This is a genomic window from Aromatoleum toluolicum (assembly GCF_012911005.2).
GTDB classification, from domain to species: Bacteria; Pseudomonadota; Gammaproteobacteria; order Burkholderiales; family Rhodocyclaceae; genus Aromatoleum; species Aromatoleum toluolicum.
Genome location: NZ_WTVS01000036.1, coordinates 1 through 56,397 on the forward strand (window position 1 = coordinate 1; position 56,397 = coordinate 56,397).

General features: G+C 68.2%; 50 protein-coding genes. 16 read left to right on the forward strand and 34 right to left on the reverse strand.

Annotated elements, in window-relative coordinates; genetic code table 11:
- The first annotated feature begins 19 nt into the window (after positions 1-19).
- Positions 20-784, forward strand: a complete 765-nt coding sequence (locus tag GPA27_RS16560) for a LytR/AlgR family response regulator transcription factor (RefSeq protein ID WP_169141669.1) — start codon at positions 20-22, stop codon at positions 782-784.
- 16 nt (positions 785-800) lie between these two features.
- On the opposite strand, the gene ppc is transcribed toward GPA27_RS16560, so the two are convergent.
- The gene (gene ppc / locus GPA27_RS16565; RefSeq protein ID WP_169141670.1) at positions 801-3,548 is read right to left on the reverse strand and encodes a phosphoenolpyruvate carboxylase; all 2,748 of its coding nucleotides are present in this window, start codon (positions 3,546-3,548) and stop codon (positions 801-803) included.
- A 167-nt stretch (positions 3,549-3,715) separates the two neighbouring features.
- On the opposite strand from ppc, the gene hemC reads away from it, so the two are divergent.
- From hemC to GPA27_RS16585, 4 genes are all read left to right on the forward strand, one after another.
- Positions 3,716-4,663 (forward strand): hydroxymethylbilane synthase, encoded by a 948-nt coding sequence (gene hemC / locus GPA27_RS16570; RefSeq protein WP_169141671.1) that lies wholly within the window; start codon positions 3,716-3,718, stop codon positions 4,661-4,663.
- A gap of 23 nt (positions 4,664-4,686) precedes the next feature.
- Positions 4,687-5,484, forward strand: coding sequence for a uroporphyrinogen-III synthase (locus GPA27_RS16575; protein WP_169141672.1), 798 nt, complete (start codon positions 4,687-4,689; stop codon positions 5,482-5,484).
- Between the two features lie 128 nt (positions 5,485-5,612).
- Positions 5,613-6,701 (forward strand): uroporphyrinogen-III C-methyltransferase, encoded by a 1,089-nt coding sequence (locus GPA27_RS16580; protein WP_256223004.1) that lies wholly within the window; start codon positions 5,613-5,615, stop codon positions 6,699-6,701.
- Between the two features lie 10 nt (positions 6,702-6,711).
- Entirely contained in the window at positions 6,712-7,887 is a 1,176-nt protein-coding gene (locus tag GPA27_RS16585) for a heme biosynthesis HemY N-terminal domain-containing protein (RefSeq protein ID WP_169141674.1), read from the forward strand.
- A 62-nt stretch (positions 7,888-7,949) separates the two neighbouring features.
- Here the strand turns inward: GPA27_RS16585 and hemF are convergent, their stop codons facing one another.
- From hemF to GPA27_RS16635, 10 genes are all read right to left on the reverse strand, one after another.
- Positions 7,950-8,879: an oxygen-dependent coproporphyrinogen oxidase gene (hemF, locus tag GPA27_RS16590; protein ID WP_169141675.1), complete on the reverse strand. Its 930-nt coding sequence runs from the start codon at positions 8,877-8,879 to the stop codon at positions 7,950-7,952.
- A 13-nt stretch (positions 8,880-8,892) separates the two neighbouring features.
- The gene (gene purD, locus GPA27_RS16595; RefSeq protein ID WP_169141676.1) at positions 8,893-10,170 is read right to left on the reverse strand and encodes a phosphoribosylamine--glycine ligase; all 1,278 of its coding nucleotides are present in this window, start codon (positions 10,168-10,170) and stop codon (positions 8,893-8,895) included.
- Between the two features lie 20 nt (positions 10,171-10,190).
- Positions 10,191-11,780 carry a bifunctional phosphoribosylaminoimidazolecarboxamide formyltransferase/IMP cyclohydrolase gene (gene purH, locus GPA27_RS16600; protein ID WP_169141677.1) on the reverse strand — a complete coding sequence of 530 codons (1,590 nt, stop codon included), beginning with the start codon at positions 11,778-11,780 and terminating at the stop codon, positions 10,191-10,193.
- Positions 11,781-11,852: 72 nt separating this feature from the next.
- Complete coding sequence (locus tag GPA27_RS16605) at positions 11,853-12,089, reverse strand: helix-turn-helix domain-containing protein (protein WP_050414691.1); 237 nt, start codon at positions 12,087-12,089, stop codon at positions 11,853-11,855.
- Positions 12,086-13,108 (reverse strand): tRNA dihydrouridine synthase DusB, encoded by a 1,023-nt coding sequence (gene dusB / locus GPA27_RS16610; RefSeq protein WP_169141678.1) that lies wholly within the window; start codon positions 13,106-13,108, stop codon positions 12,086-12,088. Before dusB ends, GPA27_RS16605 begins: the two co-directional genes overlap by 4 nt.
- A 90-nt stretch (positions 13,109-13,198) precedes the next feature.
- Positions 13,199-14,920, reverse strand: a complete 1,722-nt coding sequence (locus GPA27_RS16615) for a diguanylate cyclase (RefSeq protein ID WP_169141679.1) — start codon at positions 14,918-14,920, stop codon at positions 13,199-13,201.
- An 83-nt stretch (positions 14,921-15,003) separates the two neighbouring features.
- Positions 15,004-16,155 carry an FAD-dependent monooxygenase gene (locus tag GPA27_RS16620; protein ID WP_169141680.1) on the reverse strand — a complete coding sequence of 384 codons (1,152 nt, stop codon included), beginning with the start codon at positions 16,153-16,155 and terminating at the stop codon, positions 15,004-15,006.
- Positions 16,142-17,506 (reverse strand): aminopeptidase P N-terminal domain-containing protein, encoded by a 1,365-nt coding sequence (locus GPA27_RS16625; RefSeq protein WP_169141681.1) that lies wholly within the window; start codon positions 17,504-17,506, stop codon positions 16,142-16,144. The genes GPA27_RS16620 and GPA27_RS16625 overlap by 14 nt, the downstream gene beginning before the upstream one ends.
- Positions 17,507-17,563: 57 nt before the next feature.
- Positions 17,564-18,244 (reverse strand): N-acetylmuramate alpha-1-phosphate uridylyltransferase MurU, encoded by a 681-nt coding sequence (gene murU, locus GPA27_RS16630; protein ID WP_169141713.1) that lies wholly within the window; start codon positions 18,242-18,244, stop codon positions 17,564-17,566.
- 8 nt (positions 18,245-18,252) lie between these two features.
- Entirely contained in the window at positions 18,253-19,257 is a 1,005-nt protein-coding gene (locus tag GPA27_RS16635) for an aminoglycoside phosphotransferase family protein (RefSeq protein ID WP_169141682.1), read from the reverse strand.
- Positions 19,258-19,371: 114 nt separating this feature from the next.
- On the opposite strand from GPA27_RS16635, the gene GPA27_RS16640 reads away from it, so the two are divergent.
- From GPA27_RS16640 to rsmA, 4 genes are all read left to right on the forward strand, one after another.
- Positions 19,372-21,804, forward strand: coding sequence for an LPS-assembly protein LptD (locus GPA27_RS16640; protein ID WP_211165051.1), 2,433 nt, complete (start codon positions 19,372-19,374; stop codon positions 21,802-21,804).
- Between the two features lie 29 nt (positions 21,805-21,833).
- Complete coding sequence (locus tag GPA27_RS16645) at positions 21,834-23,153, forward strand: peptidylprolyl isomerase (RefSeq protein ID WP_169141683.1); 1,320 nt, start codon at positions 21,834-21,836, stop codon at positions 23,151-23,153.
- A 21-nt stretch (positions 23,154-23,174) separates the two neighbouring features.
- Positions 23,175-24,146, forward strand: coding sequence for a 4-hydroxythreonine-4-phosphate dehydrogenase PdxA (pdxA, locus tag GPA27_RS16650; protein WP_169141684.1), 972 nt, complete (start codon positions 23,175-23,177; stop codon positions 24,144-24,146).
- Positions 24,147-24,312: 166 nt separating this feature from the next.
- A complete protein-coding gene (gene rsmA / locus GPA27_RS16655; protein ID WP_169141685.1) occupies positions 24,313-25,098 on the forward strand; it encodes a 16S rRNA (adenine(1518)-N(6)/adenine(1519)-N(6))-dimethyltransferase RsmA in 786 nt (261 codons plus the stop codon).
- A 75-nt stretch (positions 25,099-25,173) separates the two neighbouring features.
- Here rsmA and GPA27_RS16660 read toward each other — a convergent pair whose 3' ends face one another.
- The 4 genes from GPA27_RS16660 to GPA27_RS16675 all read right to left on the reverse strand — a co-directional run bounded on the left by GPA27_RS16660 (position 25,174) and on the right by GPA27_RS16675 (position 27,613).
- The gene (locus GPA27_RS16660; RefSeq protein ID WP_169141686.1) at positions 25,174-25,368 is read right to left on the reverse strand and encodes a YgaP family membrane protein; all 195 of its coding nucleotides are present in this window, start codon (positions 25,366-25,368) and stop codon (positions 25,174-25,176) included.
- A 91-nt stretch (positions 25,369-25,459) separates the two neighbouring features.
- A complete protein-coding gene (locus GPA27_RS16665; RefSeq protein WP_169141687.1) occupies positions 25,460-26,137 on the reverse strand; it encodes a Crp/Fnr family transcriptional regulator in 678 nt (225 codons plus the stop codon).
- 12 nt (positions 26,138-26,149) lie between these two features.
- Positions 26,150-26,911 (reverse strand): exodeoxyribonuclease III, encoded by a 762-nt coding sequence (gene xth, locus GPA27_RS16670; protein WP_169141688.1) that lies wholly within the window; start codon positions 26,909-26,911, stop codon positions 26,150-26,152.
- A gap of 159 nt (positions 26,912-27,070) precedes the next feature.
- Positions 27,071-27,613: a DUF3617 domain-containing protein gene (locus tag GPA27_RS16675; protein WP_169141689.1), complete on the reverse strand. Its 543-nt coding sequence runs from the start codon at positions 27,611-27,613 to the stop codon at positions 27,071-27,073.
- A 24-nt stretch (positions 27,614-27,637) separates the two neighbouring features.
- Between GPA27_RS16675 and GPA27_RS16680 the strand changes: the two genes are divergently transcribed.
- The 4 genes from GPA27_RS16680 to GPA27_RS16695 all read left to right on the forward strand — a co-directional run bounded on the left by GPA27_RS16680 (position 27,638) and on the right by GPA27_RS16695 (position 30,056).
- Entirely contained in the window at positions 27,638-27,826 is a 189-nt protein-coding gene (locus GPA27_RS16680) for a hypothetical protein (RefSeq protein WP_211165052.1), read from the forward strand.
- A 250-nt stretch (positions 27,827-28,076) separates the two neighbouring features.
- A complete protein-coding gene (locus GPA27_RS16685; RefSeq protein WP_246261182.1) occupies positions 28,077-28,523 on the forward strand; it encodes an oligosaccharide flippase family protein in 447 nt (148 codons plus the stop codon).
- A complete protein-coding gene (locus GPA27_RS16690) occupies positions 28,508-29,611 on the forward strand; it encodes a nucleotidyltransferase family protein (RefSeq protein ID WP_169141690.1) in 1,104 nt (367 codons plus the stop codon). Before GPA27_RS16685 ends, GPA27_RS16690 begins: the two co-directional genes overlap by 16 nt.
- 250 nt (positions 29,612-29,861) lie before the next feature.
- Positions 29,862-30,056 carry a hypothetical protein gene (locus GPA27_RS16695; protein ID WP_211165053.1) on the forward strand — a complete coding sequence of 65 codons (195 nt, stop codon included), beginning with the start codon at positions 29,862-29,864 and terminating at the stop codon, positions 30,054-30,056.
- Between the two features lie 46 nt (positions 30,057-30,102).
- Here the strand turns inward: GPA27_RS16695 and GPA27_RS16700 are convergent, their stop codons facing one another.
- From GPA27_RS16700 to GPA27_RS16735, 8 genes are all read right to left on the reverse strand, one after another.
- Positions 30,103-32,160, reverse strand: coding sequence for a M3 family metallopeptidase (locus GPA27_RS16700; protein ID WP_169141691.1), 2,058 nt, complete (start codon positions 32,158-32,160; stop codon positions 30,103-30,105).
- A gap of 268 nt (positions 32,161-32,428) precedes the next feature.
- Positions 32,429-33,202: a DUF2189 domain-containing protein gene (locus tag GPA27_RS16705; RefSeq protein ID WP_169141692.1), complete on the reverse strand. Its 774-nt coding sequence runs from the start codon at positions 33,200-33,202 to the stop codon at positions 32,429-32,431.
- Between the two features lie 228 nt (positions 33,203-33,430).
- On the reverse strand, positions 33,431-34,366 hold the full coding sequence (locus GPA27_RS16710; RefSeq protein ID WP_169141693.1) for a phosphoribosylaminoimidazolesuccinocarboxamide synthase: 936 nt from the start codon (positions 34,364-34,366) through the stop codon (positions 33,431-33,433).
- A 59-nt stretch (positions 34,367-34,425) separates the two neighbouring features.
- Positions 34,426-35,715, reverse strand: coding sequence for a DUF3422 family protein (locus tag GPA27_RS16715; protein ID WP_169141694.1), 1,290 nt, complete (start codon positions 35,713-35,715; stop codon positions 34,426-34,428).
- A gap of 116 nt (positions 35,716-35,831) precedes the next feature.
- Positions 35,832-36,521 (reverse strand): YiaD family glycine zipper/OmpA-like lipoprotein, encoded by a 690-nt coding sequence (locus GPA27_RS16720; RefSeq protein ID WP_246261183.1) that lies wholly within the window; start codon positions 36,519-36,521, stop codon positions 35,832-35,834.
- A gap of 98 nt (positions 36,522-36,619) precedes the next feature.
- A complete protein-coding gene (locus GPA27_RS16725; protein ID WP_169141696.1) occupies positions 36,620-39,190 on the reverse strand; it encodes a putative bifunctional diguanylate cyclase/phosphodiesterase in 2,571 nt (856 codons plus the stop codon).
- Between the two features lie 113 nt (positions 39,191-39,303).
- Positions 39,304-40,002 carry a methyltransferase family protein gene (locus GPA27_RS16730; protein ID WP_169141697.1) on the reverse strand — a complete coding sequence of 233 codons (699 nt, stop codon included), beginning with the start codon at positions 40,000-40,002 and terminating at the stop codon, positions 39,304-39,306.
- 110 nt (positions 40,003-40,112) lie between these two features.
- Positions 40,113-40,661, reverse strand: coding sequence for a glutathione peroxidase (locus GPA27_RS16735; protein WP_169141698.1), 549 nt, complete (start codon positions 40,659-40,661; stop codon positions 40,113-40,115).
- Positions 40,662-40,854: 193 nt separating this feature from the next.
- Between GPA27_RS16735 and GPA27_RS16740 the strand changes: the two genes are divergently transcribed.
- A complete protein-coding gene (locus GPA27_RS16740; protein WP_169141699.1) occupies positions 40,855-42,720 on the forward strand; it encodes a diguanylate cyclase in 1,866 nt (621 codons plus the stop codon).
- 55 nt (positions 42,721-42,775) lie between these two features.
- Here GPA27_RS16740 and GPA27_RS16745 read toward each other — a convergent pair whose 3' ends face one another.
- The 5 genes from GPA27_RS16745 to pyk form a co-directional block, all read right to left on the reverse strand.
- The gene (locus GPA27_RS16745; protein ID WP_169141700.1) at positions 42,776-43,447 is read right to left on the reverse strand and encodes a hypothetical protein; all 672 of its coding nucleotides are present in this window, start codon (positions 43,445-43,447) and stop codon (positions 42,776-42,778) included.
- Positions 43,448-43,495: 48 nt separating this feature from the next.
- On the reverse strand, positions 43,496-44,560 hold the full coding sequence (gene fba, locus GPA27_RS16750) for a class II fructose-bisphosphate aldolase (RefSeq protein WP_169141701.1): 1,065 nt from the start codon (positions 44,558-44,560) through the stop codon (positions 43,496-43,498).
- Positions 44,561-44,726: 166 nt separating this feature from the next.
- On the reverse strand, positions 44,727-45,746 hold the full coding sequence (locus GPA27_RS16755; RefSeq protein WP_169141702.1) for a peptidoglycan-binding domain-containing protein: 1,020 nt from the start codon (positions 45,744-45,746) through the stop codon (positions 44,727-44,729).
- A gap of 120 nt (positions 45,747-45,866) precedes the next feature.
- Positions 45,867-46,622 (reverse strand): 5,6-dimethylbenzimidazole synthase, encoded by a 756-nt coding sequence (gene bluB / locus GPA27_RS16760; RefSeq protein ID WP_169141703.1) that lies wholly within the window; start codon positions 46,620-46,622, stop codon positions 45,867-45,869.
- 53 nt (positions 46,623-46,675) lie between these two features.
- On the reverse strand, positions 46,676-48,124 hold the full coding sequence (pyk, locus tag GPA27_RS16765) for a pyruvate kinase (protein ID WP_169141704.1): 1,449 nt from the start codon (positions 48,122-48,124) through the stop codon (positions 46,676-46,678).
- 185 nt (positions 48,125-48,309) lie between these two features.
- Between pyk and GPA27_RS16770 the strand changes: the two genes are divergently transcribed.
- On the forward strand, positions 48,310-49,185 hold the full coding sequence (locus tag GPA27_RS16770; RefSeq protein ID WP_169141705.1) for a cache domain-containing protein: 876 nt from the start codon (positions 48,310-48,312) through the stop codon (positions 49,183-49,185).
- A 112-nt stretch (positions 49,186-49,297) separates the two neighbouring features.
- Complete coding sequence (locus GPA27_RS16775) at positions 49,298-49,546, forward strand: hypothetical protein (protein ID WP_169141706.1); 249 nt, start codon at positions 49,298-49,300, stop codon at positions 49,544-49,546.
- 99 nt (positions 49,547-49,645) lie between these two features.
- Here the strand turns inward: GPA27_RS16775 and GPA27_RS16780 are convergent, their stop codons facing one another.
- The 6 genes from GPA27_RS16780 to GPA27_RS16805 all read right to left on the reverse strand — a co-directional run bounded on the left by GPA27_RS16780 (position 49,646) and on the right by GPA27_RS16805 (position 56,298).
- Complete coding sequence (locus GPA27_RS16780; protein ID WP_169141707.1) at positions 49,646-50,830, reverse strand: phosphoglycerate kinase; 1,185 nt, start codon at positions 50,828-50,830, stop codon at positions 49,646-49,648.
- Between the two features lie 78 nt (positions 50,831-50,908).
- Positions 50,909-51,925 (reverse strand): type I glyceraldehyde-3-phosphate dehydrogenase, encoded by a 1,017-nt coding sequence (gene gap, locus GPA27_RS16785; RefSeq protein ID WP_169141708.1) that lies wholly within the window; start codon positions 51,923-51,925, stop codon positions 50,909-50,911.
- A gap of 97 nt (positions 51,926-52,022) precedes the next feature.
- Positions 52,023-54,068, reverse strand: coding sequence for a transketolase (gene tkt / locus GPA27_RS16790; protein ID WP_169141709.1), 2,046 nt, complete (start codon positions 54,066-54,068; stop codon positions 52,023-52,025).
- A gap of 149 nt (positions 54,069-54,217) precedes the next feature.
- The gene (locus GPA27_RS16795; protein ID WP_169141710.1) at positions 54,218-55,093 is read right to left on the reverse strand and encodes a phosphoribulokinase; all 876 of its coding nucleotides are present in this window, start codon (positions 55,091-55,093) and stop codon (positions 54,218-54,220) included.
- A 46-nt stretch (positions 55,094-55,139) separates the two neighbouring features.
- Complete coding sequence (locus GPA27_RS16800; RefSeq protein WP_169141711.1) at positions 55,140-55,409, reverse strand: hypothetical protein; 270 nt, start codon at positions 55,407-55,409, stop codon at positions 55,140-55,142.
- A gap of 79 nt (positions 55,410-55,488) precedes the next feature.
- Positions 55,489-56,298, reverse strand: coding sequence for an inositol monophosphatase family protein (locus GPA27_RS16805; RefSeq protein WP_169141712.1), 810 nt, complete (start codon positions 56,296-56,298; stop codon positions 55,489-55,491).
- Between the last annotated feature and the right edge of the window lie 99 nt (positions 56,299-56,397).

Consider the following 56,397-nt stretch of genomic DNA (forward strand, 5'->3'; position numbering starts at 1 on the left):
GGGGCGGGGAGGTTCTTCGATGGAGTCTGTCCAGGCACTGCGCGTGGTGATCGTCGACGACGAGGCGCCGGCGCGCGCGCGCCTGCGCGACCTGCTCGGCGACATCGCTCAGGAGCAGCCGACCGCCGTCGTCGGTGTCGCGGCCAATGGAGTCGAGGCGCTGCGTCTGCTCGAGAGCGAGCCGGCCGACGTCGTGCTGGCGGACATCCGCATGCCGGTGATGGACGGCGTCGAACTCGCCCGCCACCTCGGTCGCCTGGTGAAGCCCCCCGTGGTGATCTTCACGACGGCTTACGACGAGTACGCGGTGCAGGCCTTCGAGCTGTCGGCGGTCGATTACCTGCTCAAGCCGGTGCGGGCGCAGCGCCTCGCCGACGCGCTGGCGAAGGTGCGCAGCCGCCACCCGCTGCCGGATGCGGCGCTTGCCGCGCTGGCGCCCGGAGCGCGGCAGCATTTCAGCGTCAGCGAGCGCGGTCGCATCCTGCTGGTGCCGGTCGCGGACGTGCTGTTCCTGCGTGCGGAGCTGAAATACGTGACCGCGCGCACCACCGAGCGCGAATTCCTGCTCGACGAGTCGCTGGTGCAACTGGAGCAGGAGTTCGCCGGCCGCTTCCTGCGCATCCACCGCAACTGCCTCGTCGCGCGCGCGGCCGTGGTCGGCGTGGAGCGTGCGGGCGAGCACGACGGGGAGCCGCACTGGGACATCTTGCTGGGCGGCTTGCCCGAAGGCCTGCCGGTGAGCCGCCGGCAATGGCCGGCGGTGAAGCAGACGCTGGGGATCTGAAGGTCCGTTTCCCTCCTTAGCCGCTGTTGCGCAGGCCCGCCGCGACCCCGTTGATCGAGATGTGGATGCCCAGTCGCACGCGCGCGTCGTCGTGGCCGTCGCGGTGGCGGCGCAGCAGCTCCACCTGCACGTGGTTGAGCGGATCGAGATAGGGGAAGCGGTTGCGGATCGAACGCTTGAGCAGCGGGTTGTCGTCGAGGAGTTCCTTCTGGCCGGTGATGGCGAGCAACGCGTCGACGGTGTCCTCCCATTCGGCGCGGATGCGGCCGAAGATCGCGTCGCGCAGCGCCGGGTCCTTGACCAGGCCGGCGTAGCGCGAGGCGATCGCGAGGTCGGACTTCGCCAGCACCATGTCCATGTTCGACAGCAGCGTCGCGAAGAACGACCACTCCTTGTACATCGCCTGCAGGCGTGCGAGGCCGTCGTCGGGATGGGCCGCGCGCCACGCCTTCACCGCCGCGCCGAAGCCGAACCAGCCGGGCAGCATCAGGCGGCACTGCGCCCAGCTGAACACCCACGGGATCGCGCGCAGGTCCTCGATGCGCGTGCCCTTCTTGCGCGAGGCCGGCCGCGAGCCGATGTTGAGTTCGGCGATCTCGGAGATCACCGTCGATTCCCAGAAGTAGCGTTCGAAGCCTTCCGTCTCATATACGAGGCCGCGGTAGGCGGTGAAGGCTTCGTCCGACAGCGCCTGCATCGTGTCGAGGAATTCGGCGCGCGGCGCGGGGGCGCGTTCGGCGAGGAGGCTCGCCTCCAGCGTCGCGGCGACGAGCACCTCGAGGTTGCGGCGGCCGACTTCGGGGTTGTTGTACTTTGCGGCGATGACCTCGCCCTGCTCGGTGAGGCGGATGCGGCCCTGCACGGCGCCGCCCGGCTGCGCGAGGATGGCCTGGTAGCTCGGGCCGCCGCCGCGGCCGACGGAGCCGCCGCGGCCGTGGAAGAGGCGCAGGTGCACGCCGTGCTTGGCGAACACTTCGACGAGCCCGATCTCGGCCTTGTACAGCGACCAGCCGGAGGTCAGGAAGCCGCCGTCCTTGTTGCTGTCCGAATAGCCCAGCATGATCTCCTGCATGCGGCCGCGCGACTCCAGCAGGCTCATGTAGCCGGGCAGCGCGAACAGGCGGTCCATCACCGTCGGCGCGTTAGCGAGATCCTCGATGGTCTCGAACAGCGGGATGATATTCACGTCGAGCGCCTGCTCGTGCGGGCGTAGCAGGCCGGCTTCCTTCAGCAGCAGCGCGAGTTCGAGCAGGTCCGAGACGTCGTCGGTCTTGGAGATGATGCAGTTGGTGATCGCCTCCTCGCCGAAGCGCAGGTGCGCGTTGCGCGCGGCGCGGAAGATCGCCAGTTCGCCCTCCGTCTCGTCCGAGTAGCGCACGTGCGGCGATGCAAGGAGGCGCGGCGTACACAGTTCGGCAATGAGCACCGCGCAGCGTCCGGCCTCGTCCAGCGCGCGGTAATCGGTGCCGGGCTGGGCGGTCGCCAGCAGCTCGGCGACGACGCGCTCATGCACGTCCGAATTCTGGCGCAGGTCGATCGGCGCGAGGTGGAAGCCGAACACGCGCACGGCGCGGCGCAGCAGGCGCAGGCGGCCGCGCGCGAGCGCGGCCGAGCCGTTGGCGACGAGCGAGCGGTGGAGGATGTCGAGGTCTTCGGACAGTTCGTACGCGTTCCGGTAGGGCTCCGCTTGCGCGACCGCGTGGCGGGGCGGTTCGCTGCCGAGCAGCAGGCGGTGGGTCGCCGCAAGGCGCGCGTAGATGCCTGAGATCGCGCGCCGGTAGGGCTCGTCCTTGCGGTGCGGGGACAGGTCGGGCGAGCGCTCCGCGAGCCCGAGGAGTCCGTCCGAGGCGCTCACGAGGCCGCCTGCGAGCGACAGGCGCGCGCCCAGTGTGTGCAACTCGTCGAGGTAGAAACCGAGTACGGCAGCGGCTTGCATCGCGAGCGCGCGTTCGAGCACCTCGGCGGTGACGAAGGGGTTGCCGTCGCGGTCGCCGCCGATCCAGCTGCCCACGCGCAGGAAGGCGGGCAGTTCGAGCGCGCCCAGCGCGGGGTCGCGCTTCGCCAGCTGGTCTTCGAGGTCGGCGTACAGGCGCGGCACTTCGCGCAGGAAGGTCGCATCGAAGTAGGAGAGGCCGTTGGCCACCTCGTCGACCACCGACAGCTTGGCCGGGCGCAACATGCGCGTCTGCCACAGGATGAGCACGGCACGGCGCATGGCTTCCTCGCTGTGCTCGCGCTCCTCGGGCGTGAGCACCATGCGGTCGCGCCGGTCGAGCAGGCGGGCGATGTCGGTCTCGCAGTTGAGGATGCTCTTGCGCTGGACTTCGGTCGGGTGGGCCGTGAGCACCGGCGAGATCGATGCGGTGTCGAAGAACGCGGCCAGTTCCGACGCCTCGTGGCCACCGGCGAAGGCGCGCGCGAGGGCATGCGCGAGGCTGCCTTCGCGCGGCGCTGAGCCGGCGATGAGGTGGGCGCGGCTGCGGCGGATGTGGTGCTGGTCCTCGGCGATGTTGGCGAGGTGCGAGAAGTAGCTGAACGCGCGCGCGACCTGGATCGTCTGTTCGCGCGACAGCGCATCGAGGATGCCTTCGAGCTCCTGGCGTGCGGCACGGTCGTCGTCGCGGCGGAAGCGCACCGAGGTCTGGCGGATGCGTTCGATGAGGCCGAACATGGCTTCGCCCTGCTGGTCGCGCACGGTGTCGCCGAGCATGCGGCCGAGCAGTCGGATGTCTTCGCGCAGTGGTGCGTCCTTGTCCTGGGTCATGATGTTTCCGTTGCAGTGTTGGGGTTCGGGGGGCGAGAGGTGCGCTCGGACGTCCATGCTAGAATGCTGTTTTGCTGCGGCGCCATTGGCGCGAACCCTGATGTTGCAACGCGGTATGTGCCGCGCCTGTCAGGATCCTAAATCATCTGTCGACGAGTCCGTTTACCGTGAGCGCAACTTCCGCCGAATTCAACCCGCCCGAACGTATCGTAATCGCCACCCGCGAAAGCCGGCTCGCGCTGTGGCAGGCCGAGCACGTCAAGGCCCGCCTCGAGGCGCTGTACCCCGGCTGCCGCGTCGAGCTGCTGGGCATGACGACCCGCGGCGACCAGATCCTCGATCGCCCGCTGGCCAAGGTCGGGGGCAAGGGCCTGTTCGTGAAGGAACTCGAGGCAGCGTTGCTCGAGGGGCGCGCCGATATCGCCGTGCATTCGATGAAGGACGTGCCGATGCAGCTCGCCGAGCCCTTCGCACTGCCGTGCATCTCGGAACGCGAGGTGCCGCTCGACGCCTTCGTGTCGCCGCGCTACGCGAGCCTTGACGAACTGCCGCCGGGGGCCGTCGTGGGGACGTCCTCGCTGCGGCGCGAATCGCAGCTGCACGCGATGTATCCGATGCTCGCGGTGACCAGCCTGCGCGGCAACCTCGACACCCGCCTGCGCAAGCTCGACGAGGGCCAATACGACGCGATCATCCTCGCCGCGGCCGGCCTCAAGCGCCTCGGCCTGGCCGACCGCATCCGCAGCGAGCTGCCGTCTGAAGTGTCGCTGCCGGCGGCCGGGCAGGGCGCGCTGGGCATCGAATGCCTCGCGAGCCGCAAGGACGTCGCCGCCTGGCTGGCGCCGCTCAACGACGCCGACACCTCGGCGTGCGTGCGCGCCGAACGTGCCGTGTCGCGCGCGCTCGCCGGCAGCTGCGAAGTGCCGCTGGGGGCCTACGCGGAGATCCGTGCCGGCAAGCTGTGGCTGCGCGGTTTCGTCGCGCTGCCCGACGGCAGCCGCATCGTGCGCGCCGAGCTCGAAGGCAATCCCGCCGACTGCGAGACGCTGGGGCTGGCGCTGGCCGCCGACCTGCGCGAGCAGGGGGCCGAGGAAATCCTCGCCCAGATCGGCTGAGGCCGGTCGCAACGGTCCAGGCGATGAACGCGGCAACCCTGTCCGGGCGCCACATCGTGGTGACCCGGCCGTCCGCGCAGGCCGACAGCCTGTGCGCGGCGATCGCAGCGCGCGGCGGCATCGCGCTGCGCTTTCCGGTGCTCGCGATCGGCGAACCCGAGGATCGCCGCGCCCTCGATGACGTCATCGCCCGGCTGGATGGGTTCGATCTCGCGTTCTTCGTCAGCCCGAATGCCGTGAGCCACGCCCTCGGACCCATCCTCGCGCGTCGCGCGTGGCCCGCCGGCCTGCGCGTCGCCACCGTCGGCAAGGGCAGCGAGCGGGCGTTGGCGGGCTACGGCTTCAAGGATGTCATCGCCCCGCAGAGCGGCTTCGACAGCGAGTCCGTGCTGGCTCTGCCGGAGTTCGCCGCGGGCGCGGTCGCTGGCCGGCGCGTCGTGATCTTCCGTGGCGACGGCGGGCGCGACCTCCTCGGCGAGACGCTGCGCGAACGGGGCGCGACGGTCGAATACGTCACGTGTTACCGCCGCTACCGCCCCGCGATCGATCCCGCGCCCTTGCTGCGTCTGGCTGCCGACGGGCGCGTCGACGCGATCACGCTCACGAGCAGCGAAGGCGTCGGCAACCTGCGTACCATGGTCGGTGACGACGGCTGGCCGGCGCTGCGCACGGTCGCCGTCTTCGCACCCCATCCGCGCATCGTTGCGCACGCACGCGCGGCCGGTTTCGAGCTCGTCCTCGAGACGCCGGCGGGCGATGAGGGGCTCCTCGGCGCCCTCGAGTCTCATTTTCGGCACGCCTCGGTTACACTCAGGCCATGAACCAAGAACAATCCGCGCTCACCCAAAACAGTCCGTCCGAAACCGCCTCGGCTTCGAATCGTGAAGCGGCCGCGCGGCCGTCCGCCTCCGCTCGAAGTTCCGGAGGCGGCCTCGCCGCCGGGATCTCGGTGCTTGCACTCGTCGCGACCGGGGTGCTCGGCTGGTACGTCTACGACATGCGTGGCAGCGTTGCTGCCGTGCGCGAGGAAGTCGCCCAGCGCCTCACCGCGGGCGAATCGGCCGTGACCGAGTATCGCGCGCTTGGTCGCCAGCAGCAGGAGACGATTGCCGCGCTGCAGGGCAAGCTCGGTGCGCTGGAGGCCCAGGTGGCGGCCACCGAGGGTCAGGCGGCGGCGCTCGAGACCCTGTATCAGCAGTTCTCGCGCACGCGCGAGGATCGTGTCATCGCCGAGGCGGAATACGCCGTCGCGATGGCGGTGCAGCAGCTGCAGCTCGCCGGCAACGCCGAGGCCGCGCTGATCGCCCTGCAGGGGGCCGAGGCGCGCGTCGCCGCGCAGGATGCCGGCCAGCTGCTGCCGCTGCGGCGCGCGCTGGCACGCGATATCGAAATGCTGAAAGCCGCGCCGCAGGTGGATGTGCCGGGCATCGCGCTGCGTCTCGAAGGCCTGCTGGAACGTACCGATACCTTGCCGTTGGCGTTCGCCGGCGAGCTCGCTGCGCAGCCGTCCGTCGATACCGGCGACGGCGCTGCCGCTGCACCGGCCGCGGCCACGCCGTCGCCGATGGATTTCATCCAGCGCATCGCGCACGAGGTTTGGCACGAGATCCTCGCGCTGGTGCGCATCGAGCGTCTCGACCAGCCCGAGCCGGTTCTGCTTGCGCCGGCGCAGAGTACCTACCTGCGCGAGAACCTCAAGATCCGGCTGCTGACCGCCCGCCTGGCGCTACTGGCGCGCGACGGGCGCACTTTCTCGGCGGATCTCGCCCAGGCGCAGACTTGGGTCGGACGCTACTTCGACAAGCGTGACGCCAAGGTGCAGGAGACCCTGTCCGAGCTGGCGGCCCTCGCCGCAATGCCGGTCAAGGTCGAGCAGCCCGCGCCGGTCGAGAGCGTCGCCGCGCTGCGCCTGCTGCAGGCGCGCGCAGGCGAGGCGAGCCGGAACGCTCCGCCTCTCGCCATCCCGCCTGCCGCACCGCCCGCCGAAGTGCCGGCGAAGGGGAGTGCCGCGCAACAGCCTGCCGGCGCCACGCGCTGAGGAGCCGGTCATGCGTGCCTTGATCTGGCTCATCGGAATCTTCGCGCTCGCGGCCGGCGTCGCGATGCTCGCGAGCGTCAATGACGGCTATGTGCTGGTCGTCGTCCCGCCGTGGCGCGTCCAGCTTTCGCTCAACCTGCTCATCGTCGGGCTGATCATCGCGTTCGTCAGTGCCTACGCCGTGTTGCGGGTCATTCGCCGGACGATGGCGCTGCCCGGGCGTGTCGTCCAGTACCGCGAGCGGCGCCGCAAGGAAAAGGCCGGCCGCGCGTTGCGCGATGCGCTGCGCGCGCTGTTCGAGGGGCGTTTCGCGCAGGCGGTGAAGTTCGCCGGCGCGGCGTTTTCCGATGGCGACAACCGCTCGATGGCGGCGCTCGTCGCCGCCCGGGCCGCACACGCGATGCGCGACGACACCCGTTATCGCATCTGGCTGGGCAAGTCGGCCGAGCAGGAAGATGAATCGCGCGTTGCACGCCTGATGACCGAGGCGGAACTGGCGGTGGAGGGGCGTCGTTTCGAGGAGGCTGCCGAGCACTTGGAAAACCTCCGGCTCGCCGGGCATCGCCATATCGCCGCGCTGCGCCTGTCGCTGCGGGTCGCGTCGGCGCTCGCGCGCTGGGACGAGGTGCTGCGCACCGCGCGCCAGTTGCACAAGCACAAGGCCATGTCCGAAGACCAGGTGCGTTCCGTGCTGCGGCGCGCGCATCTCGAGCGGATGCGCGAGTTGGCCGGCGACGCCGAGGGGCTGGCCGCGTACTGGCGCGAGATCCCCGCGGACGAATTGAACGACCGGCGTCTGGTCGAGCGTGCCGTGCCCTACCTCGCCGAAACCGGCCAGGGGGCGCTCGCGCGCCGGACGCTCGAGCGCCTGCTCGATGCGGAATGGGACAGCGGCCTTGCCCGGCTGTACGGTTATTGCTGCGAAGGCGACGCCGTCGATTGCCTCGCCCGCGGCGAGAAGTGGCTGCGCATGTATCCCAAGGATGCCGGCCTGTTGTTCGCGCTCGGTCGCCTGTGCCTGAACGCGCAGCTGTGGGGCAAGGCGCAGAGCTATCTCGAGGCGTCGCTCAACCTTGCACCGTCGATCGAGACGCATCTCGCGCTCGCCGGCCTGCTCGAACGTCTGGAGCGTGGTGACGAGGCGCAGGGGCACTACCGCGCCGCGGCTCAACGTTCCGCCGCCTGAAAACGAAACGGCCGCCCCGAGCGGAGCGGCCGTCGTTCATCCCTGCCGGCGGTCGCCGGTACTCAGCACCAGTCGCGCGGCTTGAGGAACTCGTCGTAGAGCTTCGCTTCCGCGCTCCCTGCTTCGGGATGCCAGTCGTAGCGCCATTTCACGATGGGTGGCAACGACATCAGGATGGATTCCGTGCGCCCGCCCGACTGCAGCCCGAACAGCGTGCCGCGGTCGAACACTAGGTTGAATTCGACGTAACGACCGCGGCGGTAGGCCTGGAAGTCGCGCTCGCGCTCGCCGTAGGCGATGTCCTTCCTGCGCTCGAGAAGCGGCAGGTAGGCCGGCACGAAAGCGTCGCCGACGCTCTTCACGAGGCCGAAGCCGTCATCGAACGCGATCCTGCCGTCCGCGCCGAGGTCGTCGAAGAACAGGCCGCCGACGCCGCGCGGCTCGTTGCGGTGCTTGAGGAAGAAGTACGTGTCGCACCATTCCTTCAGCCGCCGATACTCGGCCTCGCCGCCGAAGGGCAGCACCGCTGCCTTGCAGGTGCGGTGGAAGTGGCGGACATCCTCTTCGAATGGATAGTAGGGCGTGAGGTCCATGCCGCCGCCGAACCACCAGATCGGCGCTGCGTCGGGTTCGTTCGCCGGCGGCAGCGCGATGAAGAAGCGCACGTTCATGTGCGCGGTGGGGCAGTACGGGTTGCGCGGGTGCAGGACCAGCGACACGCCCATCGCCTCGAAGGAGCGGCCGGCGAGTTCGGGGCGGTGCGCCGTCGCCGAGGCCGGCATGCCGGCGCCCATCACGTGCGAGAAGTTCACGCCGCCGCGTTCGAAGAAACGGCCATCCTCGATGACGCGGGTGATGCCTCCGCCGCCGCCCGGGCGATCCCAGGCGTCGGTGCGGAAGGCCTCACCGTCGAATGCTTCCAGCGCCGCGACGATGCGTTGCTGCAGGCCGAGGAGGTAGTCCTTGACGAGGGAACGGTCGGGCGCGCTCATCGTGCTGGTGACCTCAGCTCTTGCGCGCGACGGCGCGATGACCGATGTCGCGGCGGTACTGCCTCCCTTCGAAGACGATCCCGTCGGCGACCTCGTAGGCGCGCTTCTGCGCGTTACGGACGTTGTCGCCGAGCGCGGTGACGCACAGCACGCGGCCGCCGGCGGTGACGACCTTGCCGTCCTGCTCGGCGGTGCCGGCGTGGAAGACGTGCACGTCCTCGGTTTCGGTCGTCGGCAGGCCGTCGATGACATCGCCCTTGCGCGGCGATTCGGGATAGCCCGCGGCCGCGAGGACGACGCCGAGCGCGACGCGGCGATCCCATTCGGCTTCGATCTGATCGAGGCGGCAGCCGATGGCGGCGTCGATCAGGTCGGAGAGATCGGTCTTCAGCCGCATCATGATCGGCTGGGTTTCCGGATCGCCCATGCGGCAGTTGAACTCGACCACGCGCGGCTGGCCGGCGTCGTCGATCATCAGGCCGGCGTAGAGAAAACCGGTGTAGGGCAGGCCGTCGGCCGCCATGCCGGCGAGCGTGGGCATGATGATCTCGCGCATCACGCGGGCATGCACTTCGGGCGTGACGACCGGGGCGGGCGAGTAGGCGCCCATGCCGCCGGTGTTGGGGCCTTCGTCGTTGTCCTTGAGGCGCTTGTGGTCCTGGCTGGTGGCGAGGGCGAGGGCGTGCTTGCCGTCGGCGAGCACGATGAAGCTCGCTTCCTCGCCGCGCATGAACTCCTCGATCACGACGCGGGCGCCAGCATCGCCCATTCGGTTGTCGGTGAGCATCATGTCGATTGCGGCGTGCGCCTCGTCCAGGGTCATCGCGACGACGACGCCCTTGCCGGCCGCGAGTCCGTCGGCCTTGATGACGATCGGGGCGCCCTGGGCGTTCACATAGTCGTGCGCCGCCGCCGCGTCGGAGAAGGTCTGGTATTTCGCGGTCGGGATGTTGTGGCGGATCAGGAAGCGCTTGGCGAAGTCCTTGGAGCTTTCGAGCTGCGCGGCGGCCTTGGTCGGGCCGAAGATCGGCAGGCCGGCGGCGCGGAAGGCGTCGACGACGCCGGCCGCGAGCGGCGCTTCCGGACCGACGACGGTGAACTGCACCTGCTCGCGCTTCGCCAGTTCGACGAGCTCGGGGATCGCCGTGACGGCGACGTTCTCGAGCAGCGGCTCGCGTGCCGTGCCCGGGTTGCCCGGCGCGACCAGCACGCGCGTGACCTTGGGCGACTGCGCGAGTTTCCAGGCCAGCGCGTGTTCGCGGCCTCCGGAGCCGATGACGAGAACTTTCATGCTGTTTCCTGCGCTGCGGATCAGTGACGGAAGTGGCGGAAGCCGGTGAACACCATCGCGACGCCCTGTTCGTCTGCCGCGGCGATCACTTCGGCGTCGCGCATCGAGCCGCCTGGCTGGATGACGGCGGTCGCGCCGGCCTGGGCGAGCACGTCGAGGCCGTCGCGGAACGGGAAGAAGGCGTCGGAGGCGACGACCGTGCCCTTGACCGCAAGGCCGGCGTTCTCGGCCTTGATTGCGGCGATGCGGGCGGAGTCGACACGGCTCATCTGGCCGGCGCCGACGCCGACGGTCATGCCGTCACGGCAGTAGACGATGGCGTTCGACTTGACGTACTTGGCGACGCGCCACGCGAAGAGGAGGTCGCCCAGTTCCTGCTCGGTCGGGGCGCGCTTGGTGACGACCTTGAGGTCGGCGACCTGGATGCGGGCCTCGTCGGCGCTCTGCACCAGCAGGCCGCCGCCGACGCGCTTGTAGTCCAGTGCGCCGGCGGGCTTGCCGAGCGGGCAAGTGAGGACGCGCACGTTCTGCTTCGCGGTCAGCAGCGCCAGCGCGTCGGCGGTGTAGGCCGGGGCGATCAGCACTTCGAGAAACTGCGCCGAGACGGCTTCGGCCGCGGCGCGGTCGACTTCGCAGTTGAAGGCGATGATGCCGCCGAAGGCCGAGGTCGGGTCGGTCGAGAAGGCCTTGCGGTAGGCGGCGGTCGGCGACTCGGCGATGGCGACGCCGCAGGGGTTGGCGTGCTTGACGATGACGCAGGCGGGCGTCGTGCCTTCGAAGGCCTTGACGCATTCCCACGCGGCGTCGGCGTCGGCGATGTTGTTGTACGACAGTTCCTTGCCCTGCAACTGCTGGTACGCGGCGATCGAGCCCTCGGGGGCGTTCGGCTCGCGGTAGAAGGCCGCCGACTGGTGCGGATTCTCGCCGTAGCGCAGATCCTGCACCTTGTCGAAGGCGACCTGGTAGCGCTCCGGATAGGCCTGCTTGGCCACTTCGCCGTTGTCGCCGAAAGTGAGCGCGGTGAGGTGGTTGGAGATCGCGCTGTCGTAGCGGGCGGTGTGGGTGAAGGCCTTCACCGCGAGGGCGAAGCGGGTCTTGTAGCTCAGTTCTCCGCCGTTCGCTTTCAGTTCGTCGACGATCGCAGCGTAGTCTTCGGGGTTGGTGACGATGCCGACGCCGCCCTTCGCGTCGCCGTGGTTCTTCGCCGCGGCGCGCACCATGGTCGGGCCGCCGATGTCGATGTTCTCGATGGCGTCCTCGAGCGTGCAGTCGGGCTTGGCGACGGTCTGCGCGAACGGGTAGAGGTTCACGACCACGAGGTCGATGCGCGAGATGCCGTGCGCGGCGATGGTCTCCATGTGCTCGGGCAGGTCGCGGCGCGCGAGGATGCCGCCGTGCACCGTCGGATGCAGGGTCTTGACGCGGCCGTCGAGCATCTCGGGGAAGCCGGTGTGCTCAGACACGTCGGTGACCGGCAGGCCGGCCTCGCGCAGCATCGAGGCGGTGCCGCCGGTCGACAGGATCTTCACGCCGAGGCCGTGCAGGGCCTGGGCGAATTCGAGGACGCCGCGCTTGTCGGAGACGCTGATCAGGGCTTGGGAGACTTTCATCGTTCGGATCGCAGGAAGGAGTCGGAAGGCGGGAAGCCGTGCGCAAGCGACGGCACGCGGCGGAATTCGGGCTTACAGGAGTTCGTATTCGGTGAGCTTGCGCCGCAGCGTGTTGCGGTTGATGCCGAGCATCTCCGCGGCCACGGTCTGGTTGCCGTTGGCCTGGCGGAGGACAAACTCGAGCATCGGGCGTTCGACGTTGCGGATCACCATCTCGTAGATCGCGGCGGGTTTTTCGCCGTCGAGGTCACGGAAATACTGATCGAGGGTGCGCTGCACCGAATCGGCAATCTCGTTGGGGCGGCTCATGCGGCAAGTTCCTGCGGGAGGTCTTCTTCGTAGCGCAGGCGGGCGTCCTGCAGGGCCAGTTGGCCGAAAAAGTCCTCGACGGCCGCCATTTGCGAGCGGACGTCGGGGAGTTGGTTCATCGCACGACGGAAGGCGGCCGAACCGACCAGGCCCTTCGTGTACCAGGAGATGTGCTTGCGGGCGACCTTCACGCCGGTATCTTCGCCGTAGAAGGCGTACAGGTCGGACAGGTGTTCGCGGCACACCTGGAGGATCTCGCTGACGAGCGGCGAAGGCATCAGCTCGCCGGTCGCCAGGAAGTGTTCGGTCTCGCGGAAGATCCACGGCCGGCCCTGGGCGGCGCGGCCGATCATGACGCCGTCGGCGCCGGTGTAGTCGAGCACGTACTTCGCCTTCTGGGGCGAGGTGATGTCGCCGTTGGCAATGACCGGGATCTTCACCAGGGTCTTCACGTGCGCGATGGTGTCGTATTCGGCCTCGCCCATGTACTGGTCGGCGCGGGTGCGGCCGTGGATCGCGATGGCGCAGATGCCGGATTCCTCGGCGATGCGGGCGATCATCGGCGCGTTGCGGTTCTGGCGGTTCCAGCCGGTGCGGAACTTGAGCGTGACCGGGGTGTTCGGCACTGCGGCGACGACGGCTTCGAGGATGCGGGCGACGAGAGGCTCGTCCTGCATCAGCGCGGAGCCCGCCATCACGTTGCACACCTTCTTGGCCGGGCAGCCCATGTTGATGTCGATGATCTGTGCGCCGTTGTCCGCGTTGTAGCGGGCGGCCTCGGCCATCATGTGGGGGTCGGCGCCGGCGATCTGCACCGAAATCGGATCGACCTCGCCCTCGTGGTTGGCGCGCCGGCGCGTCTTCGCGCTGCCGTAGAGCAGCGAGTTGGAGGTGACCATCTCGCTCACGGCGACGCCCGCGCCGAGCTTCTTGCACAGCTGGCGGAAGGGGCGGTCGGTGACGCCGGCCATCGGGGCGACGAACAGGTTGTTGCGCAGGGTGAAACCGGCGTACTGCATGGGCGGGGCGTGTTGCGGGGGAAAGGTCGGGATTTTACCCCATGCGGCGCCGGGCGAGCAGGGGAATGCTCGCCACGGGCAGCGACTGCGTCACACCGGTGTGGTATCCGCGCCCGTCGCTGCGGGCGTGCTCGGCTCGGGAGGAAGCGCGCGCGTGCTGCGGTTGCGTCCGCCCTCCTTCGAGCGGTAGAGCGCCGCATCGGCGGCCTCGATCAGGCCCTCCGGGGTCGCGACGGAAAGCTCGGGGAAAGCGGCGACGCCGACGCTGATGGTGACCTTGAGGCCGTCGACTTCCGCGGCTTCGATTTCCACCCGTAGCCGCTCGGCGACGCAGAATGCGCCCTCGAGCGTGGTGTTGGGCAGGATGCCGACGAATTCCTCGCCGCCGTAGCGGCATGCGAGGTCGTACTTGCGCAGTGCGTCGTGGAAGTTCCGCGCCACCGACTGCAGCACGCGGTCGCCCTGATCGTGGCCGTAGGTGTCGTTGAATTTCTTGAAATGGTCAATATCGAACATCAGCACCGCGAGCGAGGTGCCGGTGCGCTGTGCGCGGTTGTATTCGGTGTCCAGCGTGGCGTCGAGGTGGCGGCGGTTGAACAGGCCGGTGAGGCCGTCGGTGGTCGAGAGCCGGCGCAATTCATCCTCGAGGCGCTTTTCCTCGGTGATGTCGCGCAGCAGCGCAGCGGATCCGACGACGTTGTGGTCGCTGCCGAAAATCGTCGAGGCGAAGATCTGCAGGACCCGCCCCTTGTAGGCGGTGGTGATCGCGCCGCCCTGTTCGGGATCGGACAGCCACAGGCGCATCTGCTCCTCGTCGTCGAGGAGTGCGTAGAAGCCTTCCCGGACGAGCTGGCTTGCCGGCTTTTCGAGCAGGCGTTCGGCGGCGGGGTTGACCAGCACGATCTCGCCGGTGCTGTCGGTGACGACAATGCCTTCGCCGGCGCCGTGGATGATGGTCGTGAGCTTGTCCTGTTCCCGCCGCAGGCCGTCGTACGTCGTTCTCAGCTCCGAGGTCATGCGGTTGAAGCTGTTGGCCATGGTGCCGATTTCGTCGCGGCTGTGGATCGGCACCTGGTGATTGAGGTCGCCGTCGGAAACACGGGACATCGCGTGCGTGACCCTCTCGAGCGGCTCGACGACGGTGCGTCCGAGCATGTAGCCGGTGAGCAGCATGGTCGCCATCAGCGCCAGGGCGAGGCCGCCGATCGCGTACTGGCGCACCTCGTAGATGTCTCGTTCGACGGCGGCGAGCGAGGTCGTCAGCTTGATCACGCCGCGCACCTTGTGCGCGGTGCCGTGACACTTGCTGCAGGCCTCGGTGTACTTGATCGGGGCGAGAAAGGTCAGGTTGCGGTGGCCGTCCGGGCCGGGTTCGTAGATGGCAAGCGTGCGGCCTTCGCTCACCGCCGCGAGCAGGTTGGCGTCGTCGGCCGGCAGCACGGGGATCTGCTGTTCGTGATCGCGCGGCGTGAAGGTTTCCTCGCCGCGGCGGCGGTTCACGTCGTGGATGGTCTTGTTGTCGCGGAAGGCTTCGTCGCCGTTGGTGCGCAGGATGCGGAAGTCGAGGATGTCGGTGACCTTCTTCAGACGGTCCGCATAGGATTCGGCGATGTCCGCGGAACCCGCCAGCATCACCGCCTGCAGGCCCTGGGCCACGCTTTCGGTGAGCTTTTCCATCGTGCGTTCGTTCTGGCTCAGGACCGATTGCTCCTGGAAGTGCGTGTAGAAGAACGCCATCGCCACGAGCACGACCGTGACTGCAACGCCGACCGCGAGAGTGATTTTGTAGCGAATCCGCATGTTCTTGTTCATGTGATGGAACGTTGGCGCCAGGATTGTCCGGCCGCAATCATATAACGAACGGCGGGTTGCCGGCGGGGCCGGCGCCGTGCGTGCTACGGCCAGGCGCGGGCGCCGAACATCATGCGGCGGGCGAGGAAGTGGCGTAGCGGCGGCAGCATGTCGAGGGCGAACAGGGCGGCGCCGCGCGCGTGGTGCAGGGGGGCGAAGTCGTTGCTGAAGATGCGCGCGAGTCCATCGGTGAAGTTGATCGCGCCGAAGCGGTCGAGCCGGCGGGCGTCGCGCCACGCTGCGAGCGTGCCGGCGAGGCCGGGGTCGCCGCCATGCTCGAGCAGGGTGCGGGCGAGCGCCCACACGTCGCGCAGTGCGAGATTGAAGCCCTGGCCGGCGACCGGGTGCAGGGTCTGGGCGGCATTGCCGAGCCACACGGTGCGCTGGCCGACGGGGTCGGTCCGGTAGCGCAGCACCAGCGGGTAGCGCAGTCGCCCGGTGACGCGCACGAACTGCACGCGGCTGCCGAAGCGGCGCTGGAGCTGTTCGAGGTAGGCGGCGTCGGGCAGGGCCAGGAGTTCGGTGGCACGCTGGGGTGAGGCGACATGCACCAGGGCATACTCGTCGCCATGGGGCAGCAATGCGATCGGCCCTTCGCTGGTGAAGCGCTCGAAGGCGGTATTGCGGTGGCTGCCGGCGATGCCTACGTTGGCGATGAGTGCGTGCTGGCCGTAGTCGCGCTCGACGATGTCCGGCGTGCCGGCCTGCAGGCCGCCTTCGGCACAGGCGACGAGGCGGGCGCGAGCGGCGCTGCCATGGATGGCGGTGCCGGCGAGGCTGGCCGTCACCGCGTCGGCGCCCGCGGCCAGGCCGGTCACCTCGGTCTGGTCCATGACCGTGATGCCGGCGCGGTCGACGGCGTCGCGCAGGGCCCCGGCCAGGGCGCCTGCCTGGACGACGTAGCCGAGCGCAGGCAGACCGTAGTCGTCGGCCTCGAGCCGGGTGCGGCCGAAGCCGCCCTGCTGCGACACGTGGATGTGGCGGATCGACGTCGTCGGCAGGTCGCGCCACACGCCCAGGCGTTCGAGCGTGAGGCGCGAGCCATGGGCCAGCGCGAGCGCGCGCGGGTCGGCGGCGACGGCGTCGCGCGGACGCGTGTCGGCCAGCGCGATCGCGAGGCCGCTGTCCTTGAGGGCGAGGGCCAGCGACAGGCCGACCGGCCCGGCGCCGACGATCAGCAGGTCATGCTGCCCCATCGGCGGCCTCGCGCATGACGTCCTCGATGTCGGCGACCGAGCGCGGTGCCGCTTCGGTGATGTATTCGCAGCCGTCCTCGGTGACCAGTGCGTCGTCCTCGATGCGCACGCCGATGTTCCAGAACGCTTCCGGCACGCCTTCGGCGGGGCGGATGTAGCACCCCGGCTCGACCGTCAGCACCATGCCCGGCGCCAGCGGCCGCCACTCGCCATCGAGCTTGTATTCGCCCGCGTCATGCACGTCGCGCCCGAGCCAGTGGCCGGTGCGGTGCATGTAGAAGCGGCGGTAGTGGCCCTGTTCGAGCACTTCGGCGAGGCTGCCGGACAGGAGCTTGAGGTCGAGCATGCCCTGGGCGAGCACCTCGACGGCGGCGTCGTGCGGCATGTTCCAGTGTGCGCCGGGACGGATCGCGGCCTTCGCGGCCGTCTGGGCGGCGAGCACGAGTTCGTAGATGTCGCGCTGCGGGCCGCTGAAGCGGCCGTTAACGGGGAATGTGCGGGTGATGTCCGAGGCGTAGCCGTCGAGTTCGCAGCCGGCGTCGATCAGCAGCAGCTCGCCGTCGCGCATCTGGCGCTCGTTTTCGACGTAGTGCAGCACGCAGGCGTTGGCGCCGCTGGCGACGATGGAGGGGTAGGCGGGAGCCTGGCTGCCGGCGCGGCGGAAGGCGTGGATCAGCTCGGCCTCGATCTCGTATTCGAAGCGGCCGGGGCGGGTCGCGGCCATCGCGCGGCGGTGGGCTTCGCCGGAGATGTCGCCGGCCCGGCGCATGATCGCGATCTCGGCGGCGTCCTTGAGGATGCGCATCTCGTCGAGCTCGGCGCGCACGTCGCGGATCGCATGCGGCGGGATCGCGCCGGCGCGGGCATTCGCGCGCACGGTGTTGAGGGCGCGCATCACGCGTGCGTCCCAGTCGCTGTCGTGGCCGAGGCTGCACCACAGCGCGGGCTGTCCGGACATCAGGTCGGGCAGGCGCTGGTCGAGCTCGCCGATGGTCCAGGCTTCGTCGAAGCCGAAGCGCTCGCGCGCGGCGTCCGGGCCGTAGCGGTAGCCGTCCCAGATCTCGCGCTCCTCGTTCTTCTCGCGGCAGAACAGGATCGATTTCGGCGTGTCGCCGGCGATCAGCACGACCACCGCCTCGGGTTCGCCGAAGCCGGTGAGGTAGTGGAAATAGCTGTCGTAGCGGAAGGGGTAGTGCGTGTCGCGGTTGCGTGCGTATTCGGGCGCGGTCGGTACGACGGCGACGCCCCCGCCGAGTGCGTTCATGCGCGCGAGCAGGCGCTCGCGGCGGGCGCGGAAGGGAGCGATATCGAGCGTGAGGGGGGCGAACTGCGGGTCGAGGTGCGTGTTCATCGGCTGATTATGGCATGTGCGCGGGTGTCGGATTCGACCGGACCGGCTGCTGCGCGTTCAGGTGCCGGTCCGTCGCAGTCGTGTGTCGAGTTCGGCGAGCCGCGCCGGGGTGCCGACGTCGAGCCAGTAGCCGTCATGCGTCGTGCCGCCGACGCGCCCTGCGTCCATCGCGTCGCGCAGCAGCGGCCCGAGGGCGGCGCGCGCGCCCGCCGCGATTCCGGCGAAGAGTGCGGGGTGGTACACGCCGATGCCGGAAAAGGTCAGGCGCGGCTCGCCGTCGCGGTGCAGGCGCCCGCCGGCGAGATGGAAGTCGCCGCCGGGATGGTGTTCGGGATTGGGCACCAGCAGCAGGTGGGCGAGGTCGCCGTTGGCCGCGAGCGCGGCGCCGCGGGTGCGCAGGGCCGCGAGGTCGGCGTCGCAGAACACGTCGCCATTCACCACCACGAAGGGCGCGTCGCCCAGCAGCGGCAGCGCCTGGCGGATGCCGCCGGCGGTCTCCAGCGCCTCGGCCTCGGGCGAGTAGCGGATGCGCACGCCGAAGGCGCTGCCGTCACCGAGGGCGGCCTCGATCATCGCGCCGAGATGGGCGTGGTTGATCGCGATGTCGCTGAAGCCGGCGTCGCGCAGGCGCTCGATGTGCCACACGATCAGCGCCTTGCCGCCTGCCTGCAGCAGCGGCTTGGGGCAGGCGTCCGTCAGCGGGCGCATGCGTTCGCCGCGTCCGGCGGCGAGGATCATCGCGCGCATCAGAAGGTGTAGCCGACTTCGACCGGCTCGGGGTCGAGACGGTCGAGCAGCTTCAGCAGCGGGCCGAGGTCGCGGTAGCGCTTGCACGCGCGGCGCAGGTAGTCCATCACCAGCGGCATGTCGGCGAGGTAGCCGTCCTTGCCGTCGCGGTGATACAGGCGTGCAAAGATGCCCAGCACCTTGATGTGGCGCTGCACGCCCATCCATTCGTAGTCGCGGTGGAAGTCCGAGAAGTCGTCCCGCACCGGCAGGCCCAGCTTGCGCGCCGCTTCCCAGTAGCGCGCGAGCATGTCGAGGGTGAAGTCCTCTTCCCAGTGGACATAGGCGTCCTTGAACAGCGAGGCGAGGTCGTAGGTGAGCGGGCCGTACACCGCGTCCTGGAAGTCGATGATGCCGGGGTTGGCCTGGCCCGGGAGGTACATCAGGTTGCGCGAGTGGTAGTCGCGGTGCACGAAGACCTGCGGTTCGGCGAGGTTTACCGCGAGGATGCGGTCGAAGGTGTCCATCAGCGTGACGCGCTGGCGGTCGTCGAGGGTGACGCCCTTGTGGCGCTCGATGTACCAATCGGGGAACAGCATCAGCTCGCGCAGCAGCAGTTCGCGCGAGTATTCGGGCAGGACGTCGGGGCGGCTCGCGCGCTGGATCGCGATCAGCGAGCCGAGGGCGTCGGCGTAGAGGTGGGCGGCGTTGTCCTTGTTCAGCGCGGCGAGGTAGGTCGTGCTGCCGAGGTCGGAAAGCAGCAGGAAGCCCTGGTCGAGGTCCTGCGCGAGCACTTCCGGGACGTGTGCGCCGGCGGCGCGGAACAGTTCCTCCACCTTGAGCCAGGGGCGGCAGTCCTCGCGCTCGGGCGGGGCGTCCATGACGACCAGGCTGGGGCTGCCGTCGGCGAAGTTCACGCGGAAATAGCGACGGAAACTGGCGTCGGCCGATGCGGGCGTCAGCTCGAAGGTCTTTCCGGACATTCGGGTGGTCAGCCAGTCGTTCAGTTGGGCAAGTCTGTGCACCGGGTTCTCCGCAACGCTTCGTGTAAAATCCGCGAGTTTATCAAAAGGCCGGGACCGTGCCGGGCACGGGCCGCCGGCGATGAAACCAGGATTGGGGAAAGCGCTTTGCGCGATATGCGATTGAGAACGCAGCTGCGGGCGATCCCGCTGCTGCTGCTTTGCTGTTTCTCGGGCTCGGCCCTGGCGGCCGGACTGCCGCCGCTGGTCGTGTCGCCGGACCTGCTCGGTGGCGGTAGCCCCCGCGCGCCAGCCAAGCCTGCGCCCGCTGCGGCTCCGGCGGAGGCCGCACAGCCTGCGGCCGATGGCCGCCCTGCAGCGAAGGCGCCTGCTCCGGCGCCCGCCGCCGCGACACCGACGCCGGCTGCGAAGCTGCCCGCGCAGGCGACTGCCGCATTGCCGCCGGGTGCGACCGAGGTGCGTGCCCAGCGCATTCGCGGCACGCGCTCGGTCGAGCTCGTGGCGGAAGGCGATGCCGAGCTGCAGCGCGACGATCTGCTGCTTTCCGCGGACAAGCTGAGCTACCGCGAGCTCGACGACGAGGCCCATGCCGAGGGCAATGTGCGGCTCAAGCGCGGCGAGGACAGCATGAGCGGACCGGAGGCGCGGCTCAAGCTCGAGGAGCGGCTGGGCTCGTTCGAGTCGCCGACCTACCGCATCAAGCGCCAGTCGACCGCGCCGGTGCAGCCGGGCGAGACGCCGCGCGAGGTCGCCGGGGGCGGTTCGGCCGATGTGCTGTATTTCGAGGGCGAGAACCAGTACCGCCTGAAGAACGCGACCTGGTCGACCTGCGAGGCGAGCGACCCCGACTGGTACCTGAAGGCGAGCGACCTGCACCTCGACTACGACCGCGAACTCGGCACCGCGCAGGGCGCGAGCCTGGTGTTCCAGGACGTGCCGATGCTGTGGTGGCCGTGGGCGGAGTTTCCGCTCGTCGGCCAGCGCCAGTCGGGCTTCCTCGCGCCGACCTTCGGCATGTCGAACAAGGTCGGTCTCGACATCTCGGTGCCGTACTACTGGAACATCGCGCCGAACTACGACGCGACGATTGCCCCGCGCGTCATGGGCCGCCGCGGCGTGCAGCTGGCGACCGAGTTCCGTTACCTGACACCGACGCAGGCCGGTGAGGCGCGTGTCGAATACCTGCCGCGCGACAACGTCACCGGCGAGGAGCGTGCGCTGGGCTCCTTCCAGCATACGCAGGTCATCACGCCCAGCCTGTTCGCGGCAATCGACTGGAACGGCGTCACCGACAAGGAGTATTTCGAGGACCTCAGTTCGCGCGTGTCGGTCGCCTCGCGTGCGAACCTCGTGCGCAAGGGCACGCTGAACTATGCCGGCGGCGAGTGGTGGAACGCCTCCGCGCTGGTGCAGAGCTACCAGACCCTGTCGGGCAGCGAGCCGTATCGCATGCTGCCGCAGCTGCTGCTGAACGCCAACCGCGGCGAGCTGATCGGCGGCTCGGCCTTTGCGTTCCGCGGCGAATACGTGCAGTTCGACCATCCGGACTCGAATCTTGCGGAGGGCAGCCGCTTCACCCTCCATCCGCAGGTGTCGCTGCCCTTCGAGCGCGCCGGCTATTACGTCACGCCCAAGGTCGGCCTGCATTACACGCAGTACGACCTCGACCGCGACCTGAGCGGCAACAGCCGCTCGATCACGCGCTCGGTGCCGATCTTCTCCGTCGACAGCGGCCTGTTCTTCGAGCGCGACACCAGCCTGTTCGGCCGCGATTTCCTGCAGACGCTGGAGCCGCGCGTGTTCTACGTCAAGACGCCGTTCCGCGACCAGTCCGACATTCCGGTGTTCGATTCGTCGCGCTACGACTTCGGCCTCGCGCAGATCTTTTCCGAGAACCAGTACTCGGGCGGCGACCGCATCGCCGATGCGAACCAGGTGACCGCGGCGGTGACCTCGCGCCTGATCGACCCCGAATCCGGCGGCGAGCGCCTGCGCGCGACCGTCGGCCAGCGCTTCTACTTCGACGACCAGCGCGTGACGCTGCCCGGCGAGGAGCCGCGCACCGGCCGCCGTGCCGACGTCCTCGGCCTCTTCAGCGGCTACGTGATGCAGAAGACCTGGCTCGACTCGACCCTGCAGTACAACCCGCGCGACATGTGGACCGAACGCTTCAACGTCGGCGTGCGCTACCAGCCGGATTTCGCCAAGGCGCTGAACCTGTCCTACCGCTATTCGCGCGGCCGGCTCGCCGATGAGAGCGACAAGGTCCAGGATCTCGCGCTGTCCGGCCAGTGGCCGCTGGGCGGCGGATGGTACGGCGTCGGGCGCGTGACGCGCTCGCTGAAGGAAGACCGCATCACCGAGGCGATCGCGGGCATCGAGTACGATGGCGGCTGCTGGGTCGTGCGTACCGCGGTGCACCGCTTCGCGACCGACCCCAATGACGTCACCCAGGCGGTGTTCGTGCAGCTCGAGCTCAACGACCTCGCGAGCGTAGGCACCAGCCCGGTCAATCTGCTCAAACGCAGCGTCGCCGGTTATGGGAAGATCAACGATCCCGTTTCCGATCGCGTTTTCGGCGCCGAATGAGCGCCCCAACATCCACACCACGACAGAACATGATCCGAATTCCCTCGCGCCTGTGCATCGCCCTGGTCCTCGGCCTGGCCGGCGCCCCCGCGCTGCTTCCCGCGCATGCGGCGCCTGCGCGCCCGGTCGCGGTCGACCGTATCGTCGCCGTCGTCAATAACGAAGTCATCACCACGCTGGAGCTGCGCGAGCGCGTCCAGCAGGCGCAGCGCCAGCTCGCCCGCCAGGGCACGGCGTTGCCGCCGGCCGAGGTGTTCGAACGCCAGGTGCTCGAGCGGCTGGTGCTCGAGCGCGCGCAACAGCAGCTGGCCGCGGAGACTTCGCTCAAGGTCGACGACGCGACGCTGGAGCGGGCGATCGGCCGCATCGCCGACAACAACCGCATGAGCATGACCGACCTGCGCCTGGCGCTGGAGAAGGACGGCATCACGTGGAACCGCTTCCGCGACCAGATCCGCTCCGAGATCCTCCTCACACGGCTGCGCGAACGCGACGTCGACAGCCGCGTCGTCGTCACCGATGCGGAGATCGAGAACTTCCTCGCGAACAACGCCGATGCGCTGTCGGGCGAGGAGTTCCACGTCGCCCACATCCTCGTGCGCGTGCCCGAAGGCGCAACCATGCAGCTGCAGTCCGAGCGCCTTGCGCGCGCCGAGAGCGTCATCGAGCGCCTGCGCGCGGGCGAGGATTTCGGCCGCATCGCGGCGTCGTATTCCGACGCGCCGGACGGCCTGAGCGGCGGCGATCTCGGCTGGCGCGGGCGCGACCGTCTACCGGTGCTGTTCGCGGATGCCGTGCGCCAGATGCAGCCGGGCGAGGTGTCCAAGGTCATTCGCAGCCCGGCGGGCTTCCACATCGTCAAGCTCGTCGAGCGCCGCGGCGGGGCGGCGGCGGGACTGCAGCAGATGCAGCAGACGCGTGCGCGCCACATCCTGATCCGCACCTCCGAGATCGTGACCGACGCGGACGCCGAGAGCCGCCTGAAAGGCCTGCGCGAACGCGTCGTCAACGGTGCGAACTTCGCGGAGCTGGCGAAGGTGAATTCGGCCGACCTGTCGGCAGCGAAGGGCGGCGACCTCGGCTGGGTCAACCCGGGCGACACGGTGCCCGAGTTCGAGCGTGCGATGGAGGGGCTGAAGCCGGGCGAGGTCAGCCCCCCGATCAAGTCACCCTTCGGCTGGCACCTGATCCTGGTCGAGGAGCGCCGCATGCAGGACGTCACCGACGAGCGCAAGCGCGCCGCCGCGCGCAACGCCCTGCGCGAGCGCAAGGCCGAAGAGGCCTACGAGGAATGGCTGCGCCAGCTGCGCGACCGCACCTACGTCGAGTACCGCATGGAGAAGGAGTAAGCCGGCGTGCCGGGGCTGCCCATGAGCTTGCCTGTCCTCGCCGTCACGAGTGGCGAGCCGGCCGGCATCGGTCCCGAGCTGTGCGCGCATCTGGCCGGGCGCGACTGGCCGGTGCGCACCGTCGTCCTCGGCGACATCGGGCTGATCGGCGAGCGCGCCGCTGGCCGCGTCGCGGTCGTGCCCTTCGATTCCGCACGCGCTGCGGCGCCGGCGAACGCACTTGAAGTGCTGCATGTGCCGCTGGCCGTGCCGGCGCGTGCCGGCACGCTCGACGCGGCGAACGCCCCCTACGTGCTCGCGCTGCTCGATCGCGCGCTGGCGGGCTGCCGCAGCGGCGAGTTCGCCGGGATGGTGACCGCCCCGGTACACAAGGGCGTCATCAACGACGCCGGCGTGGCCTTCAGCGGGCATACCGAGTATCTCGCGGAGCATACCGGCACGCCGCTGGTGGTGATGATGCTGGTGGGCGGCGGCATGCGCGTTGCGCTCGCGACGACGCACCTGCCGCTCGCGGCGGTGCCGGCGGCGATCACGCGCGAGCTGCTGGAGGCGACGCTGCGCATCCTGCACGGCGACCTGGTGCGGCATTTCGGCCTGACGGCGCCGCGCATCCTCGTCGCCGGCCTGAATCCGCACGCGGGCGAGGGCGGCCACATGGGGCGCGAGGAGATCGAGGTGATCACGCCGGTGCTGGAGAAGCTGCGCGGCGAGGGCATGCAGCTCGCCGGGCCGCTGCCTGCCGACACGCTGTTCGTGCCGCACACGCTGGCGCAGGGCGACGCGGTGCTGGCGATGTACCACGACCAGGGCCTGCCGGTATTGAAGCACGCGAGTTTCGGCGGTGGCGTGAATGTGACGCTGGGCCTGCCGATCATCCGCACGTCGGTCGATCACGGCACCGCACTCGATCTCGCCGGAACGGGAAAGGCCGATCCGGGCAGCCTGTTCGCGGCGGTCGAGCTCGCGATCGCGATGGCGGGCGCACGCGGCTGACAGCCGAATTCTTTCAACCTGAGTGCCGGTCGACCCGCCCGCGCGACGGCGGCTTCCGGTCCTCGTTGGCGCGGGGCGGACGCCTCGGCCCGAAAGCCGCCGTCGCGCGGGCTGCATCACGGAAGCACCGTCGCTTCGGCGTCGCCGACAACCTATAGAGACATCGATGACCGAGCATCACGCGCGCAAGCGCTTCGGGCAGAACTTCCTGTCCGACCCCAACATCATCCGCAAGATTGTCGATGCGATCCGCCCTGCCGTGGGGGACACCATCGTCGAGATCGGCCCGGGTCTCGCGGCCATGACCGATCCGCTGGTCGAGCGCCTCGGGCACATGCACGTGGTCGAGATCGACCGCGACCTGATCGCACGCCTGAAGGAACGCTACACGCCGGAGCGCCTGACGATCCACGAGGGCGACGCGCTGAAGTTCGATTTCGGCACCCTGGGGGCGCCGCTGCGCGTGGTGGGCAACCTGCCGTACAACATCTCGACGCCGCTGCTGTTCCACCTCGCGTCCTTCGCCGAGAGCGTCACGGACATGACCTTCATGCTGCAGAAGGAGGTCGTGATGCGCATGGTGGCCGAGCCGGGGACCGAGGAATACGGGCGGCTGTCGGTGATGCTGCAGTACCGCTTCCGCATGGCACGCCTGTTCGACGTGCCGCCGGGGGCGTTCCGGCCCGCGCCGAAGGTGACCTCGAGCATCGTGCGCATGGTGCCGCTGCCGCCCGACCAGCTCGGTGCGCAGGACGAGGCGCTGCTCGGCCGCATCGTCGCGGCGGCCTTCGGGCAGCGGCGCAAGACGCTGCGCAACACGCTGCGCGATTTCCTCGACGAGCAGGACTTTGCGGCCTTGGGCGTGGATCCGGGGCTGCGCGGCGAGCGGCTGAGCGTCACCGACTACGTCAATATCGCGAACCACGTCGCGAAGAAGGGCGTCTCGGCCTAGTTCGGGCGGATCGGGGCGGTAGACGACAAAAAGCCGGGTCGCCCCGGCTTTTTTTTGCGATGTCGCGAAGGACGTTCAGGCCTTCTTCATCGGGCAGGTGTTCACGCCGAAGATCGAGTAGGCCGGGCACCAGCCCATCAGGCCGGTGGCGAGGGGGACGACGCCGATCCAGGTCCAGGGGGCGCCGATGCCCATGATCGCGAGACCGATCAGGATCAGGCCCGCGACGATGCGAAGGATCTTGTCGATGCCGCCGACGTTTGCATTCATGATTTGCTCCGGGGGTTGTCTAGGTTTGCGAGCGTATTTCAACACTCGCCGGCCCGCCGGTCTGTAACCTCGGTTACACAGCAATGATCGTTCAGGTTTGCCGGCCGTCGCTCGCGATGCGGCGCAGGCCTGCGGGGTCGAGGATCTCGATCTGTTCGCGCGACAGCTTCACCAGGCCCTGCGCGGCGAAGCCCTTGAGCAGGCGGCTGACGAACTCGCGCACGCTGCCGAGCTCGTCGGCGAGCTGCTGGTGCGTGACGTGCAGCAGGCGCCCCTTGCCGAGGAGCTGGGCGGCGAGGCGCTGGTCGAGGCGGTGGAAGGCGACTTCCTCGATGAGCTGCATCAGGTCGGCGATGCGCTCGGCGAAGAGGTGGAACACGAAGCTGCGGAAGGCCGGTTCGGCGAGCAGCGCGTCGAACTCGGGCTTGGGCAGCATCAGCAGCACGGTGTCGGTCTCGGCGATGCCGCGCGCGTTGTAGTCGTCGTGCCCGAGCAGGCAGGACGAGGAGATGATGCAGGTCTCGCCCGGCGTGACGCGGTACAGCGGCAGCTCGCGGCCGTTCGGCGCGCATTTGACGACGCGCACCGAGCCTTCGACGACGAAGGGAAATCCTTCGCAGGCTTGATGGTCGTCGAACAGCAGGGTGCCGGCCGGCACGCGCGCCCAGCGGCCTGCCGCGAGCAGGCGCAGGCGCGCGGCTTCGGGCAGCGCCTCGATTATCGGGTAGCGTGCGGCGGCGAGGGCGGTATCGTGAGTCGGCGTGCTCATGGCGGGTGGCGCCTACAGGGCGAGTTCAACGACCACCGGGGCATGGTCGGATGGGCGTTCGAGCTTGCGCGGCGTCTTGTCTATCGTGCACGCGCGGCAGTTTTCGCGCAGCGCCGGCGAGACGAGGATGTGGTCGATGCGCAGGCCGAAGTTGCGGCGGAACGCACCCATGCGGTAATCCCACCACGAATAGCTCTTCTCGGGCTGGTCGAAGAGACGGTAGGCGTCGGCGAGGCCCAGTTCCGTCAGTGCGGCGAATGCGGCGCGTTCGGGCGGCGAGACGTGGATCTCTTCCTTCCAGTCGGGGTGGGCGTCGCGGTCTTCGGGGGCGATGTTGAAGTCGCCGGCGAGCACGAGGCGCTCGTGGGCCTTCATCTCGTCGCGCAGCCACTCGGTGAGGGCGGCGAGCCAGCGCAGCTTGTATTCGAACTTGTCGGAGCCGACGGCCTGGCCGTTGGGGAAGTAGGCACTGACGATGCGCACGCCGCCGATGGTCGCGGCGATGATGCGCTTCTGTTCGTCGGCGAAGCCTGGAATGTCGCGCGTCGTCTCACCCGACGCGTGCGGGCTGAGGATCGCGACACCGTTGTAGGTCTTCTGGCCGTTGTACACCGCGCGGTAGCCGGCCGCCTCGAGTTCGGCGGCGGGGAAGGCCTTGTCCTCCATCTTGAGCTCCTGCAGGCACAGGGCGTCGGGCCGGTTGGCGGCGAGCCAGTCGAGCACGTGGGGCAGGCGGACCTTGAGGGAGTTGACGTTCCAGGTGGCGATCTTCATGGGTGTGTTGGCAGTCGGATGGCGGTTTCCCGCGGGCCGGCGCGCCACGAGGGCGTGGTACCGACAATGCCGGCATTCTGCCCGACGTGGCCGATCCTGTGGCGATATGCGTCGCCTGGCTGAGTCGCCACCTCGGCGCGGCGCTGGCGAAGCAGAGCGCTAGCCTTCGCGCCGCGCGCCGCAGTCGGCTCCGAGCCAGCGTGCGTCGGTGTCCATCTGCATGTCTCCGCGCTGGGAATTCATATGCACCCGCGTCGTGAAGTGTTCGGGTGTGTGGACGTTTGCTTCGAAGTTGCCCGTGGCGGTGGGGTGCGTGCACGTGAGGTGGCCGCGTACGGTGCTGCCGGATTTCACGACCTTGTCGAGGGTGCAGTTGCCTTCGGTCTTGCCCGAGAAAATGGTGTCGGATTTCGCTTGTGCGGGGGTGATGCAGCTGCGCACGGTGCCGTCGTTGCCGAGGCTGACGCCGCGTGCGGCCATCTGCTGCTCGACCATGCGCCGCATGTCGGGGGGGAGGCCGCGGAGGTACTGCTGGGCCTGTGCCATCTGCGCGGACATGTCGGGCAGGCCGGCGATGTTGAGCCGGGTCGAGCGGAATTCCCACAGGCCGGGGCGGATGTCCGTCGGCTGTGCGGCGCCGGCGATGCCGGTCGCGGCCAGGCCGGCGATGAGGAGGAGGGGGCGGTAGCGGGCAGGGGTCATGGTCGGGATTCGTGAAACAGCGGTTTGACGGCGCGCGGCGCGGTTGGTTTCGCGTTCGTCGTCGCGGGCCTGTCGCTCGGCGCGCTGTGGCAGGTGCGCAACGCCTCGCGCACGCCGATGCCCGACTTCTCGCGCCGAGAATTGAGCGACGCCGGCGAGCGCCATCACCGCACCTACATCGCCGCGCTGCGCGGCGAGCCGGTCGGGGACTGAATGCGCACCGGCAACGTCTCCGCGGCCACGCCCGCATCTGCCGCCGTCACCCCGCGCCTGGGCCGTCTCGCGGCATGTGGCGCGCTGCTCGCGATGGGCGAGCAGGCGTGCAAGATCCTGCTGCAGTTCGGCGGCATCGTCGTCCTCGCGCACCTGCTGTCGCCGGGCGACTATGGCCTGCTCGCGATGGTCACGGCGATCGTCGGCATCGGCGAAGTGCTCGCGCGCCTTCGGCCTGTCGGCAGCCGCCATGCAGGCACGCAGCGTCTCGCCCCAGCAGCGCAGCAACCTCTTCTGGATCAACAGCGCGATCGGCCTGCTGCTCGCGCTCACCGTGTTCGCGGCGGCGCCCGCGATCGGGGCCTTCTACGCACAGCCCGCGCTACAACCGATTGTGCAGGCGCTCGCCCCGAGCTCAACCGCGACATGCGCTTCGGCCGCCTGGCTTCCGCCGACGTCGGCGGCCAGGCGCTGGGCCTCGCCGCCGGGGTCACGCTCGCGCTGCGCGGCCACGGCCACGGGGCGCTCGCCGCCCAGCAGCTCGGCCAGGCGCTCGGGAACGAGGGCATCGAGTATTTCGGCATCGGGCGCGCCTGAGCCGTTCCCGTTTCAATCCCCGCGACCGTGCGGCCGTGCGCCGCGCGGCGGGGCTTCCTTTTCATCCATGAGAGAGGTGTCGCTATGGCAAAAGCAATGATTCTGGCCGCGGGGCAGGGCACGCGGGTGCGTCCGCTGACAAAGAACGTGCCCAAGCCGATGGTGCCGATTCTCGGCAAGCCGGTGCTGGAATACCTGATCGAACATCTCGCGCGCTTCGGCGTGAAGGAGATCATGATCAACGTCGCCTTCAACCATCACAAGATCGAGGACTACTTCCGCGACGGCCACCGCTGGGGCGTCGAGATCGGCTACTCCTACGAGGGCGTGCGCGACCACGGCGAGATCGTGCCCAAGGCGCTCGGCTCGGCCGGCGGCATGCGCCGCATCCAGGACTTCGGCGGCTTCTTCGACCAGACCACGCTGGTGATCTGCGGCGACGCGCTGATCGACCTCGACATCCGCGCCGCCCTCGACGAACACCGCCACAAGAAGGCGCTCGCGAGCGTCGTCACGCTCGAAGTGCCGCGCGAGCAGGTGCAGAACTACGGCGTCGTCGTCACCGATGCGAACGGGCGCGTGAAGTCCTTCCAAGAGAAACCCAGCCCCGCAGCCGCGAAGTCCACCCTCGCGAGCACCGGCATCTACATCTTCGAGCCGGAAGCCATCGACCTGATCCCGCCGGGGCGCGAATTCGACATCGGCAGCGAGCTCTTCCCGCTGCTCGTCGCCGAGGAGCGCCCCTTCTACGCCCAGACCCGCTTCTTCAACTGGATCGACATCGGCCGCCTCACCGACTACTGGGCCGTGCTGCAGCGCGTGCTGCGCGGCGAGATCGCGCAGATGGACATGCCCGGCACCGAGATCCGGCCCGGCGTGTGGGTCGGCCTCAACACCTCGATCGAATGGGACAGCGTGCAGGTCGTCGGCCCCGTCTACATCGGCTCCGGCGTGCGCATCGACCCCGGCGTATCGGTCATCGGCCCGACCTGGATCGGCCACGGCAGCCATCTGCGCGCCGGGTCGCGGGTCGAGCGCAGCATCCTGTTCGAATACACGCGGGTCGGCGAAGGGCAGCGCTTCAGCGAGAAGATCCTCTCGCCGCAGTACTGCGTGGACCGCTCGGGCGAAACGCTCTACGTCGGCGACGACCGCACCGAACTGCGCTGGGGCGACGCGCGGGCCTGAGCCTCTAGCGCGCGGATCGGCCGGGTACGACATGCGGCTGCCCGGCCGGCGGCGATGCCGCGATCTCCCCACGGCGGGCCGCTGCCGCGTCGGCCGTCTTTACATCTTATTTCACATTTGTCGCGGGAACTGCAGCATGCGACCGTATGTCTTTGTAAATATGACTGGTTCGCGTGCGTGGCGTGAATCGTGCTTTCCAACTTATCAGGGGGGACTGGTCATCAGTCCTTGAACAGTTCCGGCGTCCCGCATGGAGATCGCGATCGTGGAATACCATGGAACCGAGATGCGCGTGGATTGGGTGATGCGCCAATACGTCGAAACCATCATCCAGTATCTGGCCCGCGGTGGGAGTCTGGCGAACGCGCGAATGAACATGACCGAGCGCGGCGTTCCCGTCCACGTGCAGGACCGCGTGTTCGAAGGTCACGCTGCGCTGCAGTGACCCAGCGGGAGCGGGAGCGCTGTAGCGCAGCGCCCCCGTCGGGGCGTTACGCCTCCACCATGCCGTTGTGGCGCAGCAGCGCATCGACGCGCGGTTCGCGCCCGCGGAAGGCCTTGAACGAATCCAGCGCCGGGCGGCTGCCGCCCACCGCGAGAATCTCGCGCCAGAAGCGCTCGCCGGTGTTGCGATCGAGCAGCGTGCCCTTGCCGGCGCCGGCCTCCTCGAAGGCCGCGAACGCGTCGGCCGACAACACCTCCGCCCACTTGTAGCTGTAATAGCCCGCCGCGTAGCCGCCCGCGAAGATGTGCGAGAAGCTGTGCGGGAAGCGGTGCCAGGCCGGCGGGAACATCACCGCGACCTCGCGCCGCACCTCGTCGAGCAGCGCCATCACCTGCTCGACCGGCACCGGGCCGGTCGATGCATCCGGCTCGCTGTGCAGGCGCAGATCGAACATCGAGAACTCGAGCTGGCGCACCATCTGCATGCCGCCCTGGAAGTTCTTCGCCGCGATCATCTTGTCGAAGAGTTCGCGCGGCAGCGGTGCACCGGTGTCCACGTGCGCCGTCATGCCCGACAGCACGTCCCACTCCCAGCAGAAGTTCTCCATGAACTGACTCGGCAGCTCCACCGCATCCCATTCCACGCCGTGGATGCCCGACACCGCCAGGTCATCGACGCGCGTCAGCAGGTGGTGCAGGCCGTGGCCGCATTCGTGGAACAGGGTCAGCACGTCGTCGTGGGTGAAGGTCGCCGGCTTGCCGCCCACCGGGCCGGGGAAATTGCACACCAGGTAGGCGACCGGTGTCTGCACGCCGCGCATGTTCGAATAGCGGCTGCGTGCCGAATCCATCCACGCGCCGCCGCGCTTGGTCTCGCGCGCATGCATGTCGAGGTAGAAATGGCCGACCGTCTCGCCCGCCTTCTCGATGCGGAAGAAATGTGCGCTCGGATCCCATTTCGGCGCCTCCTCGGCGACGATGTCGACGCCGTACAGGCTGCGGATCACGCCGAACAGGCCTTCGAGCACCTTCGGCTCGGGGAAATACTGCTTCACCTCCTGCTCGGAGAACGCATATCGCGCCTGGCGCAGCTTCTCCGACGCGTAGGCGACGTCCCACGGCTGCAGCGGGTCCAGGCCCAGCCCGGTGCGCGCGAAATCCTTCAGCGCGGCGAGATCCCGTTGCGCAAAGGGCTTCGCCTTGGCCGCGAGCTCGCGCAGGAAGTCGAGCACCTGTGCGGGCGACTCCGCCATCTTCGCGACCAGCGACACCTCGGCGTAGTTCGAGTAGCCCAGCATCTTCGCCTCTTCGGCGCGCAGCGCGAGGATGCGCCCGATCAGCGGGCCGTTGTCGAGCTCGGGCTTGCCCTGCTCGGACGCACGCGTCGCATAGGCACGGTACATGCGCTCACGCAGCGCCTGGCTGTCGGCGTACTGCAGCACCGGCAGGTAGGAGGGCATCTGCAGCGTGAACTTCCAGCCCGGCTGGCCATCGCGCTCGGCCGCGGCACGCGCGGCGTCGATCGCGTCGTCGGGCAGGCCGGCGAGCTCGGCCTCGTCGGTGATCCACTCGGCGTGGGCGTTGGTCGCGTCGAGCAGGTTCTCGGAGAACTTCGCCGCGAGCGCCGACATCTCCTCCTGGATCGCCTTGAAGCGCGGCTTGTCGGTGTCGGGCAGCTCCGCGCCGGACAGGCGGAAGTCGCGCAGCTCGTGGTCGATGATGCGCCGGCGTACCGGCGGCAGCTGGTCGTACTCGGCGCTGTTGAAGAGTTGGCGGAATTTCTCGAACAGCTCCAGGTTCTGGCCGACGTCGGCGTAGAAGCTGGAAACCTCCGGCAGCAGGGCGTTGTACGCCTCGCGCCACTCGGGCACGTCCATCACGCTGTGCAGATGGCCGACCACGCCCCACGCGCGGCCGAGGCGTTCGCCTTCCTCGGTGAGCGGCGTGACGAAGTTGGCCCACGTGGGCGGCGCCGGGTCGGCGATGAGGTCCGCGATCAGCGCGCGGTTCTCGTCGATGAGCTGGCGGATCGCGGGGGCGACATGCTCAGGACGGATTTCGTCGAAGCGCGGCAGGCTGGTGAAATCGAGCAGGGGATTGGGCATGCGTTTCTCGGCTGGCGCAATGATCGTTCTGGAATGGACGGGAGCGCGCAGCGAGTCAGGCGCGCGCAGTTCCGGCCGGTCATTCTAACCGCATGGGCTGCGCCGGGAAGCGTGCGCGCGACCCGATGCCGGGATTGGCGGGATGCGCTTCGCTCCTCCCACCCTATGAAGTCCTTGGTCCATTACGCATGTCACAGGCCAGGAATGTAGGGCGGGAGGAGCCGCAGGCGTATCCCGCCACGCGGCGTTCGGGCGGCATCCTGCCCGCTTACTCGACCAGATCCTTGTAGGCATGCCACGTGGCATGGCCGACGAGCGGCAGCAGCACCACCATCCCGATCATCATCGTCGCGAAGCCGAGCCCGATCAGCACCACGATCAGCGCCGCCCATACCGCCATCGCGCCGAGGTTGAAGCCGACCGCACGGGCGCTGGTCATCATCGCCGTCACCATGTCGCTGCTGCGGTCCATGAGCATCGGCACGGACACCACGGACAGCGCGAACACGAGGCCGGCGAGCGTACCGCCGACAACGAGGTAGGAGACGACGAAATGCACGTAGTTGCCGGACAGGAATACATCCTGGAAGAAGTTCGCCATGTCCGGCGGAACGCCGTGGTAGAAGAGCGCGAACAGGATCGCCGACAGGCGCTCCCAGCCGAGCAGCACGAAGGCGAGAAAGGCCCCGTAGTACAGCAGGTGGTCGCCGTGCTGTGCCAGCCCCTTGATGGAGTCGACGAAGCCGGCGTCTTCGCCGCGCTCGTGGCGGCGTGAAATCTCGTACAGACCTGCCGCTGCCAGCGGTCCGACGAGGAAGAAGCCGGAGATCGCCGCCGTGAACAGGTAAGGCATGTCCGTCGCGTAGGCGAGGATCAGGTAGCCGAGCACGGCGAAGATCAGTCCGTAGCTCAGGCTCGCGCCCATGTTCGCGCGCATGTCGTCCCAGCCCATGCGCAGCCACTGCAGCGGTCGCGAGGCTTCGACCTGCCTGACGTGGGGCAGGGTGAAATGACGGTCGAGGGTATTGTAGGACTTGTCCATGGCAGCCTCCGTGGAGTTGGAAGTACCAGAGGGCGGCTCCGCGCAGCGTGGTCGCGATGGGGATAGCCCCCGGGTGGAGTATTAGAGCGGCCGGGTTCGGGCAAGTTCACCCACTTCGCAGCAGGCCTGCGATTTCGTCTCCGTGGTCGGCGGGCGGCGGGCACGGAAAGGCCCGCCGTCCCCGGCAGGGAGCCGGGAAGGGCGGGCCTCGGACGGGACGCTACGAGCTCAGGCCAGGGTCTGGCCGGTCAGGCGCTCGTAGGCCTCGCGGTACTTTGCGGCGGTGCGCGCGATCACTTCCGCGGGCAGCGACGGTCCGGGCGCCTTCTTGTTCCACGTCAGCGTCTCGAGGTAGTCGCGCACGTACTGCTTGTCATAGCTCGGCGGGCTGATGCCTTCGCGGTAGCTGTCGGCGGGCCAGAAGCGCGAGGAGTCGGGCGTCAGGGCTTCGTCGATGAGGTGCAGCGTGCCGGCGGCGTCGACGCCGAACTCGAATTTCGTGTCGGCGATGATGATGCCGCGCCCCGCAGCGTAGTTGGCCGCTTCGGTGTACAGCGCGATTGCCGCATCGCGCGCCTGCGCGGCGAGCTCGGCGCCGTTCTTGCCGGTGCCCGCGAGCTCGCTGACGAGCGCGGCGGCGCAACGCGTCTGCGCTTCGGCGAAGGAGATGTTTTCGTCGTGGTCGCCGACCTCGGCCTTGGAGGCCGGGGTGAAGATCGGCGCGGGCAGCTTCGCCGCCTGCTGGAGCCCCGCCGGCAGCTTGATGCCGCAGATCGCGCCGGTGTCCTGGTAGTCCTTCCAGCCCGAGCCGATCACGTAGCCGCGCACCACGGCCTCGATCGGCAGCGGCTTCAGGCGCTTCACCACCAGCGCGCGGCCGCGCACCTGCTCGCGCTCGTCGGCGGCCACCACCGACTCCGGATCGATGCCCGTGAGCTGGTTCGGCACGATGTGGCCCAGGCGCGAGAACCAGAAGTTCGCCATCGCGGTCAGCACGCGGCCCTTGTCCGGAATCGGGTCCGGCAGGATCACGTCGAAGGCGGAGAGCCGGTCGCTGGTGACGATCAGCAGCTTGTCGGCATCGACGGCGTAGATGTCGCGCACCTTGCCGCGCCCGAGCAGCTGCAGGCTCTTGATGGAGGATTCGAACAGGGGAGTGGCCACGATGGAAACTCTTTCAGGGCAAAGCGCAATTATAGGACAGCTTGGGCTCCGGCCACCCCTCAATGGCCACCTTCCTCGGCGGTGAGCTGGCGGCGCATGCGGCGCAGTCCCAGGGCGACCAGGCCGGCGATGACCGGGATCGACACCGCCGTGACGACCTCGGGTGTGGCCGGATGGATATAGTCCTTCATGCCCTTCGAGAGGTACTGCACGAGCTGCGAGCCGTAATACGTGATCGCGACGACCGACAGGCCTTCCACGGTCTCCTGCAGGCGCAGTTGCAGCTTCGCGCGTTGGTTCATCTGGCCGAGCAGCTCCTGGTTCTGGCGCTCGAGCTCGATCTCCACGCGCGTGCGCAGCAGCTGCGAATTGCGCACGATGCGGCTCGACAGGTCATCCTGCCGCCGCGCGACCGTCGCACAGGTGTCGATCGCCGGCGTCAGGCGCCGCTCCATGAATTCGCGCACCGGCGGGTAGCCCTTGACGCGGACCTCGCGCAAGTCGTCGATGCGCTGGCGCACCAGCCGGTAATAGGCGGCCGCTGCGCCGAAGCGGTAGGTCGTGCGCGCGACCGAACGTTCGACGTGCGCGGCCAGTCGCGTCAGTCGGCCCAGTACGTGGCGCTCGTCCTCGGGGGTGGCCGCCGCCCCCATCGCGTCCATCAGGTCGGCCAGCTCGTCCTCGGCGAGCGCCAGCAAGCGGCCGACCTCCTTCGCGACCGGGAAGGCGAGCAGCGCCATCACGCGGTAGGTCTCGATCTCGAGCAGGCGCTGCACCGTGCGCCCCGCCTGGCGCGGGGTCAGCGAGGCGTCGAGGACGAGGAAGCGCGAGAAGCCGTCCGCGATCTGGAAGTCCGTGAAGACCCAGCCCGCACCGTCGGCGATCTGCGATGCGACCGAGGTCGTGCCGGTCGGCGAGAGCTGCGCGAGCACCGTCTCGGGGGCGACCTCATCGACGCCGCGCAACTCGATGTGCGTGGCGACCAGCAGCTGGCCGGGGATCTCGCGCCGCCACGCGGCCGGCACGTCGAGCAGCGGGTTGTCGTCGCTCGTGCCGCTGAAGTCGATGCGGCGCACGAAAGTGTAGCTGGTAAATTCGTTGTGGCGTTCCCACTTCAGGCGGAATCCGCCGGCATCGAGGAAGACATGCCCGGACGAGGTGTCCGGCGGCGCCAGTTCGAACTGTTCGGCGAGCAGGCGCAGGTGGTCCGCCTCGCGTTCGGCGCTGCCGTCGACGTGAAGGAAGGCGAGGTAGGTGACGAATTCCGGCGTGTCCAGCGTGACCGGGGGGCGTGCGTGGACTTCGTCGTTCAGTTTGTGGCGGAGTGGATATTCGTCGAACAGGGGCATGGCGCGGCAATCGGGTTGGACGCGCTAGGGTAGCGACCGCGGGGCGATAACGAAAGCCCCGCCGTGCCCGGGCATGGCTGCCGCGGGCAGGGCGGGGCTGCAGGAGGCCGGTGCGATCAGTAGCGCGGGCCGGGCGCGGGCTGCATACCGGGCTGCTGGGCCTGTGTGGGCACGATCAGCACTTCGACGCGGCGGTTCTGCGCGCGTCCCTGCGGCGAGCCGTTGTCGGCGACCGGTCGCGACGCGCCGTAGCCGACGGCGATCAGCCGGTTCGATTCCACGCCGCGCTGGGTCATGTAGCTGCGCACGGCCTCGGCGCGGTTCTCGGACAGCGTCTGGTTGAAGCTCGCCGCGCCCGTCGAGTCGGTGTGGCCCTCGACCTGCACGATGGTGTCGGGGTACTGCTGGATGCTCTGCGACAGGCGCGTCAACACCGGCTGGAACTGCGGCTTCACGTCGGCACGGCCGGTGTCGAAGGTGATGTTCTCGGGCGCCTGCAGGCGGATCGTGTCGCCCTGGCGCTGTACCTGAACGCCGGTGCCGGCCATCTGCTGGCGCAGCTCGGCTTCCTGCTTGTCCATCTGGCGGCCGACCAGGCCGCCGACGGTCGCGCCGATCGCAGCGCCCACCAGGCCACCCGTCGTGCGGTTGCCCGAACCGGCGACGACGTTACCGAGGATCGCGCCGGCGCCGGCGCCGATGGCCGCTCCGCGGGTGGTCTGAGCGTGTTCGCCGTAGAACGGATTCTGCGCACAGCCTGCGACCGTCAGGATCGACAGGGTCGTGACGATCAATGCAACTTTCATCATGGTCTCCTGGGTTGAAAAGAGCGAACTGCCCTATTTTGAGCGCGTCCGCCCGCCCGGGGTTCCGGGAAGCATAACGAATTGTAAATGCGCGGGGTTCAGGTGCCGATGCCGATGGCCTGCTCGATGGATGGCGTCGGGCGCTGGATGTGATAGCCCTGGGCGAGATCGATCGACTGGGCGACGACCTTGTCGAGCACCTCCGCATCCTCGACATACTCGGCCACGGTGCGGATGCCCAGCTCGCGCGCGAGCGCGACGATGCTGCGCACGAGCGCCCGATCCTTGTCGTTGTGCTTCATGCCGAGGATGAAGTCGCCCTCGATCTTCAGGAAATCGATCGGGAAGCGCTTCACGTAGTGGAAGGAGGAGAAGCCCGAGCCGAAGTCGTCGATCGCGAGACGGAAGCCTTCGCTCCGCAAGGTGTTGATGAAGCGTTCCAGCAGGGCCATGTTCTTGATCGTCTCGCGCTCGGTGATCTCGAACACGATGCGCGACGGGTCGAAGCCCGACGCGCTGGCGATGCGCCGCGTCTCCTGCACGAAATCGTTGAGCACCAGCGCGCGCGGCGACATGTTGAGGAACAGCAGGCCCTGGTAATTGGCTGCGGTAGCGGCCTCGAGCGCGCGCTCCATCAGGATGTAATCGAGCTTGTGCATCAGGCCCATCTTCTCGGCGATCGCGACAAAGGCGTCGGCGACCAGGATGGAGCCGTCGTCGAGACGGATGCGCGCGAGCACTTCGAGCGCCTCGACCTTGCCCGTCTTCGGGTCGATGATGGGCTGGTAGTAGGGGATCACCCCGCGCGCCTCGACCGCCGCGAGGATCAGCATGCTCTTCTCGGACAGCGAGCGGAACACCTCGACGACGTCCTGTTCGGTGGGGATCGCCACCCGGCCTTTGCCATCGGCCTTGGCGCGATACATCATGCTGTCGGCGAACAGGAACAGGTCCTTGGTCTCGATGGCGTGGTCCGGATAGACTGCCATGCCGACCGACAGCGAGCCGTTCACGCGCGTATTGTCCGGGGTCTCGATCGCCAGCGCGGTCACGGCTTCGATGATGCGCTGGGCGACCTCGATGGTGCCGGCGAGGTCGGTCTCGGGCAGGATCGCGACGAACTCGTCGCCGCCGTAGCGCGCGAGCAGGTCATCTTCGCGGATCGCACGACGGATCGTCGTCGCGACCTCCTGCAGGAACACGTCGCCGAAGCCGTGGCCGTACGTGTCATTCACCGACTTGAAGTTGTCGGCGTCGATCATCAGCAGCCCGAACTTGTAGCCGTGACGGCCCGAGCGCGTCGCCTCGCTGTCGAGCAGTTCCCAGAACACGCGCTGGTTGTAGAGGTTGGTCAGCGGGTCGCGCGTCGCGTAGTACTCGAGGTCTTTGGTGTACTTGTCGATCGCCTTCACCGAGCCGACCACGTTCAGCAGCGTCGACAGGATGCTCTCGACCACCAGCCAGCGTGTAGGGTCGGTGCCGGCCTGGGCCTGCATGCCGATGCCGACGATGCCGCCGATCTTGGGCGCCTCGACCAGCAGGGACTTCGTCTGCACCTCGATGTCGCAGCGCACCAGCTCCGGCGCGTTGCGCGAGCTGTCGGCGATGTTGTGCTCGATGCTCACGGCGTAGCCGTCGGCGAAGTACGGGTTGCGGCGCAGCGATTCGCGCACGGTCTCCTCGAACAGCTGCCGGCTCTCCGTCGACGGCGCGTAGCGCCAGAACACCTCGAGGTCGAAGACGTCCTCGCCGGTCTTGAAGATCGAGAACAGCGCGTAGGCCGGCATCACGCCATCGATGTCGATGAGCAGGCGATTCACATACTCGCGCCAGTCCTTGACGACATCGGAGGTGAGGATGAATTTCTCCAGCAGGCGGATCTCGAACTCGAGCATGTCCTTGTCGACGGCCACGCTGCGCACGCGCTCGGTGAGCTGCCTGACCTCGCTCACGACCGGGCTGAATTCGCTGAAGCCGAAGTCGAGCGAAGCGTTTTCGAGTTGCTTCAGGTCGGACAGCCGGCTGATCGAGCGTATGTTCGTCGCAAAGCCCGCGATCGCCTTGTTCAGCCGGCGGCGGATATACATCACCATCAGCAGCGTCGCCACGATCGCCACCGGCACCACCGGTGCGAAGGCGAACATGAACTGGCGATTGCCGGCCTCGAGCAGCGGTCGGATGTCCTGGCGCACGTCGATGACGCCCAGCACTTCGCCGGGCTTCGCGTTCGTGTGGCATTGCCGGCATTCGGCCTCGGCGCGCAGGGCGTTGATGAAGCGCACTTCCGGGCCCTGATCGATGCGGCGGCTCTCGCCGCTCGCGATCACCTCGAGGATCGCCGCATCCATCTCGCGCTGCTTGATCTCGCCGAACAGTTCGGTGACGCGCGGCGCGCGGTAGATCGCGATCTGGTGCTTGGTCTTGTCCACCGAACGCTCGATCGCGCGGATGAACTCCTCGAGCTGCGTGCGGGTCCAGCCGGTACGCATCAGCTGGAACATCGACTGGAAAGTCATTTCCGCGAAAGTGTTCGCGTCGCGCATCGCCTCTTCGCGGATCGAGCGCTCGTGGAGATTGGAGACCACGTACTGGGTGGCGACCGCGAGCGCCGTCGAGAAGACGACGGCAGCAGTCAGCAGGAGTCCGCGGATGGTCTTGATCGGAGTCATTGCGTGGGGCGATCCCGGTCCCGCGCAGGCGCCGCACGCGGTCACCGCCGGGGACCGGTCTGACGCCCGAGTCGAAGTGTAAGAACGCGTAACAAAAAGGAAATTTCCGCGGACTATACTCCCACGTCCCCATTACGGAAAGCCTTGTCCCGGGCGGGGGAATCGCCTTCCGCGAGGAGCGCTTCGGCCTGCGCGCGCGTGAGGAACCGGCCCGGCAGGGGGATCAGCCCGGCGACGGCTGTCCGGTAGCGGGCGTAGCGGGCGCCGTGCAGCGCGAGGAGCTTGCGCTCCTCGAGCAGGGATCCGATCCAGAGGTAGGCGGTGATGCTCAGTGACGACGCGAGGCGCGCCGCATCCATGTCGCGCGTCCACAGGATCAGCAGGCCCAGGAAGTACCACGGGTGGCGCACGATGCGGTGCAGCGGCGACAGTTGCAGGCGTCCTTCGTCGTGCCGCGGCGGATGGGTTCCCGCGCGCCACTGCGCGAGCCCCGAAAAGCCTCCCATGTCGTAATGGCGCGTCGTCCACGCGAAACCGGCCACGGCCGCGAGCGCCACGGCGTTGGCGATCCAGGCGCCGACGCCGGACCATTCCCACAGCAGCGGGCCGCGCAGCGCGAAGGTGAGCCACGCGGGCGGCACAAGCAGCAGCACCGCGAGGGCGTTGAAGGCCAGCCGGTAGCCGCGCGTCGCCGCGGGCCAGTGGCGTGCGACGAAGCCTTGCACCGCGAACGAGGCCAGCAGGGAATGGATCAGCCCGTACAGCGCCCACGCGGCGACGAGGGTGGCGAGCTGTGCGGCGGAAGGGTGCATGGGCGGCCTCGGCGCTATCGCATGCGGGCGGATCCCGCGGCGAGCGGGATGATGTCACGATTGTCCGCCCCGGTCATCGACGCGGGGCAGGGCGCCGCGGCGCTGCCTTCCTACAGCGCGCGTTCGATCGCCTCGCGAACTTCGCGGGAATCCGGCTCGACCCGGCTCGGGAACGACGCCACCACCTTGCCGTTGCGATCCACCACGTACTTGTGGAAGTTCCAGCGCGGCGCGCCCGACTGCCGCGCGAGCTCGCGGAACACCGGGTGGGCGCCGTCCCCGCTGACGCCGATCGGCGAGAACATGTCGAAGCTCACCCCGTAATTTACGAAGCACACCTTTGCGGCCTCCGCCTCGTTCGCGGCTTCCTGGCGAAAGTCGTTCGACGCGAAGCCGACGACCATCAGGCCGCGGTCCTTGTACTGCCGGTGCAGCGCTTCGAGCGCCTTGAACTGTCCCGTGTAGCCGCAGTGGCTGGCGGTGTTCACGATCAGCAGCGGCTTGCCGCCGTAACGCTGGCGAAGATTGACGACCTCTTCGGAATGCAGCCGGCGCAGGGAGTGATCCAGGTAGGTGAGACCGTCGGCAGGGCCGGCCGCGGACGCGCCTACGGGGAGCAGCAGGGCGGCACACGCCGCCGCGAGGAGTGCGCGGATCATTGGTTTTCTCGCTGTTGGGGGCTGGGGTGTCGCTGAGACCCGGAAGTCCGGTTCGAGTTCGTCGCGGGCGCGCAGCGGTGATGCCAAGAGCAACGCGAATGCGCCCCATTGTGGGGTGTTACAAAGCTTTTCAGGGCATAATTGCACCCCGGCGAAACAATCATGCGGGGAGGCGCGCACCCCCGGAGTCCGAATGAATCTGAATCGAAAGATGACCCTGCTGTTCGGCGGCATCGCTGTGGGCACACTGGTGATGCTGATCCTGATCAGCCTTTATGCCTTCCGCAGCTATTCGATCGCCTCATCGACGGCGCACGTGCGAACGGCCGCGGAAATCGTGCGCGTACATCTGACCGAGTCGATGATTCAGGGGGTCATCGACAAGCGCGAACAATTCCTCAACCGCTTGATCGAGGTCCAGGGGCTGCGCACGGCGCGGGTCGTGCGCTCCACGCACGTGAACGAACAGTTCGGTGCCGGCATGAACCGCGAGATGAACGCGGACGAGATCGAGAAGCTCGTGCTCGCCGACGGCCAGCCCCGCTACGAGATCCGCGACGAAGCCGGCGATTCGGTGTTCCGCGGCACCATTCCGTTCGCCGCCTCGTCGCGCGGCACCCCGAACTGCCTGCAGTGCCACAAGGTCAGCGAGGGTACGGTGCTCGGCGCCGTCACGATGGAGCTGTCACTGACCGAGCTCAAGGAGAAGGCGCTCACGACCGTGACCTGGATCAGCGTCACGATGGCGATGTTTGCGGCGCTCTCGATCGTTCTCGCCCGGCGTCTGATCCTGCCGGTCGGCTCGACCGCGCAGGCGGTGGAGCGCGCGGTGCAGCGCGCGCTGAAAGGCGACTTCAAGGGGCGCGTGGAAAAGCGCACCGACGACGAGATCGGCCAGATCGCCAGCGAGACCAACAACCTGCTTACCTTCCTCGACGACGGCCTCGCGCGCATCAGTCAGCGTGTCGTGCAGCTCACCGGCCGCACCCTGCGGCAGGACGACAACCAGCTCGAGGTCGCGATCGATATGGTCAACGGCCTGGCCGATGCGTCCAGCTTCAAGCAGGCGATCGAGGAGGACGAGACCAAGGCCGAGATCTTCGACCGCTTCGGCCGCGTGCTGACCGAGCAGTTCGGCGTGCGCGAATTCTCCATTTACGAGACCTCCGGGCCGAAGCAGCTGGAACCCTTCATGGTGGACGGCGTGCAGGGCAGCCCGTGCCGCTGGTGCGATCCGCAGATTCTCGTGCGCAGCGACATGTGCCGTGCCAAGCGCTCCGGCCACACCGTCGATGGCCTGACCCAGCCGGGCATCTGCTATGCGTTCAAGCAGCCCGACGATACGGGGGAGACGCGGCGCCACTATTGCGTGCCGATCATGCAGTCCGGCGCGGTGGGCAGTATCGTCCAGCTCGTCGTGCGCGAATCGGAGGCGGCGCGCTTCCATGCCCAGGTGCCGTACGTGAACGTCTATGTGCGCGAGATGGCGCCGGTGCTGGAGGCCAAGCGCCTGACCGAGACGCTGCGCGAGTCCTCGCTGCGCGATGCGATGACGGGCCTGAACAACCGCCGCTTCCTCGAGGAATACGTCGACACCCTGGTCGCCACGGCGCGCCGGCGCAAGATCGAGCTGGCGATCATGGTGCTGGACATCGACTACTTCAAGATGGTGAACGACACCTACGGCCACGATGCCGGCGACGCGGTGCTGAAATCGCTGGCTGCGGTGCTGCGCACCTCGGTGCGGGCGTCGGACATGGTCATCCGCTTCGGCGGGGAAGAGTTCCTCATCGTCCTGCAGGAAACCGAGGCGGAGAATGCGCTGCGTGTCGCAGAGAACATCCGCGCGACCGTCGCGGACCTGAAGATCCAGGTCGGCGGCGCGGTGCTGCAGAAGACGATCTCGATCGGTCTGGCGATGTTCCCCGAGGACAGCGAAACCTTCTGGCAGACCGTGAAGTTCGCGGACGTGGCCCTCTATCGCGCGAAGGATGACGGCCGCAATCGCGTCGTTCGCTTCAGGTCCGAGATGTGGGAAGGGCACGCCGACTCGTACTGAGCGGCGGCGCTGGCGGAAGTGTTCCCGGGGATGGTCCGCTGCGCGGCGGGCCGGCTCAGCCGTTCTTTTGCCAGACGGCGACGAGTGCGTCGCGGTGCGCGGCGAGTTCGCTGAGCGCCACCTCGATCACCGGGCCGCTCAGCGTGTGTCCGGCACAGGCGCCGCGCAGGCGCACGTCCGCGCCCTGGATGGCCACCACCAGCCCGTCCTGGTTGGCCTGCAAGCGGCTCTGGCGGTCCTGGTCGCTCACCAGCACGCTGCCGTTGGTGAGATTCAGCCGCGCGTTGAGCGTGGCGTCCTTGCCCGAGTTCAGGCGCGCCCCGACCACGCACGGCACCATGCGGAACTCGCCCGCGAGTGCGAGCGCATGCCGGCGCAGGAATCGCGCACGCTCGGCCTCGGCGAGGGGCACGCGCCCGGCCGAGCGGCGCGCGAGCTGGTCTAGCTCGTCGTCGGTGAGGTGCGGACCGGCGGCGACCAGTTCCTCGCGGGGAATGGCCGCAGCCGCGGTGTTCAGGACGTCGAGGTGATGGTGGTGGGAAACCACCGCGATGCCAGCCTTCCCGAGCTGCTTTGCGGTGACGGTCGGCATTCCCTGCAGCACCATCGCGCCGAGCAGTTCCTGCATGGCCTTGCATAACTTCTCGTGGCTGCCGTCGAGAAATGCGGCGGGCGCTTCGAGTTCGAACTCGAAGCCGACGGTGAGCTTCAGATTTGCCTTGGACATGGGGCTGCGCATGGGCGCCGCGCCCGAAGGCGCGGGCCGGTAACGGTCTTAGCGGACGACCTGCGTGAGCTCGCCCGACTTGTAGCGCACGGCGATCTTTTCCAGCGACAGCGGCTTGATACGGCTCGCCTGCCCGGCGCAGCCGAAGGCCTCGAAGCGCGCCTTGCACACCAGCTTGGCGGCCTCGCGCGCCGGCTTGAGGAATTCGCGCGGATCGAACTTGGACGGGTTCTCGAACAGGAACTTGCGCACCGCGCCGGTCATCGCCAGGCGGATGTCGGTGTCGATGTTGATCTTGCGCACGCCGAACTTGATCGCGGTCTGGATCTCCTCGACCGGCACGCCGTAGGTTTCCTTCATGTCGCCGCCGTACTGGCGGATGATCTCGAGCAGCTCCTGCGGCACGCTCGACGAGCCGTGCATCACCAGGTGGGTGTTCGGCAGGCGTGCGTGGATCGCCTTCACGCGCTCGATCGCGAGGATGTCGCCGGTCGGCTTGCGCGTGAACTTGTAGGCGCCGTGGCTCGTGCCGATCGCGATCGCCAGCGCGTCGCAGTCGGTCTGCTTGACGAAGTCGGCAGCCTGGTCGGGGTCGGTGAGCAGCATCGAGTGGTCCAGCGTGCCCTCCGCGCCGACGCCGTCCTCCTCACCGGCCTGGCCGGTCTCGAGCGAGCCGAGGCAGCCCAGTTCGGCCTCCACGGTGACGCCGATGGAGTGCGAGAACTTCACGACCTCGCGGCTCACCGCGACGTTGTAGTCGTACGAGGACGGGGTCTTGCCGTCTTCCATCAGCGAGCCGTCCATCATCACGCTGGAGAAGCCAGAACGGATCGCGCCCATGCAGATGGCGGGCGACTGGCCGTGATCCTGGTGCATCACGACGGGGATCTGCGGATAGGCCTCGACGGCGGCGTCGATCAGGTGGCGCAGGAAGGCTTCGCCGGCGTACTTCCGGGCGCCGGCCGAGGCCTGCATGATCACCGGGCTGTCGCACTCGGCCGCGGCTTCCATGATCGCCTGGACCTGCTCGAGGTTGTTGACGTTGAACGCCGGCAAACCGTAGCCGTTTTCGGCGGCATGATCGAGCAGCTGGCGCATGGAAACGAGGGGCATTGTCCTTCTCCGGTATCAAGTGCAGGCACGGGAAACGTGCCGGGTTGCGAATTGGCTCGCATTCTAGCGTTTGTTGGGCGGCGGTGGGCTGTCCCGGCGTCCCGCGACGACGCCGGTAACAAAATGGCCCGGACGAATCCGGGCCATGACGGTCAGCATGCGGTGCCTATTTCAGCAGTTCGGCCTGTGTTGCCGTGTCGAGCCGGCCCGTGACCGGGATGTTGCGCTCAGTCTGGTATTGGCGCAGGGCACTCTGCGTCTTGCCGCCCATCTTGCCATCGGGTGTGCCCGCATCGAAACCGAGCTTGTTGAGCTTGAGTTGTGCGTCACGCAGGTTGATCGTGCCCCCCGAATAGCCGGCCGGCTGGGTCGCGCCGTCGACGGTGAGCTTCCCGCCGGTACCCAGCCCGCGGTCGCCCATCGTCTGGCCGGTGTAGTTGCGCAGCGCCCTGACCATCTGGTTGAACGAGTCCATGAATGCGCCGGCGATCACTTTGCCCTGCGGCGTGTTCGTGTAGCCGCCCAGTGCCCCTGCCGCGCCGCCGCCGCCGAGCAGGCCGCCGAGCCCGAAATCAGTGTTCTTTGCGCTGCCCTCGGCGACCCCCACCTGAACGCCCGAGCGGTTATCGACGAGTGTCAGCATCGTCGATGCTTCGTTGGTCTTCATGCTGCCGACGATCGCGCCGACCACACCGCCGCCGACCGCCCCAGCCGCCGCGCCGAGACCACCGGTCCCGCGTTCGCTGAACAGAATTTCAGGCGATACCGAGTAGTCGGCACTGACCATCTGCCCTTTGCCGAAGTTGCTGCCGGCACGCAGTTCGCCGCTCTGCTGCAGCGCGCGTTCCTGCTGCATGTTGCTCATCGCGCGGCCGCGCTCGACGACGATGAAGCAGTTCGACTGCTGCATCAGCAGGCGCAGGACCGGTACGGTCGATGTGAGTTGGTACCGACCGGTCAGGATGCGATACCAGCCGGCGTTCTGGTCTTCGACCACGGCGGCGGTGCCAAAGGGTTTGTCACAGCGCTCGAGCTGACCGCTGGCATTTTCCGCCGTGGCGCCACCCGCCGCACCGGTGGCCGGAGTCTTGGCGCCCGCATCGCCCATCTTGATCGGCATCGAGTCACACCCGGAAAAGATCAGGGCGGTCGCGATCAGGCCGAGAGTCTTGAGGCTTCCGTTCATGTTCTTGTCCTCCGCGCGTGGTCCGATACTGTTTTATAGTCGGACGTGGCGTGCAAACAAGCCGCGGATGAGCCGATCGTGGCAAGGCGGGGTGGGGCGCTTTCAGGGCGCACATCTGCCCTATCTGGGCGGGATGCCGCGCGATGCGTCCTGCTGAGCAGCCTGCAAGGCTTGGCGCAGGGCGGCGGCATCCTCGTTCTCGCCGCCCCAGTGGTCGAAGTGCACCAGATCCTCGAGCGGCAGGCGCTGGCGCCAGCCGGCACTCTGCAGTTCCGGCTGGTCGAGGAAGTGGCTGACGTGTCCGATGCACAGGTAGGCGACCGGCATGATGCGCTCGGGCAGCGAGAGGATCTCGCGGATCGCCGACTGGCGGAAGATGCTCACCCAGCCCACCCCCAGCCCTTCGGCGCGGGCGGCGAGCCACAGGTTCTGCACCGCACACACCGAGCTGTAGAGATCCATCGCCTTGATGTGCGTGCGGCCGATCACCACCGGGCCGGCGCGGTCGCGGTCGCAGGTGACGCACAGGTTGATCGGCGCCTCGAGGATGCCCTGCAGGCGCAGGCCGGAATACACCTCGCGCTGCTTGCCTTCGAACATCTGCGCGGCTTCGGTGTTGGCGAGCGTGAAGGCGTCGTGCACGCGCCGCTTCACGGCCTGGTCGCGGACCAGGACGAAGCTCCACGGCTGCATGAAGCCGACCGACGGGGCGAAGTGCGCGGCGGTGAGGATGCGCGCGAGCATGTCGTCGGCGACCGGATCGGGCAGGAACTGGCCGCGCACGTCACGGCGCGCGAGGATGTTGCGATACACGGCGGCGCGCTCGGCGTCGTCGAAATGGTGGTGGGCCTGTTGGCCGGGAGCAGCGCTCTGCATCGATTCCCCTTGTGAGGCGCAGTGGATAGCGAACGGACCAGTTTTGCGCTGATTCACTGGTCGTTGAGGTGCGGTGCCGGATGTTCGCCGACGCGCACGATCTTGAGCGTGTTCGTGCCGCCGGAGGCGCCGATCGGCTCCCCGATCGTCAGGACGATGAGGTCGCCGTGCTCGACGACGCCCTGATCGAGCAGGATCTGTTCGGCCTCCCACAGCATCAGGTCACGGTCCTGGTGCGTCTGCGACATCAGCAGCGGGAAAACCTCGCGGTACAGCGTCATCTGGTTGCGCGAGGCCATCTCGGGCGTCAGCGCGTAGATCGGCACGCCGCTGTTGAGGCGGCTCATCCACAGCGCGGTCGAGCCGGTCTGCGTGAGCGAGGCGATCGCCTTGACCTTGAGGTGCCACGCAGTCCAGATCGCCGCCATCGCGATCGACTGGTCGATGCGCGTGAACACGCGGTCGAGCACTTCGCGGTCGAGCGTGACCTCGGCGGATTTCTCGGCTTCGAGGCACACGCGGCTCATCGCCTCGACGACATCGACCGGGTACTTGCCGGATGCGGTCTCCGCCGACAGCATCACCGCGTCGGTGCCGTCCAGCACCGCATTGGCGACGTCGGAGACCTCCGCGCGGGTCGGCACCGGGCTGCCGATCATCGATTCCATCATCTGCGTCGCGGTGATCGTCAGCTTGTTGCGGTCGCGTGCCGCGCGGATCATCTTCTTCTGCAGCGCCGGGACGGCCGCGTCGCCGACCTCGACCGCGAGGTCGCCGCGGGCGACCATGATGCCGTCGGAGGCGTCGAGGATCTCGTCGAGGTTGGCGACCGCCTCGGTGCGCTCGATCTTCGCGATCAGCATGGCCTCGCAGCCGGCCGCGCGCAGGAGCTGCTGCGCCATGTACATGTCGGCGGCGCTCTTGGGGAAGGAGACGGCCACGAAGTCGACGCCGATGAGGGCGGCGGTCTTGATGTCGTCCATGTCCTTCGCGGTCAGCGCGGGCGCGGTGAGGCCGCCGCCCTGGCGATTGATGCCCTTGTTGTTGGACAGTTCGCCGCCGACCCGCACGGTCGTGTGGATCTCCGCGCCGATGACGCGGTTGACGACCAGCTTGACGCGCCCGTCGTCGAGCAGCAGGACGTCGCCGGTCTTCACGTCGCGGGGCAGGTTCTTGTAGTCGAGGCCGACGCGTGTCATGTCGCCCAGCTCGCAGTGCGCGTCGAGGATGAACTCCGCATCCTTGTGCAGGTGCACGCGGTCGCCGGCGAACTTTCCGACGCGGATCTTGGGGCCCTGCAGATCGGCGAGGATGCCCACCGGCCGGCCGGCGCGCTCGGAGGCTTCGCGGATGGCCGTCGCGCGGGCGACGTGGTCTTCTGCCTTGCCGTGCGAAAAATTCATGCGCACGACGTCGATCCCCGCATGCACCATGCGTTCCAGAACTTGCGGGTCGGACGAGGCCGGTCCCAGGGTGGCGACGATCTTCGTGTGGCGCAGCATGTTGTCTCCATGTCGATATGCATCCGAGAACGCGATTCTACCTGCCCGCAGCCGGGCGACGGCGCCGACATGGCCGCGATGCGCGGCGTCTCGCCCTTGGCCAGGGCGCGTCCGCCCTCTCGACAGATGCTGAAGCTTCCTATAGTTTTATCTTCATCAATTCAATCACCGGACTTCCGAACGCCATGAAACTTGCTCCCGTCGCTTCGTTGTGTGTGCTCGTCCTGATGACGCCGGCCGTGCTAGCAGCCGATCCCGTGCCCGCGTCGGGACAGGGCTCCCTCGTGCAGCGTGCCGACGAGAATCGCAGCCTGCGCCTGCTCGACAAGGCGGTGGCGCGTTTCCGCGAAATCGGCGATGCGGCGTTCGACGAGTTCAACCGCGCGCCGCAGTTCACCGACCGCGAGCTTTACGTATACGTTCTGGGCACGGATGGCACCATGCTCGCGAGCGGCGGCTCCTCGGTGGTCCTGGTAGGGCGCAACGTCGCGTCCATGCAGGATGCGGCGGGCAAGCCCTTCTTCCGCGAGATGCTCGACATCGCGGCGAAGAGCGAGGCAGGGCGCGTCGAGTATCGCTGGCTCAATCGCGTCGACAGCCGCGAGGAGCCGAAAGTGACGCTGTTCCGCAAGGTCGGCGAGCGCATCATCGCGGTCGGCTATTACGTGCCGCGGGCGACGCCGGCGCAGGCGAAGGAGCTGCTGAACCGCGCGGTTGCGGCGGTGAAGGAGAAGGGGGCGCCGGCGGCCGTCGCGGCCTTCAACGCGCTCGACGGCGGCTTCGTGCAGGACGACCTCTACGTGTTCGCGATCGACCTGAGTTCGCAGCGTTTCCTCGCGCATGGCGCGATGCCCAAGCTGGTCGGCAGCGACGGGCGTGCGGTGCGCGATCCCAAGGGCAAGGCGATCGTCGCCGACATGGTGAACATCGTCAGCCGCAAGGGCGAGGGGGAACTCGACTACGCGTGGCGCAACCCGGTCACCGACAAGCTGGAGACCAAGCATTCGTTCATCCGGCGCGTCGACGACATGCTGGTCGGCGTCGGCTACTACACGCGCTGACGCATCCGGTTGACCTCCGACAATATCCCGCGGAGGCCGATCCGGGAGAATGCATCGCCGCCGGACGCCCTGTCGTCCGGCGAATGTTTACCCCCTGAAGGATGAAGCGCCCATGATCGACGACGTTACCCGCTCCCTGCTCGACAGCCTGCCGCGTGGCGGCAGCTACGACCTTTCGGTTGCTCACGATCCCGCGAGCGACATGCACGCGCTGACCATCGTGATCGACGGCCAGACCTTCCAGCCAGGGATCGGTTACGAGAGCAGCGACGACTTCGAGTTCGACCGTGAGCAGATCGCGGCATATCTGGTCACGCGCAAGCAGAAGTGCGGCGGTTGCGGGAGCTGCAGCTGCGGCTGAGCGTGCGTTGCGGCGCAGGAATGAAAACGGCCACCCGCGGGTGGCCGTTTTCATGGCGGGCCCGCGCTGCTGCCGGGCTCGCATCGTGCGAGAGCGTCTTCAGTCGTTGAAGCGCGCTTCCAGCGCGGCGATCGCCGGCAGGGTCTTGCCTTCGAGGAACTCGAGGAAGGCGCCGCCGCCGGTCGAGATGTAGCCGACGTCCTGGGCGATGTGGAACTTGGCGATCGCCGCGAGCGTGTCGCCGCCGCCCGCGATGCAGAAGGCGTCGGAGTGGGCGATGGCCGAGGCCATCATCTTCGTGCCGCCGGCGAACTGGTTGTGCTCGAACACGCCCACCGGGCCGTTCCACACGATGGTGCCGGCGTGGGCGATGATGTCGGCGAGCTTCGCCGAGGTCTTCGGGCCGACGTCGAGGATGCGGTCGTGCGGGCCCACTTCCTCGACCGGGATGCGGTTCGCGCGCGCCAGCGCCGAGACCTCGTCGGCGACGACGACGTCGACCGGCAGCGGCACGTCAGCGTCGCGTGCCTTCATGATGTCCATGACGGCCTGCGCTTCCTTCACCAGCTCGGGCTCGGCGAGCGAGTCGCCGATGCGGTGACCCGAGGCGAGCAGGAAGGTGTTGGCGATGCCGCCGCCGACGATCAGCTGGTCGACCTTCTGCGCCAGGGTCTTCAGGATGGTCAGCTTGCTCGACACCTTGGCGCCGCCCACGATTGCGACCAGCGGACGGGCGGGGTTCTCGGTGGCCTTCGTGAGCGCGTCGATCTCCGCGCCCATCAGCATGCCGGCGCACGCGACCGGCGCGAAGCGCGCGATGCCGTGGGTCGTCGCCTCGGCGCGGTGCGCGGTGCCGAAGGCGTCATTCACGTAGATGTCGCACAGCGCGGCCATCTTCTTCGCCAGCTCGTCGTTGTCCTTCTTCTCGCCCTTGTTGCAGCGGCAGTTCTCGAGCAGGACGACTTCGCCCGGTTTCACCTCGAAGCCGCCCTCGACCCAGTCGCGGATCAGGCGCACCGGCTTGTGCAGCAGCTCGCCCAGGCGCACCGCGATCGGCGCGAGCGTGTCTTCGGCACGGCATTCGCCTTCGGTCGGGCGGCCGAGGTGCGAAGTGACCATGACGGCGGCGCCGTTGTCGAGGCAGTACTTGATCGATGGCAGTGATGCGCGGACGCGGGTGTCCTCGACGATATTGCCGGCCTCGTCCTGCGGCACGTTGAGGTCGGCGCGGATGAAGACGCGCTTGCCGGCGACGTTGAGGTCGGCGAGTTTCTTGACTTGCATGGAGTGATCTTCCCGATGGAAAAACGCCCCGCGGAGCAGGGCGTCGGATTGCTTGGCTGCGAGGGGCTTGCTTCGCGCTTATTTTGCGTTGTGGAACGCGCGCGCGGCGTCGAGCATGCGGCAGGAGTAGCCCCACTCGTTGTCGTACCAGGCCAGCACCTTCACGAGGTTGCCGTCCATCACGCGCGTCTGGGTCGCATCGAAGATCGAGGAATGTGCGTCGTGGTTGAAGTCCATCGACACCAGCGGGTCCTCGTTGACCGCCAGCACGCCCTTCAGCGCGCCCTTGGAGGCTTCCTTCATCAGCGCGTTGATCTCCTCCTTCGAGGTCGCACGGCTCGCCGTGAAGGTCAGGTCGACCAGCGACACGTTCATCACCGGCACGCGCAGCGCGAAGCCGTCGAACTTGCCCTTCAGTGCAGGCAGCACCAGGCCGACGGCCTTCGCGGCACCGGTCTTGGTCGGGATGATGTTCTGGGCGGCGGCGCGGGCGCGGCGCAGGTCCTTGTGGCGCACGTCGACCAGCACCTGGTCGTTGGTGTAGGCGTGCACAGTCGTCATCAGGCCCTTCTCGATGCCGATGTTGTCCTGCAGCACCTTCGCGACCGGTGCGAGGCAGTTGGTCGTGCACGAGGCGTTCGACACGACGGTCATCGCCGCAGTCAGCACATCGTGGTTCACGCCATAGACGATGGTCGCATCGACGTCATCGCCGCCGGGGGCGGAGATCAGCACCTTCTTCGCGCCCTGCTTGAGCAGCACCTCGGCCTTGGCCTTGGCGGTGTAGGCGCCGGTGCACTCGAGCAGCACGTCGACGCCCAGGTCGCCCCAGTTCACGCCCAGCGGATCCTTGGTCGAGAAGAAGGGGATGCGGTCGCCATTGACGATGATGACGTTGTCGCCTTCGGTCTCGACCGGGAAGGCGAAGCGACCGTGGGTCGTGTCGTACTTCGTCAGGTGGGCGTTGGTCGCCAGGTCGCCGGAGGCGTTGATCGCAACGATCTCGAACTGGTCGCGCAGACCGAGTTCGTACAGGGCGCGCAGCGTGCAGCGACCGATGCGGCCGTAGCCATTGATGGCGAGTTTGATGGTCATCGAGGATTCTCCCGGAGCAATGATTCGAACAGCACAATCCGAAAGTCGGCGCCGCGGACTGCCGGCGCCCACTGCGCCGGGAGCGCGGCGACGACGCTTACTTCACGGCCTGCTTCACGGCCTCTACAACCGCGTCGGCAGTGATACCGAAATACTTGAACAGCTCGCCGGCGGGGGCGGACTCGCCGAAGCGGTCGATGCCGATCACTGCGCCTTCGAGGCCGACGTACTTGCGCCAACCGTCGGTGACGCCCGCTTCGACGGCCACGCGCGGCACGCCCGCGGGCAGGACTTCACCCTGGTAGGCGCGGTCCTGGCGGTCGAACACGTTGGTCGACGGCATCGACACGACGCGCACGGCGATGCCGGCGTCGGCGAGCGACTTCTGCGCCGCGACCGCGAGGGCGACTTCCGAGCCGGTGGCGATGATCACCGCCTGCGGCTTGCCGCCGTTCAGGTTGGCAGGGGCGTCCGACAACACGTAGCCGCCGCGGCGGATCGCCGCGATCTGCTCGGGCGAACGGGCCTGGAAGGGCAGGTTCTGGCGCGAGAACAGCAGCGACGAGGGGCCGTCCTTGCGCTCGATCGCGCAGGCCCAGGCCAGCGCCGATTCCGTCGTGTCGCACGGGCGCCACACGTCCATGTTCGGGATCAGGCGCAGCGTGGCGGTCTGCTCGACCGGCTGGTGTGTCGGGCCGTCCTCGCCGAGGCCGATCGAGTCGTGCGTGAACACGAAGATCTGGCGGATCCGCATCAGCGCGGCCATGCGCAGGGCGTTGCGCGCGTACTCGCTGAACATCAGGAAGGTGGCGGTGTAGGGGATCAGGCCGCCATGCAGGCTGATGCCGTTGGCGATCGCGGCCATGCCGAACTCGCGCACGCCGTAGTAGATGTAGTTGCCGCCGGCTTCCTTGGTGACGCCCTTGGCGCCGGACCACAGCGTGAGGTTCGAGCCGGCCAGGTCGGCCGAGCCGCCGACGAGCTCGGGCAGCTTGGGCGCGAAGGCCTCGATGCTGTTCTGGCTCGCCTTGCGTGTGGCGATGGTCTCGGCCTTGTCGACGATCTTCGCGATGACGGCGTCGACGTGCGCCGACCAGTCGGCCGGCAGTTCGCCCTGCATGCGGCGCGTGAACTCGGCGGCTACCTGCGGGAAGGCCTTGGCGTAGGCGGCGAAGCGTTCGTTCCAGCCGGCTTCCAGCGCCGCACCCCGGTCGCGCGCGTTCCAGGCCGCGTAGACGTCGGCGGGGATTTCGAACGGGGCGTGCGTCCAGCCGATGTGCTCGCGCGTCGCGGCGATTTCGGCGGCGCCCAGCGGCGCGCCGTGCACGTCGTGGCTGCCCTGCTTGTTCGGGGCGCCTGCGCCGATCACGGTCTTGCAGCAGATCAGCGTCGGCTGGGCGGTGTTGGCGTGCGCGGCGCGGATCGCCGCGTCGATTTCGGCCGCATCGTGGCCCTGCACGTTGGCGATGACCTGCCAGCCGTAGGCTTCGAAGCGCTTCGGCGTCTCGTCGGTGAACCAGCCGTCGACGTGGCCGTCGATCGAAATGTTGTTGTCGTCGTAGAAGGCGATCAGCTTGCCCAGGCCCAGCGTGCCGGCGAGCGAACAGGCTTCGTGCGAGATGCCTTCCATCAGGCAGCCGTCGCCGAGGAACACGTAGGTGTGGTGATCGACGATGGCGTGGCCGGGGCGATTGAACTCCGCGGCGAGCATCTTCTCGGCCAGCGCCATGCCGACCGCGTTGGTGATGCCCTGGCCGAGCGGGCCGGTGGTGGTCTCGACGCCGGGGGTGTAGCCGTATTCCGGGTGGCCCGGGGTCTTGCTGTGCAGCTGGCGGAAGCGCTTGAGTTCCTCGATCGGCAGGTCGTAGCCGGTCAGGTGCAGCAGCGCGTAGACCAGCATCGAGCCGTGGCCGTTCGACAACACGAAGCGGTCGCGGTCGGCCCACTTCGGGTTCGCCGGGTTGTGACGCAGATGGTGACGCCACAGCACTTCGGCGATCTCGGCCATGCCCAGCGGAGCACCCGGGTGGCCCGAGTTGGCCTGCTGGACGGCATCCATCGCCAGGGCGCGGATTGCGCCGGTGACGGGGTTGAAGACCGGGGGCCGCACGTTGCGCGGGTTCTCGTTGCGGGCTGCCTGCATGGATCTCTCGGGCCTGGTGGCCGGCTGGGAAAAGCGCGGATTATCGCCGAAAAAGGGGGCGCTTGGGTAGCGCCTGCTGCACTGCAAAATGCGCACAAACCCCTGTGCGCTCAGGTCAAATGTCGCGCTGTTGCCCGTCCTGCGGGGCTTCAGATCGCTTCCCGGCGGCGCTCCATCAGCTTCCAGATCAGCGGCGTGAGGATGAGTTGCATCGCGAGATCGAGCTTGCCGCCCGGAATCACGATGCTGTTCGCGCGCGACATGAAGGCATCGTGGATCATGCGCAGCAGGTAGGGGAAATCGACGCCGCGCGGATCCTTGAAGCGGATCACCACCATCGATTCGTCGAGCGTGGGCACTTCGCGCGCGATGAAGGGATTGGACGTATCGACGACCGGCACGCGCTGGAAGTTGATGTGCGTGCGCGAGAACTGCGGGACGATGTAATGCACGTAGTCGTACATGCGCCGCAGGATCGTGTCCTGCACCGCCTCGGGCGAGTAGCCGCGCTCGCGCGTGTCGCGGTGCAGCTTCTGGATCCATTCGAGGTTGATCGTCGGCGCGACGCCGATCAGCAGGTCGACGTGGCGGGCGACGTCGACCTTGTCGGTCACGAGCGCGCCGTGCAGGCCCTCGTAGAACAGGCAGTCGGTGCCGACGGGGAGATCCTCCCACTCCGCGAAGCTGCCGATCGGCAGGCCGGTGCGTGCCGCGCGTTCGGCGTCGTGGATGTAGCTGCGATGGCGCCCCGTAGCGGACTTGCCGTAGGCGCGGAACAGGGCCTCCAGCTCCTCGACGAGGTTCGCCTCGGGGCCGAAATGGCTGATCCCGCGCTGACCCGCCCGTTCGGCTGCCTCGATCAGCTTCGTCATCTCCTCGCGCGTGTAGCGGTGGAAGCTGTCGCCCTCGACGATGGCCGCATTCACGTTCTCGCGATGGAAGATCGCCTCGAAGGTGTGCTTGACCGTCGTGGTGCCGGCGCCCGACGAGCCGGTGACGGCGATGATGGGGTGTTTGGTCGACATGGTGGTTGCCGTTGCGGGGGGATCGTGGGCGCGCGCTGCGCGACCCTCATGAGTCGGTCAGGCGGGAGAGCCTGCCGCGGGCGGTATGGACACGGTGTGCTGCGACGACCAGCACATGCACTTCCTCGAACGAGAGTTCGGGGTAATGGTCGCGCAGCACGCGGTAGGCAAGGTGGTCGAGCGTCGAATTGCCCCAGCGGTTCTCCCGGGCGAAGAAGGGCATGATCAGTTCGCATGCCTCGATGAAAATCTCGCGCACGCGCTGATGCGAGCGGCGCTCCTGCAAGCTGGATGGCGTGGGGGGGGACGAAGTCATGACTCGGTTCCGGGGGCGTAGCGAGAAGGGATCATGGCGGGATTCGTGAGTGTTCGCCTTGCAGGCTCGAACCGGGTGGTCAGGAGTGGGCGCTTACCCAGTTGCGCCATTCCGTAAACAGGCAGGGGCTGGCGGCCGCGATCACGCCGCGCTTGATCGACGGTCCCGCGATCCCCGTGCTGCCGTCCAGTGCGGCTGCCTTGCCGCCGGCCTCATCCAGGATCAGCTTGCCGGCCGCGTAGTCCCACAGCATCTGTCCGCCATGCAGATACACGTCCAGTCGTCCCGCGGCGACGAAGCACCATTCGAGCGCGCTGGAGCCGAAATTGCGCTGCGAGAAATAGGGCGGCCGCACCGCGAGCTCGTCGCCGAGGTGGTGGCTGATGCGCTTGAAGTCGATGCCGGCCACCGCGTCCGACAGGTGTGCCGCAGCCACGCGCAGTGGCAGTTCGACGCCGTTCAGGAAGGCGCCGGCGCCTTTGGCAGCGTAGAAGGATTCGTCGGTGACCGGGTTGTAGACGACGCCGAAGCGCGGCTCGTGGTTCACCAGATAAGCGATCGAGACGGCGAAGAAGGGGATGCCGTTGGCGAAATTCGTCGTGCCGTCGATGGGATCGATGCACCACAGGCCGCGTCGTCCGTCGCTCCACAGATGTGCCTGCTCCGCCGCACCCATCTCTTCACCGAGCACGCCGCCGGGCGCCAGCTTGGGCAGTTCCTCGGAAAAGCGGCGTTGCGATTCGAGGTCCGCCTCGGTGAACAGCGTGCCGTCCGGCTTGCGATTGCGCGCGGTCTTGAGGTAGCGCGGCAGGATCACCTCGCGGGCGATGTCGCGCACCAGCGATTCGAGCGCCCGCGCCTGCGCGAGCCGTTGGCTGGCTGTGGGCATCAGCGGCGTCCCGCGCTCATGTGCGAAGCGATGACCGCGGACTTGCGCGTCCGCGCATTCCTGCGTGCCGTGTCGGCGGGCGGCGGGGAGGCGCAGGAG

Bases quoted from the DNA above. Each gene is read 5' to 3' on its own strand.
- GPA27_RS16560 (WP_169141669.1), top strand. From the start codon at position 20: ATGGAGTCTGTCCAGGCACTGCGCGTGGTGATCGTCGACGACGAGGCG.
- ppc (WP_169141670.1), bottom strand. From the start codon at position 3,548: ATGACCCAGGACAAGGACGCACCACTGCGCGAAGACATCCGACTGCTC.
- GPA27_RS16575 (WP_169141672.1), top strand. From the start codon at position 4,687: ATGAACGCGGCAACCCTGTCCGGGCGCCACATCGTGGTGACCCGGCCG.
- GPA27_RS16585 (WP_169141674.1), top strand. From the start codon at position 6,712: ATGCGTGCCTTGATCTGGCTCATCGGAATCTTCGCGCTCGCGGCCGGC.
- hemF (WP_169141675.1), bottom strand. From the start codon at position 8,879: ATGAGCGCGCCCGACCGTTCCCTCGTCAAGGACTACCTCCTCGGCCTG.
- purD (WP_169141676.1), bottom strand. From the start codon at position 10,170: ATGAAAGTTCTCGTCATCGGCTCCGGAGGCCGCGAACACGCGCTGGCC.
- purH (WP_169141677.1), bottom strand. From the start codon at position 11,780: ATGAAAGTCTCCCAAGCCCTGATCAGCGTCTCCGACAAGCGCGGCGTC.
- GPA27_RS16605 (WP_050414691.1), bottom strand. From the start codon at position 12,089: ATGAGCCGCCCCAACGAGATTGCCGATTCGGTGCAGCGCACCCTCGAT.
- dusB (WP_169141678.1), bottom strand. From the start codon at position 13,108: ATGCAGTACGCCGGTTTCACCCTGCGCAACAACCTGTTCGTCGCCCCG.
- GPA27_RS16615 (WP_169141679.1), bottom strand. From the start codon at position 14,920: ATGAACAAGAACATGCGGATTCGCTACAAAATCACTCTCGCGGTCGGC.
- GPA27_RS16620 (WP_169141680.1), bottom strand. From the start codon at position 16,155: ATGGGGCAGCATGACCTGCTGATCGTCGGCGCCGGGCCGGTCGGCCTG.
- GPA27_RS16625 (WP_169141681.1), bottom strand. From the start codon at position 17,506: ATGAACACGCACCTCGACCCGCAGTTCGCCCCCCTCACGCTCGATATC.
- murU (WP_169141713.1), bottom strand. From the start codon at position 18,244: ATGATCCTCGCCGCCGGACGCGGCGAACGCATGCGCCCGCTGACGGAC.
- GPA27_RS16640 (WP_211165051.1), top strand. From the start codon at position 19,372: ATGCGATTGAGAACGCAGCTGCGGGCGATCCCGCTGCTGCTGCTTTGC.
- GPA27_RS16645 (WP_169141683.1), top strand. From the start codon at position 21,834: ATGATCCGAATTCCCTCGCGCCTGTGCATCGCCCTGGTCCTCGGCCTG.
- pdxA (WP_169141684.1), top strand. From the start codon at position 23,175: ATGAGCTTGCCTGTCCTCGCCGTCACGAGTGGCGAGCCGGCCGGCATC.
- rsmA (WP_169141685.1), top strand. From the start codon at position 24,313: ATGACCGAGCATCACGCGCGCAAGCGCTTCGGGCAGAACTTCCTGTCC.
- GPA27_RS16660 (WP_169141686.1), bottom strand. From the start codon at position 25,368: ATGAATGCAAACGTCGGCGGCATCGACAAGATCCTTCGCATCGTCGCG.
- GPA27_RS16665 (WP_169141687.1), bottom strand. From the start codon at position 26,137: ATGAGCACGCCGACTCACGATACCGCCCTCGCCGCCGCACGCTACCCG.
- xth (WP_169141688.1), bottom strand. From the start codon at position 26,911: ATGAAGATCGCCACCTGGAACGTCAACTCCCTCAAGGTCCGCCTGCCC.
- GPA27_RS16675 (WP_169141689.1), bottom strand. From the start codon at position 27,613: ATGACCCCTGCCCGCTACCGCCCCCTCCTCCTCATCGCCGGCCTGGCC.
- GPA27_RS16685 (WP_246261182.1), top strand. From the start codon at position 28,077: ATGCAGGCACGCAGCGTCTCGCCCCAGCAGCGCAGCAACCTCTTCTGG.
- GPA27_RS16690 (WP_169141690.1), top strand. From the start codon at position 28,508: ATGGCAAAAGCAATGATTCTGGCCGCGGGGCAGGGCACGCGGGTGCGT.
- GPA27_RS16695 (WP_211165053.1), top strand. From the start codon at position 29,862: ATGGAGATCGCGATCGTGGAATACCATGGAACCGAGATGCGCGTGGAT.
- GPA27_RS16700 (WP_169141691.1), bottom strand. From the start codon at position 32,160: ATGCCCAATCCCCTGCTCGATTTCACCAGCCTGCCGCGCTTCGACGAA.
- GPA27_RS16705 (WP_169141692.1), bottom strand. From the start codon at position 33,202: ATGGACAAGTCCTACAATACCCTCGACCGTCATTTCACCCTGCCCCAC.
- GPA27_RS16715 (WP_169141694.1), bottom strand. From the start codon at position 35,715: ATGCCCCTGTTCGACGAATATCCACTCCGCCACAAACTGAACGACGAA.
- GPA27_RS16720 (WP_246261183.1), bottom strand. From the start codon at position 36,521: ATGAAAGTTGCATTGATCGTCACGACCCTGTCGATCCTGACGGTCGCA.
- GPA27_RS16725 (WP_169141696.1), bottom strand. From the start codon at position 39,190: ATGACTCCGATCAAGACCATCCGCGGACTCCTGCTGACTGCTGCCGTC.
- GPA27_RS16730 (WP_169141697.1), bottom strand. From the start codon at position 40,002: ATGCACCCTTCCGCCGCACAGCTCGCCACCCTCGTCGCCGCGTGGGCG.
- GPA27_RS16735 (WP_169141698.1), bottom strand. From the start codon at position 40,661: ATGATCCGCGCACTCCTCGCGGCGGCGTGTGCCGCCCTGCTGCTCCCC.
- GPA27_RS16740 (WP_169141699.1), top strand. From the start codon at position 40,855: ATGAATCTGAATCGAAAGATGACCCTGCTGTTCGGCGGCATCGCTGTG.
- GPA27_RS16745 (WP_169141700.1), bottom strand. From the start codon at position 43,447: ATGTCCAAGGCAAATCTGAAGCTCACCGTCGGCTTCGAGTTCGAACTC.
- fba (WP_169141701.1), bottom strand. From the start codon at position 44,560: ATGCCCCTCGTTTCCATGCGCCAGCTGCTCGATCATGCCGCCGAAAAC.
- GPA27_RS16755 (WP_169141702.1), bottom strand. From the start codon at position 45,746: ATGAACGGAAGCCTCAAGACTCTCGGCCTGATCGCGACCGCCCTGATC.
- bluB (WP_169141703.1), bottom strand. From the start codon at position 46,622: ATGCAGAGCGCTGCTCCCGGCCAACAGGCCCACCACCATTTCGACGAC.
- pyk (WP_169141704.1), bottom strand. From the start codon at position 48,124: ATGCTGCGCCACACGAAGATCGTCGCCACCCTGGGACCGGCCTCGTCC.
- GPA27_RS16770 (WP_169141705.1), top strand. From the start codon at position 48,310: ATGAAACTTGCTCCCGTCGCTTCGTTGTGTGTGCTCGTCCTGATGACG.
- GPA27_RS16775 (WP_169141706.1), top strand. From the start codon at position 49,298: ATGATCGACGACGTTACCCGCTCCCTGCTCGACAGCCTGCCGCGTGGC.
- GPA27_RS16780 (WP_169141707.1), bottom strand. From the start codon at position 50,830: ATGCAAGTCAAGAAACTCGCCGACCTCAACGTCGCCGGCAAGCGCGTC.
- gap (WP_169141708.1), bottom strand. From the start codon at position 51,925: ATGACCATCAAACTCGCCATCAATGGCTACGGCCGCATCGGTCGCTGC.
- tkt (WP_169141709.1), bottom strand. From the start codon at position 54,068: ATGCAGGCAGCCCGCAACGAGAACCCGCGCAACGTGCGGCCCCCGGTC.
- GPA27_RS16795 (WP_169141710.1), bottom strand. From the start codon at position 55,093: ATGTCGACCAAACACCCCATCATCGCCGTCACCGGCTCGTCGGGCGCC.
- GPA27_RS16800 (WP_169141711.1), bottom strand. From the start codon at position 55,409: ATGACTTCGTCCCCCCCCACGCCATCCAGCTTGCAGGAGCGCCGCTCG.
- GPA27_RS16805 (WP_169141712.1), bottom strand. From the start codon at position 56,298: ATGCCCACAGCCAGCCAACGGCTCGCGCAGGCGCGGGCGCTCGAATCG.